This window comes from Burkholderia reimsis, assembly GCF_003294055.1.
GTDB lineage: Bacteria > Pseudomonadota > Gammaproteobacteria > Burkholderiales > Burkholderiaceae > Burkholderia > Burkholderia cepacia.
In genome coordinates this window covers 228,596-283,272 of record NZ_QMFZ01000005.1, presented here as the reverse complement: position 1 = coordinate 283,272, position 54,677 = coordinate 228,596, and the positions used below count along the sequence as shown (strand labels likewise).

Annotated in this window: 52 protein-coding genes (1 of these 52 cut by a window edge); 28 read left to right on the top strand and 24 right to left on the bottom strand. The window is 68.2% G+C overall.

Translation table 11 applies throughout. The features are described from left to right. Positions 1-70 precede the first annotated feature (70 nt). The gene (locus DPV79_RS09345) at positions 71-874 is read left to right on the top strand and encodes an SH3 domain-containing protein (protein WP_113045261.1); all 804 of its coding nucleotides are present in this window, start codon (positions 71-73) and stop codon (positions 872-874) included. 140 nt (positions 875-1,014) lie between these two features. On the opposite strand, the gene ilvD is transcribed toward DPV79_RS09345, so the two are convergent. From ilvD to DPV79_RS09315, 5 genes are all read right to left on the bottom strand, one after another. Then, complete coding sequence (gene ilvD, locus DPV79_RS09340) at positions 1,015-2,874, bottom strand: dihydroxy-acid dehydratase (RefSeq protein WP_113045260.1); 1,860 nt, start codon at positions 2,872-2,874, stop codon at positions 1,015-1,017. 284 nt (positions 2,875-3,158) lie between these two features. Continuing rightward, complete coding sequence (locus DPV79_RS09335; protein ID WP_021156669.1) at positions 3,159-4,181, bottom strand: Ldh family oxidoreductase; 1,023 nt, start codon at positions 4,179-4,181, stop codon at positions 3,159-3,161. After that, a complete protein-coding gene (locus DPV79_RS09330) occupies positions 4,174-5,766 on the bottom strand; it encodes an aldehyde dehydrogenase (NADP(+)) (RefSeq protein WP_113045259.1) in 1,593 nt (530 codons plus the stop codon). The genes DPV79_RS09335 and DPV79_RS09330 overlap by 8 nt, the downstream gene beginning before the upstream one ends. Before the next feature lie 76 nt (positions 5,767-5,842). Then, entirely contained in the window at positions 5,843-7,468 is a 1,626-nt protein-coding gene (locus tag DPV79_RS09325) for an APC family permease (protein ID WP_113045258.1), read from the bottom strand. A gap of 233 nt (positions 7,469-7,701) precedes the next feature. After that, the gene (locus DPV79_RS09315) at positions 7,702-8,622 is read right to left on the bottom strand and encodes a dihydrodipicolinate synthase family protein (protein ID WP_113045257.1); all 921 of its coding nucleotides are present in this window, start codon (positions 8,620-8,622) and stop codon (positions 7,702-7,704) included. Positions 8,623-8,873: 251 nt separating this feature from the next. On the opposite strand from DPV79_RS09315, the gene DPV79_RS09310 reads away from it, so the two are divergent. The 4 genes from DPV79_RS09310 to DPV79_RS09295 all read left to right on the top strand — a co-directional run bounded on the left by DPV79_RS09310 (position 8,874) and on the right by DPV79_RS09295 (position 12,594). Then, positions 8,874-9,806, top strand: coding sequence for a 4-hydroxyproline epimerase (locus DPV79_RS09310; protein WP_113045275.1), 933 nt, complete (start codon positions 8,874-8,876; stop codon positions 9,804-9,806). Continuing rightward, entirely contained in the window at positions 9,803-10,930 is a 1,128-nt protein-coding gene (locus DPV79_RS09305; RefSeq protein WP_113045256.1) for an NAD(P)/FAD-dependent oxidoreductase, read from the top strand. The genes DPV79_RS09310 and DPV79_RS09305 overlap by 4 nt, the downstream gene beginning before the upstream one ends. A 165-nt stretch (positions 10,931-11,095) precedes the next feature. After that, positions 11,096-11,329, top strand: coding sequence for a 2Fe-2S iron-sulfur cluster-binding protein (locus DPV79_RS09300; RefSeq protein WP_027791339.1), 234 nt, complete (start codon positions 11,096-11,098; stop codon positions 11,327-11,329). Then, positions 11,326-12,594, top strand: a complete 1,269-nt coding sequence (locus DPV79_RS09295; RefSeq protein ID WP_113045255.1) for an NAD(P)/FAD-dependent oxidoreductase — start codon at positions 11,326-11,328, stop codon at positions 12,592-12,594. The genes DPV79_RS09300 and DPV79_RS09295 overlap by 4 nt, the downstream gene beginning before the upstream one ends. A gap of 171 nt (positions 12,595-12,765) precedes the next feature. On the opposite strand, the gene DPV79_RS09285 is transcribed toward DPV79_RS09295, so the two are convergent. Next, on the bottom strand, positions 12,766-13,710 hold the full coding sequence (locus tag DPV79_RS09285) for a LysR family transcriptional regulator (RefSeq protein WP_113045254.1): 945 nt from the start codon (positions 13,708-13,710) through the stop codon (positions 12,766-12,768). 164 nt (positions 13,711-13,874) lie between these two features. On the opposite strand from DPV79_RS09285, the gene gtdA reads away from it, so the two are divergent. The 8 genes from gtdA to DPV79_RS09245 all read left to right on the top strand — a co-directional run bounded on the left by gtdA (position 13,875) and on the right by DPV79_RS09245 (position 20,333). After that, positions 13,875-14,918 (top strand): gentisate 1,2-dioxygenase, encoded by a 1,044-nt coding sequence (gene gtdA, locus DPV79_RS09280; protein ID WP_059861461.1) that lies wholly within the window; start codon positions 13,875-13,877, stop codon positions 14,916-14,918. A gap of 84 nt (positions 14,919-15,002) precedes the next feature. After that, the gene (locus DPV79_RS09275) at positions 15,003-15,701 is read left to right on the top strand and encodes a fumarylacetoacetate hydrolase family protein (protein WP_059814358.1); all 699 of its coding nucleotides are present in this window, start codon (positions 15,003-15,005) and stop codon (positions 15,699-15,701) included. A gap of 25 nt (positions 15,702-15,726) precedes the next feature. After that, positions 15,727-16,368, top strand: a complete 642-nt coding sequence (gene maiA, locus DPV79_RS09270) for a maleylacetoacetate isomerase (RefSeq protein WP_113045253.1) — start codon at positions 15,727-15,729, stop codon at positions 16,366-16,368. Between the two features lie 19 nt (positions 16,369-16,387). Then, complete coding sequence (locus tag DPV79_RS09265) at positions 16,388-17,596, top strand: 3-hydroxybenzoate 6-monooxygenase (protein ID WP_113045252.1); 1,209 nt, start codon at positions 16,388-16,390, stop codon at positions 17,594-17,596. Positions 17,597-17,676: 80 nt separating this feature from the next. Continuing rightward, complete coding sequence (locus DPV79_RS09260; protein ID WP_059650942.1) at positions 17,677-19,038, top strand: MFS transporter; 1,362 nt, start codon at positions 17,677-17,679, stop codon at positions 19,036-19,038. A gap of 96 nt (positions 19,039-19,134) precedes the next feature. Continuing rightward, complete coding sequence (locus tag DPV79_RS09255) at positions 19,135-19,485, top strand: ArsR/SmtB family transcription factor (protein WP_027791347.1); 351 nt, start codon at positions 19,135-19,137, stop codon at positions 19,483-19,485. Beyond that, positions 19,475-19,909, top strand: coding sequence for a YeeE/YedE family protein (locus tag DPV79_RS09250; RefSeq protein WP_113045251.1), 435 nt, complete (start codon positions 19,475-19,477; stop codon positions 19,907-19,909). Before DPV79_RS09255 ends, DPV79_RS09250 begins: the two co-directional genes overlap by 11 nt. Position 19,910: 1 nt before the next feature. After that, the gene (locus DPV79_RS09245; protein ID WP_021156655.1) at positions 19,911-20,333 is read left to right on the top strand and encodes a DUF6691 family protein; all 423 of its coding nucleotides are present in this window, start codon (positions 19,911-19,913) and stop codon (positions 20,331-20,333) included. Positions 20,334-20,494: 161 nt separating this feature from the next. Here DPV79_RS09245 and DPV79_RS09240 read toward each other — a convergent pair whose 3' ends face one another. Then, complete coding sequence (locus DPV79_RS09240; protein WP_059485079.1) at positions 20,495-20,845, bottom strand: hypothetical protein; 351 nt, start codon at positions 20,843-20,845, stop codon at positions 20,495-20,497. 203 nt (positions 20,846-21,048) lie between these two features. Between DPV79_RS09240 and DPV79_RS09235 the strand changes: the two genes are divergently transcribed. Beyond that, positions 21,049-22,533, top strand: a complete 1,485-nt coding sequence (locus DPV79_RS09235; RefSeq protein ID WP_113045250.1) for an aminotransferase-like domain-containing protein — start codon at positions 21,049-21,051, stop codon at positions 22,531-22,533. An 81-nt stretch (positions 22,534-22,614) separates the two neighbouring features. On the opposite strand, the gene DPV79_RS09230 is transcribed toward DPV79_RS09235, so the two are convergent. From DPV79_RS09230 to DPV79_RS09200, 7 genes are all read right to left on the bottom strand, one after another. Further along, positions 22,615-22,890, bottom strand: a complete 276-nt coding sequence (locus DPV79_RS09230) for a CppA family protein (protein ID WP_059492370.1) — start codon at positions 22,888-22,890, stop codon at positions 22,615-22,617. A 296-nt stretch (positions 22,891-23,186) separates the two neighbouring features. Beyond that, positions 23,187-23,378, bottom strand: coding sequence for a helix-turn-helix transcriptional regulator (locus DPV79_RS09225; protein WP_113045249.1), 192 nt, complete (start codon positions 23,376-23,378; stop codon positions 23,187-23,189). Positions 23,379-23,807: 429 nt separating this feature from the next. Beyond that, on the bottom strand, positions 23,808-24,443 hold the full coding sequence (locus tag DPV79_RS09215; RefSeq protein WP_113045248.1) for a type VI secretion system amidase effector protein Tae4: 636 nt from the start codon (positions 24,441-24,443) through the stop codon (positions 23,808-23,810). 2 nt (positions 24,444-24,445) lie between these two features. Then, positions 24,446-25,018 (bottom strand): PAAR domain-containing protein, encoded by a 573-nt coding sequence (locus tag DPV79_RS09210; RefSeq protein ID WP_113045247.1) that lies wholly within the window; start codon positions 25,016-25,018, stop codon positions 24,446-24,448. A 168-nt stretch (positions 25,019-25,186) separates the two neighbouring features. Continuing rightward, the gene (locus DPV79_RS42010; protein WP_133295628.1) at positions 25,187-25,741 is read right to left on the bottom strand and encodes an SPRY domain-containing protein; all 555 of its coding nucleotides are present in this window, start codon (positions 25,739-25,741) and stop codon (positions 25,187-25,189) included. Between the two features lie 42 nt (positions 25,742-25,783). Next, positions 25,784-27,205, bottom strand: coding sequence for a cytochrome-c peroxidase (locus DPV79_RS09205; RefSeq protein ID WP_113045246.1), 1,422 nt, complete (start codon positions 27,203-27,205; stop codon positions 25,784-25,786). After that, the gene (locus tag DPV79_RS09200) at positions 27,202-28,665 is read right to left on the bottom strand and encodes a metallophosphoesterase family protein (protein WP_113045245.1); all 1,464 of its coding nucleotides are present in this window, start codon (positions 28,663-28,665) and stop codon (positions 27,202-27,204) included. The genes DPV79_RS09205 and DPV79_RS09200 overlap by 4 nt, the downstream gene beginning before the upstream one ends. 201 nt (positions 28,666-28,866) lie before the next feature. Between DPV79_RS09200 and DPV79_RS09195 the strand changes: the two genes are divergently transcribed. After that, the gene (locus tag DPV79_RS09195) at positions 28,867-29,715 is read left to right on the top strand and encodes a class I SAM-dependent methyltransferase (protein ID WP_113045244.1); all 849 of its coding nucleotides are present in this window, start codon (positions 28,867-28,869) and stop codon (positions 29,713-29,715) included. Positions 29,716-29,814: 99 nt separating this feature from the next. On the opposite strand, the gene DPV79_RS09190 is transcribed toward DPV79_RS09195, so the two are convergent. From DPV79_RS09190 to DPV79_RS09170, 5 genes are all read right to left on the bottom strand, one after another. Further along, positions 29,815-30,126 carry a hypothetical protein gene (locus tag DPV79_RS09190; RefSeq protein WP_113045243.1) on the bottom strand — a complete coding sequence of 104 codons (312 nt, stop codon included), beginning with the start codon at positions 30,124-30,126 and terminating at the stop codon, positions 29,815-29,817. A gap of 58 nt (positions 30,127-30,184) precedes the next feature. Next, the gene (locus tag DPV79_RS09185; RefSeq protein ID WP_113045242.1) at positions 30,185-32,206 is read right to left on the bottom strand and encodes a BCCT family transporter; all 2,022 of its coding nucleotides are present in this window, start codon (positions 32,204-32,206) and stop codon (positions 30,185-30,187) included. 319 nt (positions 32,207-32,525) lie between these two features. Continuing rightward, positions 32,526-33,713 (bottom strand): porin, encoded by a 1,188-nt coding sequence (locus DPV79_RS09180; protein ID WP_027791358.1) that lies wholly within the window; start codon positions 33,711-33,713, stop codon positions 32,526-32,528. A 107-nt stretch (positions 33,714-33,820) separates the two neighbouring features. Beyond that, entirely contained in the window at positions 33,821-36,241 is a 2,421-nt protein-coding gene (locus DPV79_RS09175; protein ID WP_113045241.1) for a glycoside hydrolase family 31 protein, read from the bottom strand. Positions 36,242-36,268: 27 nt separating this feature from the next. Further along, positions 36,269-37,540: an MFS transporter gene (locus tag DPV79_RS09170; protein WP_113045240.1), complete on the bottom strand. Its 1,272-nt coding sequence runs from the start codon at positions 37,538-37,540 to the stop codon at positions 36,269-36,271. Between the two features lie 472 nt (positions 37,541-38,012). Here DPV79_RS09170 and DPV79_RS09165 point away from each other — a divergent pair, with 472 nt between their 5' ends. From DPV79_RS09165 to DPV79_RS09130, 8 genes are all read left to right on the top strand, one after another. Continuing rightward, on the top strand, positions 38,013-38,957 hold the full coding sequence (locus DPV79_RS09165; RefSeq protein WP_113045239.1) for a MurR/RpiR family transcriptional regulator: 945 nt from the start codon (positions 38,013-38,015) through the stop codon (positions 38,955-38,957). Beyond that, the gene (locus DPV79_RS09160) at positions 38,954-39,955 is read left to right on the top strand and encodes an isoaspartyl peptidase/L-asparaginase family protein (protein WP_048021794.1); all 1,002 of its coding nucleotides are present in this window, start codon (positions 38,954-38,956) and stop codon (positions 39,953-39,955) included. Before DPV79_RS09165 ends, DPV79_RS09160 begins: the two co-directional genes overlap by 4 nt. 29 nt (positions 39,956-39,984) lie before the next feature. Continuing rightward, on the top strand, positions 39,985-41,910 hold the full coding sequence (locus tag DPV79_RS09155; protein WP_113045238.1) for a dipeptide ABC transporter ATP-binding protein: 1,926 nt from the start codon (positions 39,985-39,987) through the stop codon (positions 41,908-41,910). Between the two features lie 127 nt (positions 41,911-42,037). Further along, on the top strand, positions 42,038-43,600 hold the full coding sequence (gene gsiB / locus DPV79_RS09150; protein ID WP_048021797.1) for a glutathione ABC transporter substrate-binding protein GsiB: 1,563 nt from the start codon (positions 42,038-42,040) through the stop codon (positions 43,598-43,600). A 79-nt stretch (positions 43,601-43,679) separates the two neighbouring features. Next, positions 43,680-44,600, top strand: a complete 921-nt coding sequence (gene gsiC / locus DPV79_RS09145) for a glutathione ABC transporter permease GsiC (RefSeq protein ID WP_113045237.1) — start codon at positions 43,680-43,682, stop codon at positions 44,598-44,600. A gap of 7 nt (positions 44,601-44,607) precedes the next feature. After that, entirely contained in the window at positions 44,608-45,501 is an 894-nt protein-coding gene (gene gsiD / locus DPV79_RS09140) for a glutathione ABC transporter permease GsiD (RefSeq protein WP_021156639.1), read from the top strand. Further along, positions 45,501-46,583, top strand: coding sequence for a DmpA family aminopeptidase (locus tag DPV79_RS09135; RefSeq protein WP_048021801.1), 1,083 nt, complete (start codon positions 45,501-45,503; stop codon positions 46,581-46,583). Before gsiD ends, DPV79_RS09135 begins: the two co-directional genes overlap by 1 nt. Next, positions 46,580-47,407: a M55 family metallopeptidase gene (locus DPV79_RS09130; protein ID WP_059683222.1), complete on the top strand. Its 828-nt coding sequence runs from the start codon at positions 46,580-46,582 to the stop codon at positions 47,405-47,407. The genes DPV79_RS09135 and DPV79_RS09130 overlap by 4 nt, the downstream gene beginning before the upstream one ends. 35 nt (positions 47,408-47,442) lie before the next feature. On the opposite strand, the gene DPV79_RS09125 is transcribed toward DPV79_RS09130, so the two are convergent. Continuing rightward, on the bottom strand, positions 47,443-48,222 hold the full coding sequence (locus DPV79_RS09125; protein WP_111941597.1) for an alpha/beta fold hydrolase: 780 nt from the start codon (positions 48,220-48,222) through the stop codon (positions 47,443-47,445). A gap of 143 nt (positions 48,223-48,365) precedes the next feature. Here DPV79_RS09125 and DPV79_RS09120 point away from each other — a divergent pair, with 143 nt between their 5' ends. Beyond that, a complete protein-coding gene (locus DPV79_RS09120; protein WP_027791368.1) occupies positions 48,366-49,145 on the top strand; it encodes an AraC family transcriptional regulator in 780 nt (259 codons plus the stop codon). Positions 49,146-49,600: 455 nt separating this feature from the next. Here the strand turns inward: DPV79_RS09120 and pcaG are convergent, their stop codons facing one another. The 3 genes from pcaG to DPV79_RS09105 all read right to left on the bottom strand — a co-directional run bounded on the left by pcaG (position 49,601) and on the right by DPV79_RS09105 (position 51,755). Next, entirely contained in the window at positions 49,601-50,194 is a 594-nt protein-coding gene (gene pcaG, locus DPV79_RS09115; RefSeq protein WP_021159511.1) for a protocatechuate 3,4-dioxygenase subunit alpha, read from the bottom strand. 3 nt (positions 50,195-50,197) lie between these two features. Continuing rightward, positions 50,198-50,905, bottom strand: a complete 708-nt coding sequence (gene pcaH / locus DPV79_RS09110; RefSeq protein WP_021159510.1) for a protocatechuate 3,4-dioxygenase subunit beta — start codon at positions 50,903-50,905, stop codon at positions 50,198-50,200. A 274-nt stretch (positions 50,906-51,179) separates the two neighbouring features. After that, on the bottom strand, positions 51,180-51,755 hold the full coding sequence (locus DPV79_RS09105) for a YiiX/YebB-like N1pC/P60 family cysteine hydrolase (protein ID WP_113045274.1): 576 nt from the start codon (positions 51,753-51,755) through the stop codon (positions 51,180-51,182). 120 nt (positions 51,756-51,875) lie between these two features. On the opposite strand from DPV79_RS09105, the gene DPV79_RS09100 reads away from it, so the two are divergent. The 4 genes from DPV79_RS09100 to DPV79_RS09085 all read left to right on the top strand — a co-directional run bounded on the left by DPV79_RS09100 (position 51,876) and on the right by DPV79_RS09085 (position 54,534). Then, positions 51,876-52,613: a helix-turn-helix domain-containing protein gene (locus tag DPV79_RS09100; RefSeq protein ID WP_027791371.1), complete on the top strand. Its 738-nt coding sequence runs from the start codon at positions 51,876-51,878 to the stop codon at positions 52,611-52,613. Positions 52,614-52,690: 77 nt separating this feature from the next. Then, positions 52,691-53,677 carry a pca operon transcription factor PcaQ gene (gene pcaQ, locus DPV79_RS09095; RefSeq protein ID WP_021159506.1) on the top strand — a complete coding sequence of 329 codons (987 nt, stop codon included), beginning with the start codon at positions 52,691-52,693 and terminating at the stop codon, positions 53,675-53,677. Positions 53,678-53,804: 127 nt separating this feature from the next. Next, complete coding sequence (locus tag DPV79_RS09090) at positions 53,805-54,164, top strand: type II toxin-antitoxin system RelE/ParE family toxin (protein ID WP_048021937.1); 360 nt, start codon at positions 53,805-53,807, stop codon at positions 54,162-54,164. Positions 54,165-54,237: 73 nt separating this feature from the next. Beyond that, on the top strand, positions 54,238-54,534 hold the full coding sequence (locus DPV79_RS09085) for an XRE family transcriptional regulator (protein ID WP_042975052.1): 297 nt from the start codon (positions 54,238-54,240) through the stop codon (positions 54,532-54,534). Positions 54,535-54,676: 142 nt separating this feature from the next. On the opposite strand, the gene DPV79_RS09080 is transcribed toward DPV79_RS09085, so the two are convergent. Further along, position 54,677, bottom strand: a 1-nt sliver of a protein-coding gene (locus DPV79_RS09080; protein WP_113045236.1) for an APC family permease. Its footprint extends 1,274 nt past the window's final position; just 1 of its 1,275 coding nucleotides falls inside the window; its start codon lies off the right edge, out of view; its stop codon straddles the right edge of the window (only 1 of its three bases is visible, at position 54,677).

The window sequence follows — 54,677 nt, the reverse complement described above, 5'->3', positions numbered from 1 at the left end:
CCACTGGGGTGGCGGCTGGGGCGGGCATCGGCACTGACCGGCGCGCGGCGGCACCGCGCGGGAGAGCATCATGAGGAATTCGATTGTCCGAAGTCTGTACGCCGTCCTGCTAGGCCTCGCGGCCGCGCCGGGCGTCGCCGATGCGCAGAGCAGCGCCTACACGAACTCGCCGGCCGAACTGTTTGCGGGGCCGGCGCCCGACTATCCGGTGGTGGCGCAGATTCCGCCCGACACGGCGCTGGACGTCTTCGGCTGCCTGAGCGACTACTCGTGGTGCGACGTCGCGCTGCCGGGCGTGCGCGGCTGGATCGATGCGCAGTTGCTCGAGTATCCGTACCAGGGCAGCTACGTGCCGTTGCTCGAATACGGCGCGATCATCGGGGTTCCGGTGACGGGGTTCGCGATCGCCGCGTACTGGGATCGTTATTACCGGCACCGTCCGTGGTATCACGACCGCGATCGCTGGGCGCATCGTCCGGAACCGCGGCTCGGCCCCGGAGGCATGCCGCCGGGACAAGGCCGTCCGCAACCGGGCGGGCCGATGCAGGTTGCGCCGGGCGGCCCGCCGCCCGTGCACGACGCGCGGCCGTCGGCTGCACGCGGCGGCTGGAACGGCGCAATCCGCACACCGCCGCCGGCAGCACCGGCGCCTTCACCGATGCCGGGCGGGGCGGGCAACGCGCGTCCGGCCAGCCCGCCGCCGGCCGCGCTGCGCCCGCCGCCCGCGCCGGGTGGCGACGCGCGTCCGATGCCGCCGCCGGTGCGTCAGGGAGGCGCGGGCGGCGGCGGTTATGCGCGGCCGCAAGGTGGTGGAAACGGTGGCGGTAACCACGGTGGTGGCGGAGGCGGTGGCCCCGAGGATTTCCGTCACTGATGTCGCCGGCGCTGGGGATTCCCTGGCGCCGGACGAAAAAAAGCCGCTCCGGAGAGCGGCTTCCACAGCGGCGCGGGCGGGATATCCTGCCCCCAGCCCGACCGGCTGCGCGTGGCGGGCAGCCGGCGGTGCTGCTCGCGTCAGTCGTCGAGCAACGACAGGTCGCGCACGGCACCCTTGTCGGCGGACATGACCAGCTTCGCGTAGGCCTTCAGCGCCGCGGACACCTTGCGCGGACGCGGCTGCGCAGGCTTCCAGCCCTTCGCGTTCTGCTCTTCGCGGCGGCGCGCCAGCTCTTCGTCGGACACGAGCACGTTGATCGTGCGGTTCGGGATGTCGATGCGGATCTTGTCGCCGTCGCGCACGAGGCCGATCGCGCCGCCCGCCGCGGCTTCCGGCGAACAGTGGCCGATCGACAGGCCCGACGTGCCGCCCGAGAAGCGGCCGTCCGTCAGCAGCGCGCATGCCTTGCCGAGCCCCTTCGACTTGATGTAGCTGGTCGGGTAGAGCATCTCCTGCATGCCGGGGCCGCCTTTCGGGCCTTCGTAGCGGACGATCACGATATCGCCGGCCTTGACCTTGTCGTTGAGGATGTTCTCGACCGCTTCATCCTGCGATTCGGTCACGTGAGCCGAGCCTTCGAACACGTGGATGCTCTCGTCGACGCCGGCCGTCTTCACCACGCAACCGTCGAGCGCGATGTTGCCCGTCAGCACGGCGAGGCCGCCTTCCTTCGAGAACGCATGCTCGTACGAGCGGATGCAGCCTTCCGCGCGGTCGAGGTCGAGGCTCGGCCAGCGCGTGTCCTGGCTGAACGCGACCTGCGTCGGGATGCCGGCCGGGCCGGCCAGGTAGAACGTGCGGACCGCATCGTCCTGCGTGCGGACGATGTCCCACTGGTCGAGCGCATCCTTCAGCGACGGCGCGTGCACGGTCGGCACGTCGGTGTGCAGCCTGCCGGCGCGGTCGAGCTCGCCCAGGATCGCCATGATGCCGCCTGCGCGGTGCACGTCCTCGATGTGGTACTTGTTCGTGTTCGGCGCGACCTTGCACAGCTGCGGCACGACGCGCGACAGGCGGTCGATGTCCTTCATCGTGAAGTCGATGCCGGCTTCCTGCGCGATCGCCAGCAGGTGCAGGATCGTGTTGGTCGAACCGCCCATCGCGATGTCGAGCGTCATGGCGTTCTCGAACGCCTTGAAGCCCACCGAGCGCGGCAGCACGCGTTCGTCGTCCTGCTCGTAGTGCTGGCGGGTGAGCTCGACGATCCGGCGGCCGGCGCGCTTGAACAGCTGCTCGCGATCGGCGTGCGTGGCCACCACCGTGCCGTTGCCGGGCAGCGACAGGCCGAGCGCTTCGGTCAGGCAGTTCATCGAGTTCGCGGTGAACATGCCCGAGCACGAACCGCAGGTCGGGCAGGCCGAGCGTTCGACTTCAGCGACGTCGGCGTCCGAATACGACGGATCGGCCGCGATCACCATCGCGTCGACGAGGTCGAGCTTCTTCAGTTCGACGGTCTTGGTGACCGGGTTCGCGAGGCGCGTCTTGCCGGCTTCCATCGGGCCGCCCGACACGAAGATCACCGGGATGTTCAGGCGCATCGCGGCCATCAGCATCCCCGGCGTGATCTTGTCGCAGTTCGAGATGCAGACCATCGCGTCCGCGCAGTGCGCGTTCACCATGTATTCGACCGAATCCGCGATGATGTCGCGGCTCGGCAGCGAATACAGCATGCCGTCATGGCCCATTGCGATGCCGTCGTCGACCGCGATCGTGTTGAATTCCTTCGCGACGCCGCCGGCAGCCTCGATCTCCCGCGCGACGAGCTGGCCGAGATCCTTCAGGTGCACGTGCCCGGGCACGAACTGGGTGAACGAGTTGACGACCGCGATGATCGGCTTCGAGAAATCGTCGTCTTTCATGCCGGTGGCGCGCCAGAGCGAGCGCGCACCCGCCATGTTGCGGCCGGCGGTGGAAGTTTTGGAACGGTAAGTGGGCATTGTCGTTGCTGAAGAAATATCGCGGGAAAAGGGTGGAGGCACGGGGAATAAGGGCCTCTCTCGCGCCCGTGCGAACAACCTCTTGAGCTGCGCCCTGGGCAAACCCGGCGATTATCCCACAGCCGCCGCGGGCGTGGCGCCCGCGGGGCCGGCAACCGGCGCCGCAGGCGTGCCCGGCGTAAAACGTGCCGAAGGCCGCGGAACGGCCGCGCGACCGGGCGGGGAGGTGCCGGGCCGCGCATCGATCGGTGATCGCCGCGCGATCCGGCCCCGTGGGCAGGCGATCAGTCGAGCAGCGTCAGGATCTCGTCGTACAGCGCCTTCGGAATCCGCACGCCGTTCGCGATGCTGCGCGCGCGGGCGTCGAAGCGCCGTTGCGACGGCAGCCGCGCGCCCTGCGCGACGATCGATTCGAACATCCGCTCGCCGCGCGCGAGCCCCGTGTCGAGATCGTCGCCGAGGAACACCTTCGGGTCGAAGGCGATCACGAGTTCGCCATGGCACGGCGTCGCGCCGACGCCTTCGTCGAAGTCCATCGACTCGCGGCTCGTCATGTCGCCGATCAGCGCGCCGCCGAGCAACTCGACCATCGCCGCGAGCGCAGACCCCTTGTGACCGCCGAACGTGCGCATCGCGCCCTGCAGCGCGGCCTTCGGATCGGTGGTCGGCCGGCCATCGGCGTCGATCGCCCATTCCGGGGGGATCGCCTTGCCTTGCTTCGCATGCAGCTCGATATCCCCGCGTGCGATCGCGCTCGTCGCGAAGTCGAACACGAACGGCACGCCGCCCGGGCGCGGCCACGCGAACGCGATCGGGTTCGTGCCGAACACGGGCTCCCTGCCGCCTTCCGGCGCGACCCAGCTATGGCTCGGATTCATCGCGATGCCGACCAGCCCCTCGGCCGCGATCGCCTCGACTTCCGGCCACAGCGCGGAGAAGTGGTAGCAATGGTTGATCGTCATCGCGGCGATGCCGTGCTGTTTCGCCATCTCGACGAGCACCGGCAGGCCCGTTTCGAAGCTCAGCAGCGAGAAGCCGCGATGCGCGTCGACCGCGACGATCGACGACGACAGCCGGCGCAGCGTCGGCACGGCTTGCGGATCGACCTTGCCCTTCTTCAGCGAACGCACGCAGACGAGCAGCCGGTACACGCCGTGCGAATGGCATTCGTCGCGCTGGCCCTGCGTGATCACGTTGGCGATGGCCCGGGCATGGGCGTCGGACATGCCGTGGTGCGTCAGCACGCGCAGCGCGAGCGCGTGGACTTCATCGAGCGACAGGACGACTTCGGCGGTTTGCTCAGACATGGTTCACCTCGCGCGGCGCGGGCACGCCGTCGATGCGTTGCGGCACGTTCAGCGGATTGCCGTTGCGGATCGCGTCCGGCAGCAACGCATCCGGCAGGTCCTGATACGACACGGGGCGCAGGAAGCGCTCGATCGCACGCGCGCCGACGGACGTCGTGCGCGTGTCGGACGTTGCCGGGAACGGGCCGCCGTGCACCATCGCATGGCCGACTTCGACGCCCGTGCCGAAGCCGTTGACGAGAATGCGGCCGGCCTTGCGCTCGAGCGTCGGGCGCAGCGCGGCGAACAGCGCTGCGTCGTCGGCGGCGAGATGCGCGGCGATCGTCAGCTGGCCTTCGAGCGACTTCAGCACGCGATGCAGCGTGTCGGCGTCCGGGCAGCGCACGATCAGCGAAGCGGGGCCGAACACTTCTTCGCGCAGCTCGGGGCGCGCGATGAACGCGTCGGCCGACGTCGCGAACAGCGCCGCGCGGGCCTGGTAGCGACCGCCCTCGACGCCTTCCGCCAGCCGTTCGACCGCATCGTGCCCGCGCAGCGCCGCGACGCCTTGCGCGTAGCTCGCGTGGATGTGCGGTGTCAGCATCGTTTGCGCGGCTGCCGCGCGCACGGCATCGGCCGCCGCAGCTTCGAACGCGCGCAGCGCGGGCCCGTCGACCGCGAGCACGAGGCCCGGATTCGTGCAGAACTGGCCGGCGCCGAGCGTGAGCGATGCGACGAACTGCGGCGCGATCGTGTCGTGGCGCGCGTCGAGCGCGGCGGGAAACAGCAGCACGGGATTGATCGAGCTCATTTCCGCGTAGACGGGAATCGGCTCGGGGCGTGCGGCTGCGATGTGCATCAGCGCGACGCCGCCGCGCCGCGAGCCGGTGAAACCGACGGCCTTGATGCGCGGATCGGCGACGAGCGCCTGGCCGATCTCGCGCGATGCGTCGAACAGCAGCGAGAACACGCCGGCCGGCATCCCGCATTCGCGCGCGGCCTGCTGGATCGCGCGGCCGACGAATTCCGACGTACCGGGATGCGCCGAATGCGCCTTGACGATCACCGGGCAGCCGGCCGCGAGCGCCGACGCCGTATCGCCGCCGGCGACCGAGAACGCGAGCGGGAAATTCGACGCGCCGAACACGGCGACGGGCCCGACCGCGACGTTGCGCAGGCGCAGGTCGACGCGCGGCAGCGGCTTGCGTTCGGGGCGCGCCGGATCGATCCGCGCGTCGAGAAAGCCGCCGTCGCGCACGAGCGACGCGAACAGCGCGAGCTGGCCGACCGTGCGGCCGCGCTCGCCTTCGATGCGCGCGCGCGGCAGGCCCGTTTCGATGACGCAGCGCTCGATCAGGTCGTCGCCGAGCGCCATGATGTGGCGGCCGATCGCGTCGAGAAACGCGGCCCGTGCTTCGAGCGACGTTTCGCGATAGATGTCGAACGCGTCGTCGGCGAGCGCGCAGGCCGTCTCCAGGTCGTGCAGGCTCGCGCCGCCGAAGGCGGGCTCGAGCCGTTCGCCGGTGGCGGCGGCGATCGCGTGGAGGGTGCCGTTCTGTCCGGCGACGGCGGACTGGCCGATCAGGAGCTGACCTGTGAGTTGCATGGTTTTCCTCGGAAAAAAACAGGGGCCGGGCGTGGGGCGCCCGGCCGAAGGGATCATGGGAAACGGCGGGGGCGCGTCAGTCCTCGTCGTCGTCGAGCTGCAGCTTGTCGGAACGGACGCCTGTATTCGCACCCCAGTAGTAGATGACGAGCGCGACGGCCGCGACGACGACCGTGTCGTACGGATGGGCGAGCCGGCCCGTGCCGCCGAAGCCGCCGAGATACGACAGCACGATCATCGCGGCATAAAACGCGATCAGCCACGCGGACGAGCGCACCTGCTCGGCGAGGCTCAGGTGCGTGGTCGGCACCCAGCGGCGGCACGCGAGATAGATGACGAACATCACGATCTGCAGGCCGAGCAGCCAGGACACCGTGCTCCAGCCCGACCAGTAGACGATCAGCGCGGCGATCACGAACGATGCGGGGCCGGTGATGCCGAACGCGCTCGCGCGGAACGGCCGCGGCAGGTCGGGCGCGGTGCGGCGCAGTGCGGCGACCGAGACCGGCGCGACCGCATAGCTCAGCACCAGCGCGGCGGACACGATGTTGATCAGCGCTTCCCACGACGGGAACGGCATCGTCCAGAAGATCGCGAGGCCGAACGTGAGCCACAGGCCCGCGCGCGGGATGCCCGACGCTTCGTCGACGCGCGTGAACACCTTGAAGAAGGTGCCCGTCTTCGCCCAGCCGTAGACGACGCGCGGCGTCGCGTTCATGTAGATGTTGCCGCAGCCGCTCGGCGAGATCATCGCGTCAGCGACGACCATCACCGCGAGCCAGCCGACGCCGAGGGCGAGCGCGATGTCGCGGTACGGCAGCGTGAACGCCTTGCTGATGTCGTGCCAGCCGCCGGCGAGCATCGCGGTCGGGATGCTGCCGATGAACGCGAGCTGCAGCAGCACGTAGATCAGCGTCGACAGCAGGATCGACAGGATCAGCGCGATCGGGATCGTGCGCTGCGGATTGCGCACCTCGCTCGCGACCGACACGATCGGCGTGAGCCCGAGGTACGCGAAGATGATGCCGCCGGCGGACACGGCCATCTCGATACCCGGCATGCCGAACGGCGCGAAGCCGTGCACGGTCAGGTTCGCGGGCTTGAAGAACGTGAACAGCACGCCGATCACCGCGAGCGGCACGATGAACTTGAAGACGCTGATGATGTTGTTCGCCTTCGCGAACGTCTTCACGCTCGAATAGTTCAGGTAAAAGAAGAAGCAGAGCAGCGCGGCCTGCACGAGCCAGCCGAGCGTGGTCGGGTCGCTCGATCCTTCGACCGTCAGGCCCGGAAACCACGCGGCCGCGTACTGGCGCGCGGCGACGACCTCGATCGCGATCAGGCTCGAGAACGCGATCAGCGTGATGAAGCCCATCAGGTAGCCGAGCAGCGGGCCGTGCGAGAACACCGGGTAGCGGACCACGCCGCCCGCGCGCGGCAGCGCGGCGCCGAGTTCGCAGTAGACGATGCCGAGCAGCAGCACCGCGAAGCCGCCGAGCAGCCACGAGAAGATGCCGGCCGGGCCCGCGATCGTCGAGACGTGACTCGCGGCGAACAGCCACCCCGAACCGAAAATGGCGCCGAGACCGATGAACGTGAGATCGGTCAGCGACAGCTGTTTCTTGAACTTGCCGTGACCCGCGTCGGGGTGCGCGGAACGGGAAAGCGGGACAGACGGGTGTGCGTTGCCTTGGCCTGGCATGGGCTTGTCTCCTGGGGGAATGGCGGTGCAGGCGTCGAATGCGCCGCGCTCCGACGGAGCAGCGGCGCACGCCTGCCGGCCGGCGTCGCCCGGTTCGAACGACCGGGGCGGGCCGCGGGCCGTTCACGCGCGGCGCAGGCGGGCGCCGGGGCGAACGGGCCCGCAGGCCATGCCGGACCGGAGACGGCGGCGCGCAGGGGGGAAAGCCTGCAAGCCGCCGCTGGGGAAGTCGATCAGAGACCGACGTCGGGCAGCGCCGGGCGCGTTTCGAGCGCCTTCGCGACGATGGCCTTCACTTCCGCGAGCGTGTTGCCCTGCAGCGCGAGGCGCGGCGGGCGCGTGATCGCGCTGCCGCGGCCGACCAGCTCTTCGCACAGCTTGATGCACTGCACGAGGTCGGGACGCGCGTCGAGGTGCAGCAGCGGCATGAACCAGCGGTACAGCGCGAGCGCTTCGTCGAAACGCTTTTGCTTCGCGAGGCGGAACAGCGTCTCGCCTTCCTTCGGGAACGCGTTCGACATGCCCGACACCCAGCCTTCGGCGCCGACGGCGATGCTCTCGACCACGACGTCGTCGAGGCCCGCGAACAGCACGAAGCGATCGCCGACCGCGTTGCGCAGGTCGATGAAGCGGCGCGTATCGCCCGACGAATCCTTGAAGCAGACGATGTTCTCGCAATCCTGCAGCGCGATCAGCACGTCGGGCGTCACGTCGTTCTTGTAGATCGGCGGGTTGTTGTAGACCATCACCGGCAGGTCGGTGCTCGTCGCGACCGCGCGGAAGTGCGCGGCGGTTTCATGCGGCTTGGCCGAGTAAACCAGCGCGGGCATCACCATCACGCCGTCGACGCCGACGCGCTGCGCTTCACGCACCGTGTTGCGCGCGAATTCGGTCGTGAATTCGGCGATGCCGGCGATCACCGGAATCTTGCCGCCTGCCGCGTCGCGGGCGGCCTCGATCACCTGGAGTTTCTCGCTCGTCGACAGCGACGTGTTCTCGCCGACCGTGCCGCAGACCACGAGGCCCGACACGCCGTCGTTCACCAGGTTCTTCACCACGCGGTGCGTGGCGTCGATGTCGAGGGAAAAGTCCGGCTTGAACTGGGTGCTGACGGCCGGGAAAACCCCGGTCCATTGAATGGCTTTGCGGCTCACTGAAATCTCCTACGTTCGTATCGGTCGGCCGACGGGTGTGTCGGTGTGGCAACCAGTATCGCCGCGCAAATGCCCATCACGCTTGAGTCGTATCGCGGAGCAAAATGACGAAATCGGCACAGCGGCCGGCAGGGGCGCGAAGGGCGCCTCGCACTATGCCGATTTCGTCGTCGTCCTCATCGAAAAGCCACAAGCGGACGGACGCGCGACGGAGGAAGCTATGCTCCTTTCCCCACTTCGGACGGCTCATGATGAAGCGCATCCAGATCATCGATTCGCACACGGGCGGCGAACCCACTCGGCTCGTCGTGTCCGGCTTCCCCGCGCTCGGCAGCGGCACGATGGCCGAGCGCCGCGACGTGCTCGCGCGCGAGCACGACCGCTACCGCACCGCATGCATCCTCGAGCCGCGCGGCAGCGACGTGCTGGTCGGCGCGCTGCTGTGCGAGCCCGTGTCGCCCGATGCGGCGGCCGGCGTGATCTTCTTCAACAATAGCGGCTATCTCGGGATGTGCGGACACGGCACGATCGGCGTCGTGCGCACGCTGCACCATATGGGACGCATCGCGCCCGGCGTGCACCGGATCGAAACGCCGGTCGGTACCGTCGAGGCGACGCTGCACGACGACCTGTCGGTCAGCGTGCGCAACGTGCCCGCGTATCGCCATGCGAAGGGCGTCGCGCTCGACGTGCCGGGTTACGGCCCCGTGAAGGGCGACATCGCGTGGGGCGGCAACTGGTTCTTCCTGATCAGCGACCACGGGCAGCGCGTGGCCGGCGACAACGTCGCGGCGCTCACCGCGTATGCGTCGGCCGTGCGCGAAGGGCTCGAACGCGCGCGCATCACCGGCGCGAATGGCGGCGAGATCGACCACATCGAGCTGTTCGCCGACGATCCCGAGCACGACAGCCGCAGCTTCGTGCTGTGCCCGGGCCTCGCGTACGACCGTTCGCCGTGCGGCACCGGCACGAGCGCGAAGCTCGCGTGCCTCGCGGCCGACGGCAAGCTCGCGGCGGGCGCCGTGTGGCGGCAGGCGAGCGTGATCGGCAGCGTGTTCCACGCGAGCTACGAAGAAGCCGACGGCGGGATCGTGCCGACGATCCGCGGCAGTGCGCACCTGAGCGCGGAAGCGACGCTCCTGATCGAGGAAGACGATCCGTTCGGCTGGGGTATCGCGCCGTGAGCGACGCGAAGACGGATGTCGTCGTGATCGGCGCCGGCATCGTCGGCGCTGCTTGCGCGCACGAACTCGCGCAGCGCGGGCTGCGCGTGCTCGTCGTCGACGACGCGAGCGGCGGGGCGACCGGCGCGGGCATGGGGCACCTCGTCGCGATGGACGACAACGCGGCCGAACTCGCGCTGAGCCATTACTCGATCGAACTGTGGCGCGCGCTGAGCGGCGAGATGCCCGAAGGCTGCGCGTACCGCAACTGCGGCACGCTGTGGCTCGCGGCCGATGCGCACGAGATGGATCTCGCGCGCGCGAAGCAGGCGGCGCTCGCCGCGCACGGCGTGACCGGCGAACTGGTCGACGCGGCGGCGCTCGCGCAACTGGAGCCGATGTTGCGCGCGGGCCTCGGCGGTGCGCTGAAGATTCCAGGCGACGCGATCCTCTATGCGCCCGTCACCGCGAACTGGCTGCTGCAGCGCGCGCCGCGCATCACGCTGCGGCGCGACCGCGCCGTCGCGGTCGACGGCTCGAGCGTGACGCTCGCCAGCGGCGACACGCTGCGCGCGGAGCGGGTGGTCGTGGCGAACGGCGTTGCGGCGCGCACGCTGCTGCCCGAACTGCCGCTGCGCCCGAAAAAGGGCCATCTGCTGATTACCGACCGCTATCCGGGCCAGGTGTCGCACCAGCTCGTCGAGCTGGGTTATGCGGCGAGCGCGCATGCGAGCGACGGCACGTCGGTCGCGTTCAACGTGCAGCCGCGGCCGACCGGCCAGTTGCTGATCGGCTCGTCGCGCCAGTTCGACACCGAGGACGCGCAAGTCGAGCCGCCCGTGCTCGCGCGCATGCTGCGCCGCGCGGTGGGCTATCTGCCGGACCTGGCCGACCTGAACGGCATCCGCGCATGGACGGGGTTCCGTTCCGCGAGCCCCGACGGCCTGCCGCTGCTCGGCGAGCACCCGGCACGGCCGGGCGTGTGGCTCGCGGTCGGGCATGAAGGGCTCGGCGTGACGACCGCGCCGGGCAGCGCGCGGCTCGTCGCCGCGCTGATGGCCGGCGAGCGGCCGCCCATCGATATCGAACCGTATTTGCCGGGACGCTTCCTGACCGCGTCCCTTGTAGCCGGAGCGCTGACATGAAACGACCCCCACACTCACTTCGTTCGCTGCTCCCCGGGGGGGCAGTGAGCCTTCTTGGGGCGACCCGGCGGAGGTTGACATGAAACGACGACCCCCACGCTCACTTCGTTCGCTGCCCCCCGAGGGGGCCGTCAGCCTCCTTGGGGCGGCCCCGCGGAGGCTGACATGATCATTCATCTGGACGGCCGCGCGCTGACGGTGGCCGACGGCGCGACCGTCGCGGCCGCGATTGCGGCGAGCGGCGACGACACGACGCGCGTGTCGTGCACGGGCGCGGCGCGCGCGCCGTTTTGCGGGATGGGCATCTGCCAGGAGTGCCGGATGACGATCGACGGGCGGCGCCGGCTGGCTTGCCAGACGTTGTGCCGTGACGGGATGCAGGTGGAGCGTACGCGATGAAACAGGAACGACTGAGCGTCGACATCGCGATCGTCGGCGCGGGCCCGGCCGGGCTGTCGGCTGCGCGGGCCGCCGCACGAAGCGGTGCGACGGTGGCGATCGTCGACGACAACCCGCGCGCGGGCGGGCAGATCTGGCGACAGGGCGCAGCGGCCACGCCCGCGCCGGTCGCCGCCGAGCGGCTCGCCGTATTGCGGCAGCCGAACGTCACGCATCTCGCGGCGACGCGCATCGTCGCCGAAACGCAGCCGGGCACGCTGCTGCTCGAAGACGACGAACGCGGGCTGCTGCTCGATTTCCGGACGCTGATTCTCTGCTGCGGCGCACGCGAACTGCTGCTGCCGTTTCCGGGCTGGACGCTGCCGGGCGTCACCGGTGCGGGCGGCCTGCAGGCGCTGGTCAAGTACGGCCTCGACGTGCGCGGGCAGCGCACGGTGATCGCGGGCAGCGGGCCGCTGCTGCTGGCGAGCGCGGCGACGGCCCGCCAGGCCGGTGCGCGCGTGTCGCACGTGCTCGAACAGGCGGGCTGGGGCGATGTGGCCGGCTTCGGCGCCGGGCTGTGGCGCTGGCCGTCGAAGCTCGCGCAGGCCGCGAAGCTCGTCACGGCTGCGTACCGGGCCGATGCGCACGTCGTCGAGGCGTTCGGCGACAAGCGGCTCGAACGCGTGCGGATCCGGCACGGCGACCGCGAGTTCGACGTCGACTGCGACCGGCTCGCGTGCGGTTTCGGCCTCGTGCCGAATACGGTGCTGCCGAGCCATCTCGGTTGCCGGATCGACAACGGCGCGGTCGCGGTCGATGCGCACCAGCGTACGAGCCGCGACGGGGTGTTGGCGGCCGGCGAGTGCACGGGCGTCGGCGGCAGCGAACTGGCGATGGTCGAAGGCGAGATTGCCGGCCATGCGGCAACCGGGCAGACGGCGCCGCTGGCGGCGCTCGTCGAGCGGCGCGCGCACTGGCAGGCGTTCGCGGACGCCGTGCGCGAGCGGTTTGCGATCCGCGAACCGATCCGCCGGCTGGCGCGGCCCGATACGCTGCTGTGTCGCTGCGAAGACGTGCGTTTCGAGGCAGTCGCGCAAGCGCCGGGCTGGACGGCCGCGAAACTGCAGTCGCGTTGCGGGATGGGCGCATGCCAGGGCCGCGTGTGCGGTGCGGCTGCGCAGGCGTTGTTCGGCTGGACGCCGCCGGTACCGCGCACGCCGCTCGTGCCCGCGCGGGTCGGTACGCTGATGCTGGACGGCACGGGCTCCTGCGACGGCGCGTGACGGATCGCGGAATTACGGAATCGCAACATCGCAACATCGCAACATCGCAACATCGCAACATCGCAACATCGCAACATCGCAACATCGCAACATCGCAACATCGCAACATCGCAACATCGCAACATCGCAACATCGCAACATCGCGGCCCGGTTGACACCGGGCCGCGTCATTCATTCCGCCGTCACTTTCTCCCATCCGCCGACCTGCGGCGCGGCACAGGCGCGCAGGCACTCGATCGTCGCGGCCACCGCCGCGCGATTCGCACTGTCGGGGTGCCAGTACATCGACACCGCGCCCTGGCCTTCGAGCTGCATCGGCAGGATCCGGATCGCGTTCAATTGCGCGAAGCGCTGCGCGGCACGATACGACGCGACACCGAGCAGGTCGGTGTTGTTCAGCAGCGTGAGGTTGAGGATCGACGAATTCGATTCGACACAGTGGGGCGGCCGAACGCGGCCGGCGGCCGTCAGCGCGGTTTCGAGCGCGTTGTGCACGGGCGTGCCCGACGGCCACACGATCCACGAACAGGCGAGCACGTCGTCCCAGCCGACCGACGCCGCACTGGCGAGCGCGTGACCGGGCCGCGCGACGAACACGACCGGATCGACATACAGCGCTTCGGCATGCAGCAGCGGATCGACGGATGTCGACCCCGAGCGGCCCACGACGATGTCCAGTTCGCTGCGCGCGAGCTGCGGCATCAGCTGGTTCATCGTGCTTTCGGTGAGCCGCACCTGCGCGCGCGGCATCCGTTTGAGCAGTTGCGACACCGCGAGCGGCACCGTGTCGGCCGCCGCGACGCCTGACGTGCCGATCGTCACGAGGCCGCTGCCGCCTTCCCGCAGCGCGGCCATGTCGTCGCGCGCGACGTCGAGCTGCGCTTCGACGCGACGCGCATGCTCGATCAGCGCTTCGCCGTAGGAGGTCGGCCGCAGCCCGCGCGCATGCCGTTCGAACAGCGGCAGCCCGACGTCCTCTTCCAGTTCCTTCAGCCATTTCGACAGCGCGGGCTGCGTGGTCGCGAGCGCCACCGCCGACTGGCTCAGGTTGCCGGTGCCGGCAAGGCTCAACAGTACCTGCAGATGCCGCAGTCGCAGCCGGTGGGTCCAGTCCATCGCATGCCTCGTCGCAAGAAGGTATATCCAGAATGATATGGATTAGATGATTTGACCATTTTACCGGGTATGTCTGGGTCGAATATAAATCTGCTGACGGACTGCAGTACGGTCCCCGACCCGACATAGCGCCGACGCCGATCGGCCGACTCCCAGGAGACATCATGACGACCCATCCGGATGCGTCGCGCGCCGCCTACTACGCACGGATCGCCGAGCAACGCCTGGCGCCGCTGTGGGAATCGCTGCACAACCTCGTGCCGAAATCCCCGCAGCCGGCCGCGCAGGCCGCGATCTGGAAGTACGCGCAGGTGCGCGACCTCGTGATGCAGGCCGGCAGCGTGATCAGCGCGGAAGAAGCCGTGCGCCGCGTGCTGGTGCTGGAGAACCCCGGGCTGCCCGGCAAGTCGAGCATGACGCCGAGCCTGTACGCAGGGCTGCAGCTGATCCTGCCCGGCGAGATCGCGCCGAGCCACCGGCATACGCAGTCGGCGCTGCGCTTCATCGTCGAAGGGCGCGGCGCGTGGACGGCCGTGAACGGCGAGCGCACGACGATGCATCCGGGCGACTTCATCATCACGCCGTCGTGGGCATGGCACGACCACGGCAACCCGTCGGAGGAAGCGGGCGGCGAGCCGGTCGTGTGGCTCGACGGGCTCGACATTCCGCTCGTCGCGCACCTCGACGCGGGCTTCGCGGAGAACTACCCGGAAGCCGTGCAGCCCGTGAATCGCCCGGAAGGCGACAGCCTCGCCCGCTTCGGTCACAACATGGTGCCGGTGCGGCATCGCGCGAGCGATCCGACGTCGCCGGTGTTCAGCTATCCGTACGCACGCACCCGCGAGGCGCTCGACGTGCTGTACCGGAACGGCGAGCTCGATGCGTGGGACGGCGTGAAGCTGCGTTATGTGAACCCCGCGACGGGCGGCTGGCCGATGCCGACGATCGCCACCTTCATGCAGTTCCTGCCCGCCGGTTTCGACGGCCGCACGTACCGCAGCACCGACGCGACGATCTACTGCGTCGTCGAGGGCAGCGGCACCGCGTTCATCGGCGGCAACGCATTCGAATTCGAGCCGCACGACATCTTCGTCGTGCCGTCGTGGGCGCCGGTGCGGCTGTCGGCGTCGTCCGACAGCGTGTTGTTCAGCTATTCCGACCGGCCTGTGCTGTCCGCGCTGAACCTGCTGCGCGAAGCGCGCGACTGACGCCGGCAGCGTTCAAGGATTCCGTTTTCCGCGCGCCGCCGGCGCGGCGCGACCCCTTCATTCATGTTTACGCTGGAGCCATTGATGACTTTCGTTTTTCCGCCCGAAGCGCCCGTGGCGCTCCCCGTTGCCGGCAGCGATGCCCGGTTCGCGGTACGCCGCGTCTATTGTGTCGGCCGCAACTACGCGGCCCACGCGCGTGAAATGGGCTTCGATCCCGATCGCGAGCCGCCGTTCTTCTTCTGCAAGCCGGCCGATTCGATCGTGCCGGTCGGGTACGGCGAAACGCTCGATCTCGCGTATCCGTCGCAGACGCAGAACTATCACTACGAAGCCGAACTCGTCGCGGTGATCGGCAAGGGCGGGGCGGACATTCCGCTCGAACGCGCGCTCGAACACGTGTGGGGTTACGCGGTCGGCCTCGACATGACGCGTCGCGACCTGCAGATGAAGATGCGCGAAATGGGCCGGCCGTGGGAGATCGGCAAGGCGTTCGACCGCTCGGCGCCGATCGGCCCCGTGCATCCGGCGAGCGACGTCGGCCATTTCGAACAGGGCGGCCTGTGGCTGACCGTCAACGGCACGACGAAGCAGAAAAGCGACGTGTCGCACCTGATCTGGTCGGTCGCGGAAACGGTGGCCGACCTGTCGAAGTTCTTCCGCCTCGAACCGGGCGACGTGATCTTCACGGGCACACCGGAAGGTGTCGGCGCGGTGGTGGCGGGCGACGTGATGAAGGTCGGCGTCGAGCGGCTCGGCGAACTGGCCGTGCGCGTGGTCTGACGCATCTTCCCCGAAAGGCGACATCGTGCAACTGCATAGCTTCTTCAACAGTTCGACCTCCTACCGGGTGCGCATCGCGCTCGCGCTGAAAGGGCTGCCCTACGACACGCTGCCGGTGAACATCCGCACCGGCGAGCATCGCGACGCGGCCTACGTCGCGAACGTGAACCCGTCCGCAGCGGTGCCGGCGCTGATCGACGGCGATTTCGGTCTCGGCCAGTCGCTCGCGATCGTCGATTACCTCGACCAGATCCAGCCGACGCCGCGACTGATTCCGCTCGAACTGCGACATCGTGCGCGCGTGCTGGAACTCGCGGCGCTGATCGCCTGCGACATCCATCCGGTCAACAACCTGCGCGTGCTGCGCTATCTCGACAGCGAGCTGAAGGTCACGCCCCAGCAGAAGACCGCGTGGTACCGGCACTGGGTCGCGGAAGGGATGGCCGGCGTCGAGCGGCTGCTCGCGCGCGCGGACGAGGGCCCGTGGTGCTTCGGCGACGCGCCCACGCTGGCCGACGTGTGCCTCGTGCCGCAGGTCGCGAACGCGCTGCGGATGGATTGCGACCTGAGCGCGTATCCCCGCAGCCTCGCGGTGTACGAATACGCACGGCACGAGCCGGCGTTCGACGCGGCGCAGCCGCAGCGGCAACCGGATTACGTCGCGTAACACGAAGCAGGAGACAAAGATGAGCGAGACACAAGACAACGGCCGGCGCGTGCTGGTGATCGGCGGCGGCATCGGCGGGCTCGCGGCAGCGCTCGCGCTCGCACGCCAGGGCATCCGCGTGAAGCTGCTCGAACAGGCGGAGCAGATCGGCGAGATCGGCGCGGGGATTCAGCTCGCGGCGAACGCGTTCAACGCGCTCGATGCGCTGGGTGTCGGCGAGGCCGCGCGCAGCCGGGCCGTGTTCACCGACTGGCTGCAACTGATGGATGCGATCGATGCGCGCGAGGTCGCGCGCATCGATACGGGCGCCGCGTACCGCGAGCGCTTCGGCAATCCGTATGCGGTGATTCATCGAGCGGACATTCACCTGTCGATCTACGAGGCGGTCAAGGACCATCCGCTGATCGAGTTCCGGACGAGCACGCAGGTGTGCGGGTTCGAGCAGGACGGCAACGGCGTGACCGTGACCGACCAGCACGGCGAACGTTATCGCGCCGATGCGGTGATCGGCTGCGACGGCGTGAAATCCGCGATCCGCCACGCGCTGATCGGCGATGCGCATCGCGTGACGGGCCACGTCGTGTATCGCGCGGTGGTCGACGTCGACAACATGCCGAAGGATCTGCAGATCAATGCGCCGGTCGTGTGGGCGGGCCCGCATTGCCATCTCGTCCACTATCCGCTGCGCGGCGGGCGGCAGTACAACCTCGTCGTCACATTCCACAGCCGCGAGCAGGAAACCTGGGGCGTGCGCGAGGGCAGCAAGGAAGAGGTGCTGTCGTACTTCGACGGCATTCATCCGCTGCCGAAGCGGATGCTCGACCGGCCGACGTCGTGGAAGCGCTGGGCGACCGCGGACCGCGATCCGGTCGAGCGCTGGAGCGAGGGCCGCGCGACGGTGCTCGGCGACGCCGCGCATCCGATGACGCAATACATTGCGCAGGGCGCGTGCCAGGCGCTCGAGGACGCGGTGACGCTCGGCGCGGCCGTCGCGCGGGCCGACGGCGATTTCGAGGCCGCGTTCGCGCTGTACGAACGCGTGCGGATTCCGCGCACCGCGCGCGTGCTGTATTCGGCGCGCGAGATGGGACGGATCTATCACGCGAAGGGCGTCGAGCGGCTGGTGCGCAACGGGCTCTGGGTCGGCCGTACGCAGGCGCAGTTCTACGACGCGCTCGACTGGCTGCACGGCTGGCGCGCGGAGGACTGCCTGACCCCGGTTGCGTGACGCAGCTCGGCGAGCCCGATTCCGGCGGCGCGCAATTCAACGACACGACGCGCGACCGCCTTCCTGGAGGAGACATCACCATGACCGATACGCTGTCCATCGACGTCAGCGAATGGATCGACCGGCATCGCGTTGCGCCGTTTCAGGCCGCGATTGTCGTCCTGTGCTTCCTGATCGTCGCGATCGACGGTTTCGATACCGCTTCGATCGGTTTCATCGCCCCCGTCATCCGCGCGGAATGGGGCCTGTCGCCCGCGCAGCTCGCCCCGGTGTTCGGCGCGGGGCTCGCGGGGCTGATGGCCGGCGCGCTCGTGTTCGGGCCGTTCGGCGACCGGTTCGGCCGCAAGCGCCTGCTGCTCGCATGCGTCGCGTGCTTCGGCATCGCGAGTGCCGCGTCGGCGAGCGCGGGCGGCCTGACCGAGCTGATCGCGTGGCGTTTCGTGACCGGGCTCGGGCTCGGCGGCGCGATGCCCAATGCGATCACGCTGACGTCCGAGTACTGTCCCGCCCGGCGCCGTTCGCTGCTGGTGACGACGATGTTCTGCGGCTTCACGATCGGCTCCGCGCTCGGCGGGCTCGCGGCCGCTGCGCTGATCGAGCACCACGGCTGGCGCGCGGTGCTCGTCGTCGGCGGCGCGGCGCCGCTGCTGCTCCTGCCGGTGCTCGCGTGGCGGCTGCCGGAATCGGTGCGCTATCTCGTCAATCGGCACGCGCCTTCCGCGCGGATCGCGGCGATGCTGGGCCGCATCGCGCCGGATCCCCGGCTTGCGAACGCGTCGTTCACCGCGCCCGCCGGCAAGCCGGCCGGATCGCCGCTTGGCCGCCTGTTCGGCCCCGACCTGTTGCGCGGCACGCTGCTGCTGTGGCTCACGTTCTTCATGAGCCTGCTGGTCATCTACCTGCTGTCCAGCTGGCTGCCGACGCTGCTGCGCACGACCGGCGCGACGCTGCGGACGGCCGCGCACGTGACCGCGATGTTCCAGGTCGGCGGCACGCTCGGTGCGATCGTCCTCGGCTGGCTGATGGACCGTTTCGACCCGCATCGCGTCCTGGCCTGCAGCTACGCGGCGGCCGGCGTGTTCGTCGCGGCGATCGGCGTGGTTGCCGCGTCGCCGTGGGGTGCCGCGCTCGCCGTGTTCGCGGCCGGTTTCTGCGTGTCGGGGTCACAGGTCGGCGCGAATGCGCTGTCGGCCGCGTTCTATCCGACCGAGTGCCGCACCACCGGTGTGAGCTGGGCGAACGGGATCGGCCGTGGCGGCTCGGTCGTCGGATCGATGGCGGGCGGTGCGATGCTGGCGATGGGCGTGCCGTTGTCGACCGCGTTTGCGGTCGTCGCGGCGCCGTGCGTGATCGCGGCGATCGCGGTGCTCGCGCTCGGCGCGGTTCGTGCCGGTGCGGCGCGCGTGCCCGCCGCGAAGACGATGGCGGGCGAGCGCGCCTGAGCAAAGGAGGGCGCAAGGCCGGTCGTCGGCAGACAGGGAGATGCAACATTATATGAATCAATATAATATTGATTTTTTAATTGTCTCCCAGTGCCGATGAACGACGATCTTTCCGCCGGGTTTCCGGAACCCGACCAGATGCGCGCGGCCGCCGAATCGGCCTGCGCGCTGCTCAAGGTGCTGTCGAATCCCGACCGGTTGATGCTGCTCTGCGAGCTGTCCCAGGGTGAGCGCTGCGTGAGCGATCTCGAGGCAGCGCTGGACATCCGTCAGCCGACGCTGTCCCAGCAGCTCGGCGTGTTGCGCGACAACGCGCTGGTCCGCACGCGCCGCGACGGCAAGAACATCCACTACTCGCTCGACAGCCCTGCCGCGATCGCGGTGATGGGCGTGCTGTACGAACAGTTCTGCGGCCCGGCCGCGAAGGGGCGGCGCGATGCAGCTTGATGCGCTTCATTTCACGCCGTGGCTGTCGCTGGCCGGCGGCGTGCTGATCGGGCTCGCCGCCGCGTGGCTCGTCGCGTTCAACGGCCGGATTGCGGGCATCAGCGGCATCGTCGGCGGCTTGCTCACGGCACGCGCCGGCGAGCGCGGCTGGCGCGCCGCGTTCGTCGCCGGGCTGGTCGCGGCGCCGCTTGCGATGCGCGTCGCAGGGAACAGCCTGAAGCCGCAGGTCGATGCGGGCTGGTTCGAACTGGTGGCGGCCGGGCTGCTGGTCGGAATCGGCACGCGGTACGCCGGAGGCTGCACGAGCGGCCACGGCGTGTGCGGGATGTCGCGCGGTGCGCTGCGTTCGGTGGTCGCGACGGTGGTCTTCATGGTCGCGGGCTTCGCGACCGTATTCGTGCGACGGCACGTGCTGGGAGGCTGACATGCAGGCAGGATTCGCGTTTCTGGCGGGGCTGCTGTTCGGCATCGGCCTCATCGTGTCGGGCATGGCCAATCCGCAGAAGGTGCTCGGCTTTCTCGACCTGGCGGGCCGCTGGGATCCATCGCTCGCGTTCGTGATGGCCGGCGCGACCGGGGTGGCCGTGTTCGCGTTCGCATGGGCGAAGCGCCGGACGCGGTCATGGCTCGGCCTGCCGATGCAGTTGCCGGCCCTGCGGGCGATCACCGTGCGCCTCGTTGCCGGAAGTGCCGTGTTCGGCATCGGCTGGGGGATCGCCGGGTTCTGCCCGGGGCCCGCGATCGTGTCGATCGGCTTCGGGTCGGCGAAGGGGATCGCGTTCGTCGTCGCGATGCTGGCCGGGATGGCGATATTCGAGTGGTTCGAACGGCGCAGAAGCGTGCGGTGATGCGGTGACCGCCGCATGCCGGAGGCGCGCTGCGGCGGTTGCGCCGGTGGTCAAGGTCGGTCGATCCGCATGAGCACGGCCCTACCGGGTCGCGCCGGATCCCCATCGGCTGATGCGGCGCGGCGTGACGCTCCTCCGTGACACCACGGCAGGTTTCCATTTCACGAATGCTCGTGTACACGATGGCCGCCGCGCATCCTCCCGGACAACCGGCGCAGGATCGCGCGCCATGCCACGAGCCATCCGCTCCGGCTTGCCGGTTCCACGACGGCCATGCTGACCGCACCCGCGCCGCCGGCCGACAGCGCCACGTGGCCGGCCGTCTCGAGCGTCAGGCATTCCCCTTCGTCGAGCAAGCGGCGGATGTGCTGTGGCGCGTCGGGCAGCCAGTCGAGCCCGCCGTGGCGCAGCGTGACCGCAAGCGCGCCGTCCAGCACGATCAACTGGCTGCCCTTGTCGAACCACGCAAAGTGGCTTTGCCCGGCGTCGAGCCGGATGTGATGCGTTCGCATGGCGATTCCCTTTCGCAATTGCGCGGCCTCGCGGCGGCGAGGCGACAGCGTGCAGTCAGGTTAGGGAAACGGGCACCGCCACGACAGATTCAGGGGACGGGAATCTGTTGCGGTGCAGACGACGATTTTGCGCCGCTGTATCGGTGGGTTTCCCTGGAATCTGTATCTGGCGTGCCATCGGCCGCGCGGGCACGATCGCCTGCATGACGCCTTTCACCGATTCATCCCGCCCACCGTTGCCGATGGACGGCGAGCCGCTTTACGAACGGCTCGCCGAGCATTACCGCCGCATCATCTCGGCCGGCACGCTGTCGCCCGGCGACCGGATGCCGTCGGTGCGGGCGTTCATGGCACAGCACGGCGTGAGTCTGTCGACCGCGATTCAGGCGTTCCGGCGGCTCGAGGATACGGGCTGGTGCGAGGCGAAGCCGCGCTCCGGCTACTTCGTGCGGCGCCGCGCGGCAGTCGCGCTCGAAACGCTGCCGGAAAGCGACGGGCCGCCGCTGAGCGTCGAGCCGCCGTTCGCGGGCCTCCACGAGCGCGTGTCGCGTGTGATCGACCGCGCCAACGCGACGCCCGATGCGCTGAATCTCGGCGGCGCGTCCGCGCTGGCCACGCTGTATCCGGCCGAGCGCCTGCAGGCGCTCGCGATCCGGTTGTTGCGGCGCAAGCCCACCTTGCTGACCGATGCGGGGCCCGTCGGCGGTTCGCCCGAGTTCCGGCAGACGATGGCCAAGCGCGCGTTGTCTTATGGCGTGACGTTGACGCCGGACGACGTGATGTCGACGAGCGGCGGCGTCGATGCCGTGAATCTCGCGTTGCGTGCGGTCGCGCGCCCCGGCGACACGATCGCGATCGAATCGCCAGCGTTCTTCGGCTTGATCCAGTTGCTCGAAAGCCTCGGCTTGCGCGCACTCGAAATCCCGGCCAGCCCGACGACCGGCCTGTCGATCGAGGCGCTCGAAGTGGCGCTGACCGCGTATCCGGACATTCGCGCCGTGGTGGTCGTGCCGAACCTGCAGAACCCGCTCGGCTGCGTGATGCCCGACGGGCGCAAGGCCGCGCTCGTCTCGCTCTGTTCGCGCCACGGCGTGGCCGTGATCGAGGACGAGCCTTATCGCGAACTCGTCGAGGCGCCCCAATCGGTCAAGCCGGTCAAGGCATGGGATCGCGACGGCACGGTGATCTACTGCCCGTCGTTCAACAAGGTGCTGGCCCCCGGGATGCGGCTCGGCTGGATAAGCGCGGGGCGCTGGCACGCGCGCGTGAAGATGCTGAAATTCGCGCACAGCCGGCACAACGCCGCGTTGCTGCAGGCCGTTGCGGCCGAATTCGTCGGTTCGGGCGCGTTCGATCGCCACCTGCGCCGGTTCCGCGAACAGTTGCGCGTGCAGCGCGACGTGACGATCGACGCGATCGCACGGCATTTCCCGGCCGGAACCCGGATGAACCAGCCGCCGGGCGGGATGCTGCTGTGGATCGCGTTGCCGGACGGCGTGCGCTCCGAGGCGCTGTTCGATGCCGCGCTGGCGCACGGGGTCAGGATCGCGCCCGGGGCGATCTTCTCGAATTCCGACCGCTTCGACGGTTATATCCGGCTTGCTTGCACGCGCGTGTACGATGCAGCGCACGAAGCGGCGTTCGAAACGCTCGGCCGCCTCGTACGGGAAGCCATGGCGGCCAGATAAGCGCGGTGGCCGCCGGCCGGGCTTGCGAAACCGCAATTGCACTGGCCTTCCGGGCCATCGACGCGGCCAGTCGCCGCCATTTCATCGGCTGGCCGAGTGTGTGGCGAGGTGCTGGCGGATCAGCGACAGGTAACGATCGCCGACCGAGAAATCGCGCGCGGCGCGCGGCCGTTCGGCCTGGCGCAACGTGGCCGGTGCGCTCATGCCCAGGTAACGGCAAACGGCGGACGGGAAGGGCTTGCGTGTATGCCCGAGCTGGCGAGCCGCGCGCTCGACGCGGGCGTCACCGACCTGGGCGCGGAGCCATGCCAGCACTTGGCGATCGGCGTCGTTGACGATGCGGACCAGATGTTCCACTTTAAACAGGGACCCTTGTTGCATAAGGCTCTCCGGGTGTTTTCGTCGATAAATCAGGTCTGGCGACCACCCTGGCTACCATGAAAGGCTGCGCTGGACCTGGAGCCACCAACCGGTGCTGTCGACGGGAGCGCCGAGCTTCTGCCGCTGCCGGAATACTGGTTGGTTGTACAGCTGGTTATCCATACAGTATTGTGGGTGAAGCGGGTTGTCAAGCGCAAAACGACCAATGAGGGAACAAAGAAGGAAGATGAGACGGGAGGGGCGGCGCTCGGGGCTGAGCGCCAGAGGGAGGGTTAGGCGGCGTCCGGGCCGGCCATGATCGCTTCGACGCTTTCGGCGGTGATGCCGCTGGAGCGCTCGCCGATCTTGACCAGTTTCAGCTTCCCCTTGTCGACGAGGCGGTAGACGGTGGTTCGGGAGACGCTGGTCATATCCATGACCGCCTTGATGCGATACAGCTTCTTCGGAGTCCTGGTGGTTTCCATGTTTCGACCTAGTGTGGTGGTGGCCAGAGCGCGTATGTTATGGAGCGCTCTGGCGCGTCGCAACACAATCCAGGTGTCTATCGTATAGTCCGCGGCGTCAGCCGAAGAGGCCCAACGCAGGCACAGCGTAGGTGGCCAAATAGAACAACACGACGAGAAGCGTCGCAACGGCAAAGACGGTGCCCCATTTCCGATTCGACCACCGCTTATACGCGACCGCATTCAGAAGGCAGAATACGATGGCGGGCCAAATCAGCAGTCCCAGCGTTACCAGGAAAAAGGCTGCGTGAGAGCCACAATGCTCAAGATCGTTGCAGCCCGTGGAATGTGAGGGAGGCGTGGGCCAGTGCATATGGCTGAATGTGTAGCCTGATGCCCATGTGACCAGCAAACCCCACACGAACCCCAACAACGCAAGCCCTGTACGCTTCATTTCACTTCCCAAAATAGGATTTCTTTCGAATTGGCCAGATCGGAGAACGCGTTGTCTCTTCGACCTCGCAACCATGACAACGGGTTCGGCATCGAGGACATCCCAACGCGGAACCGCAGGAACGATGCCCAGTTGGGAGTCAACGTGTCCTTGTTCCACAGGTCGATGTGCCCGCCTGTAAGGGGGCTGTCCGAGGAATCACCTTCTTGTCGCCAGTATCCGAAAAAGTAGATGATGCCCGTCCGACCTTTTACCTTGCTCTGCCAATCCGCGCCAGTGATGTTCTCGGGTTTGCCGAGTCCCAAGAACGGTTGCAGTTTCAACCACTCTGCAAGTTCATAAGCACGAGTTGCCGTTGGCTTGTTGTTTAGCATCAGACGGCCCAGCTCTTTCTTTCCAGGCATGGGTTTCACGACCTTCTGCGAAAACGACTTCATATCGCTTCCGATATTGTGAAAGGTGACGCTCATGCGGATGGCACACTGGTTCTCGTATTGACCTGTCTTATCGTCGTACGGGTCCTTGCTTGGATAGGCGTTCCAAAGCTCTTGAAACGTGATCGATTTCAGCTGGACCGGCTTGACTGAATCACGCGTATTGTTCGAGCGAACCGTGAGCGGTTTGTTCGGCATTGTTAAGCCTCGTTTTGCTTAGCGATTGCGTCGTCTCCCCAATAGACCGTGTAGTCGTCGGAGTTATGGCCGGTATGGATGCGCGGTAGCATGCCGCTTGCATCGAGTTTTCCCTGGAACACCCGACCATCCGTTGTTTCGACGTAGTACGGGTATCCCGCCGGACCATCAGCGGTCACCTTCACTTGCTCGTCGTAGGCCTTGGTCAAAGTTGACGCGACAGCCCCGGCAGCGGCAACGCCGGCAGCGGCGAAACCAGACGAGCTTTGCTGGCCGCTACCGCCCAGGTCATCGTCGCACCATGACTCGCCGCTAAGCGTCGCAATTATGCGCGGTGGTCGCGGGCATTTGCACATGACGATGTCGCCATCCAGGGCGATCTCCGCTACGAACTGTATGCGGTAGGGTCCCCCGGACTTAGCAATGACGCCGTTGCTCTTACATGCTGTACAAAATGCCTGACCACCAACCAGGGCGACTTGGTGGCCCATGAAGGTCATTGGCGGCCCGCCCGCTGGTAGAACGGTGCCGCCACTGGATAGAGTATCGCCCACAGACGCGATTCTTCTTTTCATTGTTTGGCCCTCTCAGAGAACCCAATCTTATTCGCGTGGCTGCGTAATTTATCTCAATTTTACCGAGGGGCGCTATATCATCCTTTTCGAGAATCGGTTGATCTTGCAGCGGGGCCAAGGAATCTCATGCAACCGAGGATGGCTTCCAGACACCGGTAGTTGAGAGCTTCAGAGTGTCGCCGGCCTTCGCACCAGTCGACGTCTGCGCAATCCCCGAGTGAGAGCTGCAAGTTGCCTTGCGACCACGGGATGAATCCAGTCGGCGAAGCTGCTGCGAATGGTCCCGTGAAATTCGCGGTCCAGACCGACGCAACATCGGAACAGATGGCGGGGAAGAGCGGGAACGTGCCGCCGATGGGCTAACCCACCCACACCAGTCGCCGGGTCGTTCGAAGCGCTACCGTTCCAGACGCCACCATTGACGCGGAACCATGCAATGCGCGATGTCGCGTCGATCGCTACGCCGACCGTGTCGCCGGCAACGTTGAATGCCGCACCCGAGCCAGAGTTCGTGCCACCGTCTCGATACACGTTCCCGCTCGACTGGAATTTCCCGATCGTCCCCTGACCGTCGTTATATCCGACATGGGCGCCCATCGCCTCGTTACGCGGGCACACGCCGACCGCGGCGTTCCCGCTGGACATGCCCGAGACGAACGTGGTTTCGAAATACCATTTTGAGATCCGTAATTGGTATGCGATTTTTCGCAGGGGGCAGGTCACGACCGCAAGCGGGTGCGTATGCGGCTGGCCGTTCGGTCAGGATCAGCGAGCCGGCGCGACGATGCGCGTGACCCGGGCAACAGCGGCCGCAGCGGCCGCAGGGGCGACCAGGGCAGCGGGCGCCGCGGAGGCGGTGCCCTCCGAATAGCGCGCGTCGGTCAGCGTGCCGAGGAACGCGACGATGTCGTCGATCTCCGCGTCGGTCAGCGCGGGCGGCGTGCCGGGCCGGCGGTTCATCGGCGTCGAGTTGACGTTGATGTTGCCGCGATAGGCGGCCGGCACATCGTCGAACGTTCCGGCCCCGTGATACCAGAAGCCCGGGTCGGTCGAGCGCGTGTTGTAGAACGCGACCGCGTCGCGCAGCGTCGTGAACACGCCGTTGTGCATGAACGTCTGCTTGAGCGCGACGTTGCGCAGCCCCGGCGTGCGCAGGTAGCCGCACCATTGCGTCGGCTCGGGCCAGCGCAGCCGCCGGGCGGTGTCGCACAGCCCGTTGTCGAAATGACGCGGATCGCGGTTTGCCGGCAGCGCGCGGTTGCGCGGCACCGCGATCGCGTCGTAGCCGAAATCGGTGAAGAGCGAACGTTCCGGTCGGCTCGACGTCTCCGACAGCGTGTGACAGCTCATGCAGTTGCCCTTGTCCGGATTCCGGAACAGCGCGAGGCCGCGCATCTCGGCCGGCGCGAGCGGCTTGCGCGTGCGCAGGAACGCGTCGAAACGCGACGTGAACGGCGCCATCTCGTCGCTCTGCAGATAGGCCTCGACGGCCAGGCCCAGCGCCCGCACCAGTTGCCCGGGATCGCGCCGCACCGACGCGCCGAAGCGCGCGGCGAGATCGGGCGCGAGTTCGGTCGCGTCGACCTTGCGCAGCAGCGCGGCCGGCGACCGGTTGTTCATCTCGTTCGGATCGAACAGCGGCCCGCGGATCTGCTCGGCGAGCGTATCCGCGCGACCGTCGCTGAACAGGCCGCCGAACGGCGACGGTGCGGGCGCGTCGTCGTCCTGGTAGAAGTGGCGGCGCGGCACGTAACGCACATAGAGCAGCGACGGCGCGTTGCGCCGGCTGAAACGCCCGGGACGGCTGCCTTCCGGCACGCCGGGCCCCGCGAGCGAGGCGGCCGACAGCGTCGGCGCAAACGCGCGGCCCGCGTCGTGGCAGCCCGCGCACGACATGCCGCGCGGCTCGGACAGCCGTGAATCGAAGAAGATCCGGCGGCCGAGCGCGACGAGTGTCGGGTCGGGGGCGAAGCGCGCGGTCGCCGCGTCGATCTTGCCCGTCACCTGCGGCGTGCCGTTGCCGATCGTGTCGACGACTCGCGAAGGCGGCGCACCGGGAAGCAGGACGGTTTCGGCCGGCGCGGCGTGCGCCGCGAGCGTCAGGCCCGCGAGCACGGCAGCGGCCAGCGTGCGCAGCGTTTGCCGGCCGCGCGCATGGCGGCCGTCACATCGAACTCCTTCACTCACGGCGCGATGAACCCCGTCTTGTCGCAGGCGAGCGTCGTGCCCGACTGGTTGCACGACGCGAGCAGCTTGCCGGCCGCCGAATACGCGTGGAAGACCCAGCCGGTCGCCGGGGCGGCCCGGCGTTCCATGATCAGGAAGCCGAAGCTGTTGTTGTGCGACAGCCGCTCGATCACGGCGCCCGGTGCCGGTGTCAGGCCGGCCGGGAACGGGTCGGGCAGCGCGACGTCGAGATTGTCGCCGCCGTTGCCGGACACGATCGTCGCCGGGTGCCCGGACGAGAAGTTGATCGCCTGGAAATCGTGCACGTGCCCGTGCAGCGCCACGTGCACGCCGGGCGGGTAGTACGCCTGGGCGTTGAGGCTCGCCATCACCGACTGCAGTGCGAGGTTGCCCGGCGCGGGCGTGCTGCCGGCGATCGGCGCGAACGCGAGGATCGGATGGTGGTTCGTGAAGATCGTCGTCGTCATGCCGGCCTTCGACGCGAGTGCGGCGACCGTCTGGAACTGCTTCTGGTAGATGCCGAACTGCGCGTCGGTCGTCTTGAGCGGCGTGCGGCCGACCTTCGCGGTGTCGAACACGATCACCTGCGAGCCGCCGCCGAGCGATACCGCATAGGGTTCCGAATAGTTCGCGTTGTTGTCGTTGGCCGGATCGTCGCACGAGCGCGCGGCCGAATACGGGCGCGGATCGAGGAAGCGGAACCAGCCCTGGCCCGCGCGTGCGCATTCCTCGTGGTTGCCGCGCACGACGACCCACGGTGCCTTCGCGAGCAACGGCGCGGCCGGGCGGAACAGGTCGGCCTGCCACGTATCCCAGCCGTAGCCCCACGGGCTGTCCTTGCAGCCGGCGATGTCCGGCGGGCATGCGTTTTCGCGGTAGTGGTAGTCGCCGATGTGCATCACCAGGTCGGGGGACAGCTTCGCGATGCTGGCCGCGATCGTGTCGAGCGGCCAGACCGTCGCGTCGTTGCACGCCTGCCATGCGTTGTCGGCTTTCTTCATGCGGCAGCCGGTGTCGGCGATGATCGCGATACGTTGCGGCTGCGCCTTCGGCAGCGGCAGCGTGCGGCCCGCGACGCTCGCCGCCTGCGCACCGGCCGGCAGCGTCGCTTCGCAGACGGACACCGGGAAGCTCGACGGCTTCGAATCGGACGGATCGCTGGCGGTCGGCCGCTGGGCGATGGTCGCGGCGCCCGCGCGCAGGGACATGCGCGACAGCTTGCCGTCGACGCTCAGTTGCGGGCACAACGGATCCCCGGTGGAAGCGGGGGTGTAGTTCGTGATGACGCGCGCGATCGCCTGGTTCGTATCGCCGATCTCGACCCATGCGGCCTGGACGTTGGCCGACGCACTCGCCGGATCGTCCGGCGAATCGATGTGGTTCGAGCACGCGGACAGCGCGGCGAAAGCAACAAGGGGAGCGCAGCGGACGAGCAGCGCGCGCGGGAGGAGTCGTCGCATGGGAGGCACCGTGGGAAAGTCGTCAACGATACGCAGCGCGAATGTAAGAAATGTGAAAACTACGGCGCGTAACGGGAACTCGCACGCCGGCAGGGCGTCGCCGTTGCGGCGGCAGGTCGCAGCCGGGAGGGGCTTGACTTCAAGCCGGCTTGAAGCAGCAGAGTGCGAGGCACGATCAATGAACCAGAAGGGGAATCGACGATGGAAACCAGACGGCCCAATGACGAACAATCCGCGCTTTGGAACGGCCCGTCGGGCCGCGCCTGGGTCGAGACACAGGCGCTGATCGACCGGATGTTCGAGCCTTTGGAGCGATTGCTCGTGGAGGCGGTTGCCACGTCGTCCGCGCGCAGCGTGCTCGATGTCGGCTGCGGCACGGGCGCGGTCACGGTTGCGATCGCGCGGCGGCTCGGCGCGCATGCGCAATGCACGGGCATCGATATCTCGGCCCGGATGATCGACGCTGCGCAGGCGCGTGCCGAACGCAGCGGCGTCCACGCCCGCTTCGTGCGTGCCGATGTGCAGACGCACGCGTTCGAGCCCGCGAGCGTCGACCTGATCGTGTCGCGCCTCGGCGTGATGTTCTTCAACGATCCGGTTCGCGCGTTCGCGAATCTGCGCCATGCGGCGCGGCCGGATGCGCGGATGCGGTTCGTCGCATGGCGCAGCGCGGCAGACAATCCGTTCATGACGATCGCCGAGCGGGCCGCGGCGCCGTTGCTGCCGAACCTGCCCGCACGGCGGCCCGGCGCGCCGGGGCAGTTCGGCTTCGGCGACCGGCAGCGGATCGCGTCGGTGCTGGCGGACAGCGGCTGGGCGGACGTGGCGATCGAGCCGGTCGAACTGGCATGCGCGCTACCCGCGACCGCGCTGGACGACTACATCACCCGGCTGGGCCCGGTCGGGCTGGCGTTGCTGGAAGTGGACGACGCAACGCGGCGGCGCGTGGTCGACACGATGCGTGCCGCATTCGAGCCTTACGTCGACGGCGCGGATGTGCGCTTCGACGCGGCTTGCTGGCTCGTGACGGCGCGTGCACCGTCCGCGTGACGCGCTGCGGCAAGGAAGCGGATCGGGGAAGGGGCGGCCGCTTCGTCCCGCGCGTCGTCGTTCGCGCGGGACGTGGCCGGGCCGCACGACATACGCGCGTCAGCGTCGCCGCGCGCGCAGCATCAGCCACGCGCAACCGCCGGCGACCAATGCGAGACCGAGCAGGACGGCCTCGACGCCGAGCGCGAACCCGGGCGGCATGTCCCCGGTGTCCGGCATTGGCGCCAGGTTGATACCCATCGCGACGGCGCCGCCGGCGAGCAGCGCCGCGCAGACGATCCAGTAGACCTTGCCGCGCGGCGCCGCGGCGCGGATCCGCCACAGCGCGATGCCGGCTCCGCCGAGATAGAGCACGGCGAGCGTGCCGAGCGCGATGACGTCGGAGGCGCGGCTTTGCAGGAGCCCGGTCATCGTGCGGCTCCGTCGGGTGTGGCAGGCCGCCGCGGCGCAGTAAAGACGGCGGGCAGGTTCATTCGGCCTCCGTCGCATGCCCCGGCGCGCGGCTCAGCAGATGCGTGCGCTTGTCGGCCGCGAGCGACACGTAGCGTTCGTACTGGCGCAACACGTCGGCAATCACTTCGTCGCCGCGCAGGTATTCGACGTCGTAGCCGAGCCGCCCGTCCTCGAAGAACGTGACGATCCCGTACACGTGGGCCCGAGCCGCTTCCGGCCCGGCCGTCTCGCGCACGAGGAACGCGGCCGCGGATTTCACCGTCACGCGCACGCCGTACACGAAATCGCGGTGGTCGGCGGTCGGCACGGTGAGGCGCACGGCGTCGTCGCTGTCGCGTTGCACGTGCGCATCGACGCCGCCCGCGCGCAACTCGTCGGCGACCTTGCGCAGCGCCGGCTCGACCGTTTCGGCGACGAACTGGCGTGCTTCGGCTTCGGTCGTCTGCCGCAGGATGTGCGTCAGGCGGTGGCGCCAGTGCTGGCCGGTCCAGAAGCTCGTCGCGGGCGCGACGTCCTGCGAATAGTGCACGCGGTCGGCCGCGAGTCCGCGCCACAGCCCGTAGCAGAGCGCGATCATGATGATCGCGACCGGCAGCGCGGCGATCAGCGTCATCGCCTGCAATGCGCCGAGCCCGCCGGCGACGAGCAGCACCGCGGCCGTCACGCCGAGCAGCAACGCCCAGAACAGCCGTTGCCAGACGGGCGAGCGCGCGTGGCCGCGCGTCGCGATCTGGTCGATCACGAACGCGCCCGAATCGGCGGACGTGACGAAGAACACCGCGATCAGCACGATCGCGGCGATCGACAGCAGTTGCGACAGCGGCAGGAAATCGAAGAAGCGGAACAGCAGCGCGTCGACATTGGTGGCCGTCTGCGCGAGCGCGCCGGCCGCGCCATGCGTATCGAGCCAGATCGCGCTGTTGCCGAACACGGTCATCCACACGAGGTTGAACGCGGTCGGCACGAGCAGCACGCCGATCACGAACTGGCGGATCGTGCGGCCGCGCGAGATGCGTGCGATGAACATGCCGACGAACGGCGACCACGATACCCACCATGCCCAGTAGAGGATCGTCCAGCCGCCGAACCAGCCTTCCTCGCGCGGCGACGCGTACGCGTACGTGCGGAACGACAGGTCGACGAGGCTCGACAGGTACTGGCCGATGTTGTCGCCGAGCGCGCGCAACAGGAACGCCGTCGGGCCCGTGACGGCGACGAACGCGAGCAGCAGGAACGCGAGCAGCAGGTTCAGTTCGGACAGCCGACGCACACCCTTGTCGAGGCCGCTCGCGGCCGACAGCCCCGCGAGGATCACGACGAGCGCGACGAGCCCGATGCGAAACGCATTGCTGCCCGTATCCCAGCCGGCGACCGTATGCAGGCCCGCGCTGATCTGCATGACTCCGTAGCCGAGCGTGGTTGCGATACCGGCGACCGTGCCGACCAGCGCGAACGCGTCGACCGTGTGGCCGATCCAGCCGTTGATACGCTCGCGCAGCACCGGATACAGCCCCGAGCGGAGCGTCAGCGGCAGGTTGTAGCGGAAGCCGAAGTACGCGAGCACGAGCCCCATCAGCCCGTAGATCGCCCACGCGTGGAAGCCCCAGTGGAAGAAGGTCATCAGCATCGCCTCGCGGGCGGCGGCGGGCGTGCCGGGGTCGACGGTCGGCGGCTTCAGGAAGTGCTGCATCGGCTCGCCGACGCCGAAGTACATGAGGCCGATGCCCATGCCGGCCGCGAACAGCATCGCCGTCCACGACACGAAGCTGAATTCGGGTTCGGCATCGTCGGGGCCGAGCCGGATGTTGCCGAAATCGCTCGCGGCGATCAGCACGAGAAACACGAGGAAGCCGGTGACGGCGAGCACGTAGAACCAGTCGAAGCGCGCGACGACCCATTGCTGGCCGGCGGAGAACAGCGCGCCGGCTTCGCTCGGGAGCAGCGCACACACGACGAGCAGTGCGCCGATGACTGCGAGCGCGGGCAGGACGACCTGCGGCTTGAATGTCGTGCGGGGCGAGGGGCGGGAATCTGGCATGGCTGGCATCCAGTTGTGGGCGCAACGAGGCGCGACGCCGCCCGGCGCGCGTGTCGCGCGTCGGACCCTGATACGGCGTGCGTCGAGTGTACCGCGGTGTCAGGACTGCAAGAAGGGGTATGCAGGATGGGTGAACCTGACGAATTGTAAGGTATCGAGGGGATCGAGAAAACCCGTGCAGTTTGCGCGGTGCGCGGACGGGGTGCTGAAAACGCCCCGCGGCGGCCGCGTATCGGATGCCCGGACAGCACGCGGGGCATCCGCGAAATACGTGTCGCCCGGGGCAGGGGCAGCGCGCCGAAGGCGCTGCCGCGATGGCTCAGAACGTGACGGCGATGCCGGCCATGCCGACGAACTGGCCGTGCGTCGTCGAAGGCGTGAGCTGCTGCGAATCGCCGACGATCGGCGCCGCATCGATCACGTGGCCGGCACCTTGCGCACCGAGCGTCCGGCCGCTCGAATGCGTGTACGCCTGCAGCGCATAGAGCGTCGTGCGCTTCGACAGGCTGTACGACTCCTTCAGCGAATACTGCTGGTAGCGGGCCGCGCTGTCGATGCCGTTCGCCTTCGACGCGAGCGTGTACGCGAACGCGCCGGCCACCGAGAATGCCGGCGTGAAACGGTATGCGGCGAGCGCGCCGTAGGTGTTGAACACGGCCGTGTCCGTGAACGCGGAGCCGTTGCCGGGCAGATACTTCACGTTCGAATAGTTGACGCCCATCGTCAGGTTGCCGAGCGTGTAGTTGCCGGCCGCCGCGACCTGCTCGACGGCCTTCGCGGTCAGGTAGCCCTGGTTCAGCACGGACACCGCGAAGCTGCCCGACGCGGCGGTCGCCGGATTCAGGAAGCCTGCCGACGAGCCCGAGCTGTTGATGCGCAGGTAGCCGGCCGCGACGCCGATCGGCCCGTTCGCATAACGCAGTGCGGCGCTGAACGTGTTGCCCTTGCCGGTCGCGCCGGCAATGCCGCCGAATGCGTACATCGCGCTCGCGGTCAGTCCGGCGAAGGTCGGCGACGTATAGGTAACCGAATTGTTCACGCGGATCGTCGTGTCGAGGCCGTCGATGTCGCCCGGGTGCGCGCCCGTCGCACCGGTCAGCCAGCTGCTCGATGCATACGGGCCGACGAACAGGAAGTAGGGCGTGTACTGGCGGCCGGCCGTCATCGTGCCGTAGCGATCGTTGCGCAGGCCGACGAAGGCCTGGCGATTGAATATCAGGCCGGCGGCGGATTGCGCGCCGTTGTTCAGGTTGAAGCCCGACTGCAGGTCGAAGATCGCATGCGTGCCGCCGCCCAGATCCTCGTCGCCGCGCAGCCCGAACTTCGACGCATACAGGTTGCCGTCGCGCATGTAGAGGTTCGAATGGCCCTGCTGGTTGTTCACGTACGCGAGCGAATCGTCGACGACGCCGTACAGCGTCACGCTGCTCTGCGCATGGGCAGCGGTCGCGCCGAGCGACGCGGTCGACAAAATCAGGATTGCATAGCGGTTGACGGGTGCTTTCATTGTCGATCTCCAGGTCTGTTCATCTTTTCAAGGTGGGCGGGAGGCTCGGTCGCCTCCTCTGCAGCGGGCGGCGGGCCGCATGAACGGCCCGCCCGATCGGGTTTGCTTCAGTGGTCGAAGGCGACGACGATGCGGCGCCATGTACCGCTTTGCGCATCCTGTTCGATGCGGGCGCCGCGCACAGCGACCGCGCCTTGCACCGACGCGGGCAGCAGGATCTCGACGCGGTCGGCCGGGCGTGCCGGTCGGCCGTCCCAGCGCACCGACACGCCGAGCACGCCCGACGCCTCGCGGCCGGTTTCGACGCGCCACAGCCCGTATTCGCCGTCGCGCCATGCTTCCGTCTCGCCGTCGTCCTCGATGCATTCGCCGTACGCGACGCCGTCCTCGATACGCGGCGCGACGACGAAGCCGCGTGTGTCGGCACGTGCGTCGAAATGCTGTTCCGCGACGTTCAGCGGCAGCACGCGGCCCTCGCGCAGCAGCATCACCGGCGTGTCGAGCGGGGCGGGCAGCGTCACGCTCGCGCCGCCGTCGAACGACCGCGCGCTCGCCCAGCACATCCAGCGCGCGCCCGACGGCAGATACACGGTGCGCTCCGTCAGGCCCGGATCGACGACCGGCGCGACGAGCAGCGCGTCGCCGAGCATCATGTCGTCGCATGCGTCGTAGCAGCGTGCGTCGCCGGGGAAATCGGCGAAGGTCGGCCGCAGCACGGGCTCGTAGCGCGTCGTCGACAGCCACAGCAGGTGATAGAGGTAGGGCAGCAGCCGGTAGCGCTGCTTGATCAGCGAGGCGACCTGCGCGGTGATCTCCGGGTACATCCACGGTTCGTTGACGGTGCCGTCGTCGTTCCACGAATGGATGCTGAAGCGCGGCATGAAGATGCCGAACTGCACCCAGCGCAGCAGCAGTTCGGGCGACGGCGCGGGCCCGGAGAAGCCGCCGATGTCGTGGCCGATGTTCGACACGCCCGACAGCGCAAGCCCGAGGCCCATCTTCAGGTTGTAGCGCAGCGTTTCCCACGACGTGTAGTTGTCGCCGGACCAGGTCTGCACATAACGCTGCATGCCGGCACCGCCGGAGCGCGACACGAGGAACGGGCGCTGCGCCGGTGCATGCGCGCGCTGCGCTTCGCGCGACGCGCGCATCATCAGCATCGTCTGCAGCACCTTCGCCTCGCGCGCGGGAAACGGCTGGCCGAAGCCGTGCGCGATCGCGTCGGGCGACCAGATCTCGTATTCGTTGTTGTCGTTCCAGGTCGACTCGATCCCGTATTCGAGCAGCGCCGACGTGACCTGCTCGCGCCACCAGCGGTACGCGTCCGGCTGCGTGAAGTCGAGATACGCGCCGACCTCGTCCCAGAACTGCACCCAGGCCGGCTCGCCGGACGCCGAGCGGATCAGCAGCCCGCGCGTTGCCGCGTCCTCGAAGGCGGGATGGTCGCGCAGCAGGCACGGCTTGATGTTCGCGCACAGGCGGATGCCGTGGTCGCGGTAATGCTGCACGAAGCCCTTCGCGTCGGGAAACTTGTCGCGGTTCCAGTTGAACACGTAGCGCTTCGCGCCGATCGACGTATAGCCCGACGACAGGTGGAACGAATCACACAGGATGTCGTGCGTGTCGCACTGTTCGACGAACTGGTTCATCTGCTGCTGCGCGTCCGGCGCATCGGTGTAGCTCATCGTCGAGCCCGAGTAGCCGAGCCCCCATTTCGGGGTGCGCGCGGGGCGCCCCGTGAGCCACGTGAAGCGCCGCGCGGCCGCGAGCGGCGTGTCGGGCGACGCGATGAAGTAGTAGTCGAGATCGCCATGCTCGGCGACGAAGTAGCGGTACGGGCCGTGATAGTTGTCGAGCTCGCGGCCCATGTCGAACGCGCAGTCCGACAGCGTGTCGTAGAACAGCCCGAACCCCTGGCACGCATCGGGCGACCACGTGATGTAGAACGGGATGTGCTTGTACAGCGGGTCGGTGTGCTTCGCGCTGTAGCCCATCGCGTCGATGTTGCGCATCTCGAAGCGCGCGCCGGTGCGGTCGAGCTCGCCCGCGCGTTCGCCGAGGCCGAATACCTTGTCGCCGCGCTCGCGGGCGACATAGTGATAGGCGCGGTCGTCCCACCAGCCGAAGTTGTACGCCTGCGTCGCGCGGTCGGCGAGTGCGACGCGCCACGCGCCGTCCGCGCCGCGCATCGACCACGTGCAGTGGCCGCCTTGCCGGCGCACGGCGAGCCGGATCTGCTCGGTTTCGATGTGCAGGCCGTCGTCGTCTTCGGCGAGCGAAAAGGCGGGCAGTGCGAAGCCATCGAGGTCGAGGCGATCGCGCCCTTCGAGCGGCACGTCGTCGAGGCCCGGTGCGATCGTCCACGTGCGCGGGTTGCGCGCCGTCGCGTCGGGCAGCACGCGCACGCGCACGATGTCGTCCTCGAGCACGAAGATCTCGAGGGTCGCGCCCGTATCGGACGCGAGCAGCACACGGTTCGCGTGCTGGCCGGCGACGCGGAACACGGGCGGATGAAGAAGCGAAGTCATGAGTGCGATTCCTGTTAAGGGCGAAGGTCAGGCGTGCCGTGCGAGCAGGCGTTCCTGCTTCGACTGCCCGCGGATCAGCACCGCGAGCAGCGTGACGCCGATGATGTCGAACAGGCCGAGGCACGCGAACAGCGGCGCATAGCCGATCTTGTCGGCGAGGGCGCCGACCAGCAGCGAGAAACCGAGCCCGCCGATCCACGCGGCCATCCCGGCGAAGCCGCTCGCGGTGCCGACTTCCTCGGAATCGAACACGTCGGCCGACAGCGTGTTGACGAGCGCGGAGATCATCTGGTGCGCGAAGCCGCCGACGCAGAACAGCGCGATGGCCGTGTACGGCGACGATACGAGCCCGATCATCGCGGGCCCGAGCATCAGCACCGCACCGAGCGCGACGCCGGCGACGCGCGACCACACGAGCGGCAGCCTGAACCGCTTCGCGAGATACGGCGACAGGTAACCGCCCGCGATGCCGCCGGCGTCGGCCGCGAGAAACGGCATCCACGCGAAGATCGCGATCTGCGTGAGCGGCATGTGGCGCTCGGTCGCGAGGTACAGCGGAATCCAGAAGCTGAAGGTCTGCCACGCAGGCTCGGCGAAGAAACGCGGCAGCGCGATGGCCCAGAAGCGCCGCGCGGTGACGACGTCGCGAATGCGGCGCTTCGACACGGGCGGCATCATCGCCTGGCCGTCGCGGATCAGCGCGCGCTCCTGCGGCGTGATGCGCGGATGGTCGGCGGGCGACCGGTATTGCGTGTACCAGAGCGCCGCCCACAGGAAACCGAGCGCGCCGGTGGCCATGAACGCGGCCTGCCAGCCGAACCGCATCGACAGGAACACGACGAGCGGCGGCGCGATCGCGGCGCCGAGCGACGTGCCCGCGTTGAAATAGCCGACCGCGACGGATTTTTCGCGATCGGGAAACCATTCCGCAACCGCCTTCATCCCCGACGGAATCGCGGCGGCTTCGAACAGGCCCAGGAGGCCGCGCAGGATGCCGAGCGACAGCCAGCCCGATGCGAAGCCGTGCGCGACGCCGACCACCGACCACAGCATCGCGAACAGCGCGAACCCGAGCCGCAGGCCGATCAGGTCGACGATGAAACCGCACACGGGCTGCATGATCGTGTAACCGATCTGGAACGCGCCGACGATGTACGAGTACTGCTGCGTGGAGATCGCGAACACCTGCTTGAGTTCGGGCGCGAGCACCGCGAGGGAATTCCGTGCGAGGTAGTTGAGGATCGTGCCGAGACATACGAGCACGATGATCCACCAGCGCAACGCCTTGACTGTCTTCACTGCTGTCTCCTGTCGGGCAGGGCCGGCGCGCGGCGCCGGGCCGATCCATGACGACCATCCGTTGGGGATGGCCTGTTTCGCTTTATTTGTACGATGTCCGATCTTGAGGGGCGCCAGCTTTCCCGGTTTGACGCGGAATGATGGCGTTCAAGCGAACACTTCGCCGTCATCGAAGTCCGAAGTTATCTGACGACTGATCATTTTCGAACATCCTATGTTCGAATTCGAATCCGGTCAACGCGAAATTGCATTCGAACGAACTTGCTCGGGGTTTTCCCGATGGGCGGGCGCAGGCGACGCACGCGCAGACCTGCGGCGATCACATGCCAAAGGCCCGTGCGGCGCGGCTGTGCGGGCGTCGGGCGATCGCGGGGCGCGGGAACGGGACGCGACAACGTTAATGAAAATTTATTTCTTTTCGCGACATGGATTGTGTAAATTCATTTCCATCATTCTTTCAACGACCCTTCGCATGACGCCTCTCGCTCCGCACGATGCCAGTCACGACGAACCCGCGATCGCCGAACGGATCGCGTCGGCGATGCCGTTGATGACGCCGATCCACCGGCGCATGGGCGAGTTCGTGCTCGCGAATCCGTTCCGCGCGGCGACGATGCGTATCGACGAACTCGCGCAGGCCGTGAATGCGTCGATCGCGACCGCGAACCGTTTCGCGAAGGCGCTCGGTTTCGACGGCTATCCGGCGATGCGCGCGGCGCTCGTGCGCGGCTTCGAGGCGACGCTCGGGCCGGTCGAGCGGCTGCGTTCCGCGCAGGAGCAGGAGTCCGGGGTACGCGGTGCCGCATGGATCGACGCGGTATTCGACCAGGCCGTCGCGAACATCGAGAACACGCGCGCGCAACTGGACGCGGCCGATGTCGAGGCCGCGGTCGAGGCGATCGTCGGCGCACGGCGCGTGCTGATCCTCGGCGCGGGGTCGAGCGCGTTCCTCACCGGGCTGATGGAGCACGGGCTGTCCGTCTGCCACGACAACGTGCAGTCGCTCGCGCTGCTCGGCGGCCCGTCGCACGCGGCCCGGCGGCTCTATACGGCCGACTCGCGCGATCTCGTGATCGCGCTCGCGTTTCCGCGCTACGTGAAGGACACGATCGAACTGGCCCGCCGCGCGGCGGCGCGCGGTGCACGCGTGCTCGGTATCTCCGACGGCCCGCAATCGCCGCTGGCGCCGATCGCGTCGCTGAACCTGTACGTCAAGGCCGAACGGCGCTTCGCGGCCACGTCGGAAGCAGCCGTGCTCACGATGATCGAGGCGCTGATCGACGCGGTCGCGCTGCGCACGCACCGGTCCGCGAAATCCGCCGCCGAGATGACCGAATTCCTGCTGCCGTGGCTCATGCAGCCGCAAGCGACGCAGCCGGCCGCCAACCCTACTTCCCACCGTCCGAAAAAAACATGACTTCACCCGCGATCGTTGCGATTCACGGCGGCGCAGGCACGATCCTGCGCGATGCGATGGATTCCGACACCGAACGTCAGTACCGTGCCGAGCTGACCGCGATCCTGACGGCCGCCCAGCAGGTGCTGGCCGACGGCGGCAGCGCGCTCGACGCCGTCACCGTCGCGGTGCGGATGCTCGAGGACTGTCCGTTGTTCAACGCCGGGCGCGGTGCCGTCTATACGGCCGAAGGCAAGCACGAACTCGACGCGGCGGTCATGGATGGCGCGACGCTCGGCGCGGGTGCGATCTGCTGCGCGACGCGCGTGCGCAATCCGGTGCTCGCCGCGCGGCGCGTGATGGAGGCGAGCGAACACGTGCTGTTCGCCGGCGCGGGGGCCGATGCGTTCGCGGCCGCACAGGGGCTCGAACTCGCGGAGCCCGGCTATTTCGACACCGAAGCGCGTCACGCGCAGTGGGTCAAGGCGCGCACGGCAGCCGGCGCGATGCTCGACCACGACGCGGCGACGTTCGCGTTCGGCAAATCACAGTCGCAGCCGCAGCCGGCCGAGCCGCTCGATCCGGACCGCAAGCACGGCACGGTCGGCGCGGTCGCGTGCGACCGGTACGGCCACATCGCGGCGGCGACGTCGACGGGCGGCATCACGAACAAGCAGCCGGGGCGTGTCGGCGATTCGCCGATCATCGGCGCCGGCTGCTATGCGGACGATGCGACCTGCGCGGTGTCGGCGACGGGCACCGGCGAGATGTTCATCCGGCTCGCGACCGCGCATGACGTTGCCGCGCAGATTGCGTATCGCGGCGCGTCGCTCGCCGATGCCGCGCACGACGTCGTGATGAACAAGCTGCCGCGCCTCGCGGGCCGCGGCGGGATCATCGCGGTCGACGCGCAGGGCAACGTCGCGATGCCGTTCAACACCGAAGGGATGTACCGCGGTTACGCGCGCGTCGGTGAAGCGCCGGTGGTCGGCATCTATCGCGACGACGACACCGCCTGATCCCGGCCAGCACGAAGAGGAGAGCCACGATGACTTCGAGCCGTAACCCGTCCGGCCTGGTGCTGCCCGAGCAGCGCGTGGTGGCCGTCGACGACCTGTCGGTCACGTTCCGCCGCGAAGGCGCGACGTTCGACGCGGTGCGCAACGTGTCGTTTCACGTCGATCGCGGCGAGACGCTCGCGATCGTCGGCGAATCGGGCTCGGGCAAGTCGGTCACGTCGCTCGCGCTGATGCGGCTCGTCGAGCACGGCGGCGGCGCGATCACGAACGGCCGGATCGCGTTCCGCCGGCGCGGCGGCGCGCTCGTCGATCTTGCGCAGGCAAGCGGTGCGACGATGCGCGGCATTCGCGGCGCGGACATCGCGATGATCTTCCAGGAGCCGATGACGTCGCTGAACCCGGTGTTTACCGTCGGCGACCAGATCAGCGAGGCGATCGCGCTGCATCAGTCGAAGAGTGCATCGGAAGCGCGCGCGGAGACGCTGCGGCTGCTCGAACTCGTGCGCATTCCGGAGGCGCGCCGCGTGTTCGCGCGCTATCCGCACCAGTTGTCGGGCGGGATGCGGCAGCGCGTGATGATCGCGATGGCGCTGTCGTGCCGGCCCGCGCTGCTGATCGCCGACGAGCCGACGACCGCGCTCGACGTGACGATCCAGGCGCAGATCCTGCAGCTGGTGCGCGGGCTGCAGGACGAAATGAACATGGGCGTGATCTTCATCACGCACGACATGGGCGTGGTGGCCGAAGTGGCCGATCGCGTGCTCGTGATGTATCGCGGCGAGAAGGTCGAGGAGGGCGAGTCGGATCGCATCTTCGCGGCGCCCGCGCATCGCTACACGCGTGCGTTGCTCGCGGCCGTGCCGAAGCTCGGCTCGATGCAGGGCACCGACGCGCCCGAGAAATTCCCGCTGCTGAAGGTGGAGGGCGCAAACACGGCAGCACCGGCGGCATCACCGGCGCCCGCATCGGCGCCCGCACCGGCGGCGAACGACGATGCGCAGCCGGGCTTCGATCGATCCGCGTCGCCGATCCTGCGCGTGCGCGATCTCGTGACGCGCTTCCCGGTGAAGAGCGGTGTGTTCGGCCGCGTATCGCAATACGTGCATGCGGTCGAGCGTGTGAGCTTCGAGTTGCGCGCGGGCGAGACACTCGCGCTGGTCGGCGAATCGGGCTGCGGCAAGTCGACCACCGGCCGCTCGCTGCTGCGCCTCGTCGAATCGCAGAGCGGCTCGATCGAGTTCGACGGCCGCGACATCAGCGCGCTGAAAGGCCCCGACCTGCAGGCGCTGCGCCGGAACATCCAGTTCATCTTCCAGGACCCGTTCGCATCGCTGAACCCGCGCCTGACCGTGGGTTTCTCGATCATGGAGCCGTTGCTCGTGCACGGTGTCGCGAGCGGCCGCGACGCGCAGGCGCGGGTCGACTGGCTGCTCGACAAGGTCGGCCTGCCGCCCGAGGCCGCGCGTCGTTATCCGCATGAATTCTCGGGCGGCCAGCGCCAGCGGATCGCGATCGCGCGTGCGCTCGCGCTGAACCCGAAGGTCGTGATCGCCGACGAATCGGTGTCGGCGCTCGACGTGTCGGTGCAGGCGCAGATCGTCAACCTGATGCTCGACCTGCAGCGCGAACTCGGCGTCGCGTACCTGTTCATCTCGCACGACATGGCCGTCGTGGAGCGCATCAGCCATCGTGTCGCGGTGATGTATCTCGGCCAGATCGTCGAGATCGGCCCGCGCCGCGCGGTGTTCGAGGCGCCGCAGCATCCGTACACGAAGAAACTGATGAGCGCGGTGCCGGTGGCCGATCCCGCGCGCCGGCACGCACCGCGCCAGCTCGCGGCGGACGAAATCCCGAGCCCGATCCGCGCGGCCGGCGACGAGCCGGTCGTCGCGCCGCTCGTCGCGGTCGGCCCCGATCACTACGTCGCGACGCACCGCGTCGGCGGCGCGTACTGAACACGCGCAGGTTGCCATGGACCGCAGCTGCGCACGAGCGAGGCAACGACGCATTTTCCCCGAGCGGGCGCCGTCCCGCCGCGACTCTCACCACGCGTTATCGAATCACCCACAGGAGCCCAGCAAGATGAACAAGCCGTATTCGTTCCCGATGTTCCGTCCACGCGCACTGCTCGCAGCGGGTGCCGGCGCGCTCGCGCTGTCGGCCGCGGTGCCCGCGTTCGCGCAGCAGACCGCGGTGATGGCGGTGGATTCGACGTTCACGACGATGGACCCGTACGACGCGAACGACACGGTGTCGCAGGCCGTCGTCAAGTCGTTCTACCAGGGGCTGTTCGGCTTCGACAAGGACATGAAGCTCGTCAACGTGCTGGCAACCGGCTACGACGCGAGCCCGGATGCGAAGACCTACACGATCAAGCTGCGCCAGGGCGTGAAGTTCCACGACGGCACCGATTTCAACGCGGCGGCCGTGAAGGCGAACTTCGACCGCGTGACCGATCCCGCGAACCACCTGAAGCGCTACAACATGTTCCGCGTGATCGAGAAGACCGAAGTGGTCGATCCGTACACGGTGAAGATCACGCTGCGCGAGCCGTTCTCCGCGCTGATCAACACGCTCGCGCACCCGTCGGCCGTGATGATCTCGCCGGCCGCGCTGAAGAAGTGGGGCCGCGACATCGCGCTGCATCCGGTCGGCACGGGGCCGTTCGAGTTCGTCGAATGGAAGCAGACCGACGACCTGAAGGTGAAGAAGTTCGCCGGCTACTGGAAGAAGGGCTACCCGAAGATCGACGCGATCGACTGGAAGCCGGTGGTCGACAACAACACGCGCGCGGCGCTGATCAAGACGGGCGAGGCCGATTTCGCGTTCCGCATTCCGTTCGAGCAGGCTGCCGACCTGAAGGGCAACCCGAAGGTCGACGTCGTGGAGCGGCCGTCGATCGTGCAGCGCTACGTGTCGCTGAACCTGCAGCAGAAGCCGTTCGACAACCCGAAGGTGCGCCAGGCGCTGAACTACGCGGTGAACAAGGAAGCGCTCGCGAAGGTCGCGTTCGCCGGCTTCGCGACGCCGTCCACCGGCGTGGTGCCGCAGGGCGTCGACTACGCGACGAAGCCGGGCCCGTGGCCCTACGACCCGGCGAAGGCGCGCGCGCTGCTGAAGGAGGCCGGTTACCCGAACGGCTTCGAGACGACGCTGTGGTCCGCCTATAACAACTCGACGTCGCAGAAGGCGATCCAGTTCGTGCAGCAGCAGCTCGCGCAGGTCGGCGTGAAGGTGCAGGTGCAGGCGCTGGAAGCCGGCGAGCGCGTCGCGAAGGTGGAGAGCGCGCCGGATCCGGCGAAGGCGCCGGTGCGGATGTACTACATCGGCTGGTCGTCGTCGACCGGCGAGGCGAACTGGGCGATCACGCCGCTGCTCGCCGGCGCGTCGGCGCCGCCGAAGCTCCTGAATACCGCGTACTACAAGAACGACACGGTCGACGGCGATCTCTCGAAGGCACTGGAGACGGTCGACCGCTCGAAGAAGGCCGAGCTCTACGCCGATGCGCAGAAGCAGATCTGGGCCGATGCGCCGTGGATCTTCCTCGTGCAGGAGAAGATCGTGTATGCGCGCAGCAAGCGGCTTCAGGGTGCGTACGTGATGCCTGACGGCTCGTTCAACTTCGACGAAATCTCGCTGAAATGACAGTGGTGATGACGGCGGTTCGTCCGCCACGCGGTGCCGGCGGCGCAAGCCGCCGGCACGCTGATTCGATCGGTGCCCCATGCTGAATTTTCTCGTCAAACGCCTGTTCGGCCTGCTGCCCACGCTCGCGATCGTCGCGGTGCTGGTGTTCCTGTTCGTCCACCTGCTGCCGGGCGATCCGGCGCGGCTCGCGGCCGGGCCCGAAGCCGACGACGCGACGGTCGCGCTGGTGCGCACCGATCTCGGCCTCGACCGGCCGCTGCCCGCGCAGTTCGTGAACTTCTTCGTGAAGATCGCGCACGGCGATTTCGGCCTGTCGACCCGCAGCAAGCGGCCGGTATCGACCGAGATCGGCGAACGCTTCATGCCGACGCTGATGCTGACGCTCGTCAGCATGGTGTGGGCGACGGCCTTCGGCATGGCGATCGGCATCGCGTCGGCGGTGTGGCGCAACCGCTGGCCGGACCGCCTCGGCATGACGCTCGCGGTGTCGGGCATCTCGTTTCCCGCGTTCGCGCTCGGCATGCTGCTGATGGAAATTTTCTCGGTGAAGCTCGGCTGGCTGCCCGTCGTGCCGGACGGTTCGTGGCGGAGCTACGTGCTGCCGTCGCTGACGCTCGGCGCCGCGGTCGCGGCCGTGATGGCGCGCTTCACGCGTGCGTCGTTCGTCGAGGTGCTGAACGAGGATTTCGTGCGCACCGCGCGCGCCAAAGGCGTGCATGAGCCGATGGTGGTGCTCAAGCACTGCCTGCGCAACGCGATGATCCCGGTCGTCACGATGATGGGGCTGCAGTTCGGCTTCCTGCTGGGCGGCTCGATCGTCGTCGAGGTCGTGTTCAACTGGCCGGGGCTCGGGCGCCTGCTCGTCGATGCCGTGACGATGCGCGACTACCCCGTGATCCAGGCGATCGTGTTGCTGTTTTCGCTCGAATTCATCCTGATCAACCTGACCGTCGACGTGCTGTACGCGGTCATCAACCCGACCATCCGGTTCAAGTGAGGCGCGCATGAACGCGACTGTCCAGACCGCGGCGCCGGCCGCACCCACCGCGATCCGCACGCCGTGGCGCGAATTCTGGCGCAAGTTCCGCAAGCAGACCGTCGCGCTCGTCGCGGGCGGCTTCGTGCTGGCGCTCGTCGTGCTGGCGTTCGTCGGCCCGCACGTCGTGCCGTTCGATCCGGAGAACTATTTCGACTACGACGCGCTGAACGCGGGGCCGTCGGCCGTGCACTGGTTCGGCGTCGATTCGCTCGGCCGCGACATCTTCAGCCGGATCATCACGGGCACGCGCATCTCGCTCGCGGCCGGTTTCTTCTCCGTCGCGCTCGGTGCGGTGATCGGCACGTTCTTCGGGCTGCTCGCCGGCTACTACGAAGGCTGGTGGGACCGCATCACGATGCGCGTGGCCGACGTGCTGTTCGCGTTCCCGGGCATCCTGCTCGCGATCGGCGTGGTCGCGATCCTCGGCAACGGGATGGTCAACGTGATCTGCGCGGTCGCGATCTTCAGCATCCCGGCGTTCGCGCGGCTCGTGCGCGGCAACACGCTGATGCTCAAGCACATGACCTATGTCGAGGCCGCTCGCAGCATCGGCGCGTCGGACTGGACGATCATCATGCGGCACATCCTGCCGGGCACCGTGTCGTCGGTCGTCGTCTACTTCACGATGCGGATCGGCACGTCGATCATCACCGCCGCGAGCCTGTCGTTCCTCGGGCTCGGTGCGCAGCCGCCGACGCCGGAGTGGGGCGCGATGCTCAACGAGGCGCGCGCGGACATGGTGACGGCGCCGCACATCGCGATCTTCCCGAGCCTCGCGATCTTCCTGACCGTGCTCGCGTTCAACCTGCTCGGCGACGGGCTGCGCGACGCGCTCGATCCGAAGCTGGAGCGCCGCTGATGCGCATCGCACCGATGTGGACGGCAGCGCTGCCGGCCGGGCCGCGCGGCACGATCGCCGACGTGCCGGGCGTGACGGTCGGCCATTGCACGCTCGATGCCGGCAACGTGCAGACGGGCGTGACCGTCGTGAAGCCGCATCCGGGCGACGTGTACCGCAGCAAGGTGCCGGCCGGGGCCGCCGTGATCAACGGCTTCGGCAAGAGCGTCGGGCTCGTGCAGGTCGACGAGCTCGGCACGCTCGAGACGCCGATCGCGCTGACCAATACGTTCGGCGTCGGCGCGCTCGCGCATGCGCAGATCCGCGCGGCGATCGCGGCGAATCCGCAGATCGGCCGCGACTGGCCGACCGTCAACCCGCTCGTGTTCGAGTGCAACGACGGTTATCTGAACGATATCCAGGCGTTCGCGGTCACGGCCGCGCATTACGACGACGCGTGCCGCGCGGCGTCGCGTGACGTCGCGCGCGGCGCGGTGGGGGCCGGGCGCGGGATGTCGTGCTTCGACCTGAAGGGCGGGATCGGTTCGGCGTCGCGCGTTGCGGTCGCGGCCGGCCGGCCCTATACGGTCGGCGCGCTCGTGCTCGCGAATTTCGGCCGGCTGCCGATGCTGACGCTCGGCGGCGTGCCGCTCGGGCGCATCGTCGCGCAACGGCGCGCGGCCGAGGCCGCGCACGCGGCACCACCCGAGCAGGGCTCGATCATCCTGTTGCTGGCCACCGATGCGCCGCTCGACGCGCGGCAACTGTCGCGGCTCGCGCGCCGTGCGGGCGCGGGTCTGGCCCGCACGGGTTCGGTGTACGGGCACGGCAGCGGCGACATCGCGCTCGCCTTCTCCACCGCCTACACGATCGCGCACGACGCGTCGACCATCGCGCTGCCGGCCCTCGTCGCCGATGCGGCGCTCGATCCGCTGTTCATGGCGGCCGCCGAAAGCGTCGAGCACGCCATCGCCGATGCGTTGCTGCAGGCCGTGACGGTGGCCGGGCGCGACGGTCACGTGCGGCAATCGCTGCGCGACGCGGTGCCCGATCTCGATCGCCTGTTCAACGAAGGCCACGAAGGACGTCTTATCCAGTCATGAAGATCCTGATTTCGACCGACATCGAAGGCGTCGCCGGCGTGTTCGCCACCGAGCAGACGCGTGCCGGCAATCCGGAATACGAACGCGCGCGGCGCTGGATGACCGCCGAGGCGAATGCGGCGATCGAAGGCGCGTTCATGGGCGGCGCGCAGGCCGTGTGGGTCAACGATTCGCACGGCGGTTTCCGCAACCTGCTGCCCGACGGGCTCGATGCGCGTGCGCGTGTCGTGCTCGGCAAGCCGCGCACGCTCGGGATGATGGCGGGCCTCGAACAGCAGCCCGACCTCGTGTTCATGATCGGCTATCACGCGAAATCGCAGACGCGCGGCATCCTCGCGCACACGATCAACAGCTTCGCGTTCACGCAGGTGTGGCTGAACGGCGTCGAGCTCGGCGAAGCCGGGCTGTACGGCGCGCTGGCCCGCGAGTACGGCGCGCACGTCGCGCTGGCCACCGGCGACGACGTGTTTGCGGAAGAAACGCAGCCGCTGTTTCCGGATGCGCATTTCGAGACGGTCAAGACGGCCGGCGGCGCTTCGAGCGGCGATACGCTCACGCCGTCCGCATCGTGTGCGCGGATCGCAGCCGCTGCGCGCGAGACGGTCGTACAGGCACTGTCGGCAGGCGTGCGCGGCGGTGCCCGTCGGCCCGCGCCGGCCGCCTGCACGTTGCGTGTGCAGACGGCGGCACTGGCCGACCTGTTCTGCGTGCTGCCGTCGCTGGAGCGCGTCGATGCGGTGACGCTGCGCTTCGACGGGCCTTCGGTCGAGCACGTGGTGCGCACGTTGAACAGCCTGTCTGCGATGTCGTTCATGCTGCGGTGATGCGTGCCGCGGCGATGTCGCCGGCGTGCGACCGGTCAATGGGCGGCTGCAGGGCTCGCTGTCACGGCAAGCAGGAACGTTTCCATGGCCGCGACCAGCGCGAGCGGCGTCTCGTTCATCGGATAGTGGCCCGCATTGCGCAACACGTCGACGGTGGCGCGCGGGTAGCGCCGCAGGTAGGTGCGGGCCATCAGCGCCGCGTCGAACGCCGGATCGTGCTCGCCGATCAGCACTTTCACCGGATGGGTGCCGGCGATCTCGTGGCTGAAATCCGTATCGGCCCACGCGCGGAAGTACGCGCCGAACGCCGGCGGCGACGAACGGGCTGCCGAATACGCCGCTTTCCACGCGACCCAGGCGGCGGGCAGCCGGCCGCCGGTGCTGCGATCGATGATGGTCCGGCGATCGGCGACGTGGTCGGCGGCCCGCTCGAATAGCGCGCGTTTCTCCGCGTCGAACGGCAGGCCGCCGCAAGGCACGGGGGTGACCGGCACGAGCGCGCGCACCCGGTCGGGTGCGATGACGGCGATTTTCTCGGCCGCCATCGCACCCATCGAGTGGCCGACGACGCTGAAGGTCGGGAATTCGAGTGCGTCGGCAAGCGCGAGCGCGTCGGCGGCGATCTCGTCGATCGTGTAGTCGCCGGCTGTGTCGCGCATGCGGCCGTAACCGCGGTAGTCCATGAACACATAGCTGAAACGCTCACGCGACAGCCACGCTTCGACGGGTTCGAACGCGTGGGCGTCGCCGAACCAGCCGGGCAGTACAAGAACAGGGTGGGGGCCGTCCCCCACGCGATGAAACGTATTCGGCATGTCCGCTCCGATGCAGTGGTAATCCGGCCGATCAGGCCGACGGGTCTTGCGGCCGCGAGGTCGCGCAAGGGGTGGAGCGGATCGTAGATCGCGCGAAGGAGACCCGCCTTCGATATCGGGTCATTGATGATGGAATTCGGGCCGTGAGAAATACGCTGCTAGATCCCTACGAACACATTCCGCGAAGCGTGGTCGTGACCGCGAACGACTACGCGGCGGGTACGACGTTTCCGGAACACGCGCACGTGCGCGGGCAATTCGCGTTCGCGTCGCGCGGCACGATCAGCGTGTCGACGCCGCACGGGCGCTGGCTGGTGCCGCCGCAGCGCGCGTGCTGGGTGCCGGCCGGCGTGCGGCACGAAATGACGATGACCGGGCCGGTCACGATGCTCAACACGTTCGTGTCCGGCGACGCCGCGCTCGAGGCGGGCCTGCCCGAGCAATGCGGCGTCTATGGCGTATCGGCGCTGCTGCGGCAACTGATCGACGATGCGATCGACCTGCCGGCCCTGTACGACGTCGACGGGCGCGCGGGCAAGCTGATGGCGCTGCTGGTCGCGGAAATCGCGACGATGCCGCGGCTGTCGCTGCATGCGCCGCTGCCGGCCGACGCGAGGCTGGCGAAGGTGTGCCGGCACCTGCTCGCGTCGCCGTCTATCGCGGCCGATCTCGACCAGGTGGCCGCCGATGCCGGCGTGAGCCGGCGCACGTTCACGCGGCAGTTTCGCGCGCAGACGGGCGTGAGTTTCGCCGCATGGCGCCAGCAGGTGTGCATGCTCGCGGCGATCGCCCGCCTGAGCGACGGGCAGCCGGTTACGCGCGTCGCGCTCGATCTCGGGTACGCGAGCGCCAGCGCGTTCACGTCGGCGTTTCGCCGCATTCTGGGCGATACGCCGAGCCGCTATCTGGAGATTCGGCGCTGACCGGGAGGCATCCGCGGCACCACGCCGATGTGCCGGTCTCCGAAAAAAATACGCGTCTGCCAACTTCGGTCAGACGCGCTTAAAGGCACCCGGTCAGAAAAAATGCGCGCATGGCCCGGTGGGCCGATGTCGCGCATGGCATGCGTAATTATTGCCGATCCTGATTTAATTCCGTTTGAGTGTTGCGGATAACGCAGCATACGCCGCATAACGCGCAAACGATATCCTGCCGGGGCGACGATTCATGTGCAGTCGCAGCATGCGTTTCAATCGAGCGTTCGAGACGGGGGCGGCAGCCCCTGACGCCGGGCATCGACGCCCGTGGCCTGGCGCGCTGCGCCGCAGCATCGAATGATGGCGCCTGAACACGAAAAACGCCGCGTGGCGCGATGCCTGTCGGTATCGCGCCGCGCGGCGTTGTGGTAGCGGGCGAAGCCGGCGTGCGCCGGCTCGCGTCACACGTCGAAGAACACCGTTTCGTCGGGCCCCTGCATGCGGATGTCGAAGCGGTAGACGACCGGGCGGCCCGGTTGCGCGTCGCGTTTCGCGACGAGCGTCGCGCGACGCTCGGCGGGCACCGCGTTCAGCACCGGGTCGGCTGCGTTCGCGGCGGCTTCGTCGTCGAAATACACGCGCGTGAACGCATGGGTGAGGATCCCGCGCATCATCACGGTCACGTTGATGTGCGGCGCCTCGCCAGCGGTGAGGCGGCCCGGCTTCACCGTCTCGACGACGAAGCGCTGCTGCGCATCGGTGCCGGTGCCGACCCGCGCGAAGCCCGTGAAGCCGGATTTCGCGATGTCGTCGCGCGACGCCGGGTAACGACCCGCGCTGTCTACCTGCGTGAATTCGAGCACCGCGTCGCCAACGACGTTGCCGTCGCCGTCGAACACCTGGCCGACCAGCAGCACGTGCTCGCCTTCGGCGTGTGCCGCGGCGATCGTCGGCGTGAACAGGCTTTTCAGGTCGTAGCCGTATTGCTGCGGGCACAGGCCGTATGCGAAGTACGGGCCGACCGTCTGCGAAGGGGTTTGCTTCAGCGTCGTCATGGTTCAGCGCTCCATCGGGGTAGCGTCGCGGCCGCGCAGCACGATGTCGAATTCGTAGCCGAGCGCATAGCCTTCTTCGGTGATGTCCATCGAGAAGCGCGAGATCAGGCGATCGCGCGCGGCCTCGGGCGTGCCCTGGAAGATCGGGTCGTACGCGAGCAGCGGGTCGCCGGGGAAGTACATCTGCGTGACGAGACGCGAGCCGAAGTAATCGCCGAACAGCGAGAAATGGATGTGATTCGGGCGCCACGCGTTCGGATGGTTGCCCCACGGATATGCGCCGGGCTTGATCGTCAGGAAGCGGTAGCGGCCTTCGTTGTCGGTCAGGCAGCGGCCCGCGCCGAGGAAGTTCGGGTCGAGCGGCGCGTCGTGCTGGTCGACCTTGTGCACGTAGCGGCCGGCGGCGTTCGCCTGCCACACCTCGACGAGCGTGTTGCGCACGGGCTTGCCGCCTTCGTCGAGCACGCGGCCCGTGACGACCATGCGCTCACCGAGCGGCTCGCCGTTCTTCACGGCATTCTTCGTCAGGTCGTGGTCGAGCGCGCCGAGATCCTCGGCGCCGTAGACGGGTGCGTACTGGTCGCGCAGTTTCTCCTTCAGCGGGATCAGCGGGCGGGTCGGGCCGCGCTTCACGGACGAACGGTACTCGGGGTGGATATAGGCCGGATGCGACGGCCAGTCGCGCGGCGTGAGGATCGTGGGGGAATCCATCGGGCGTCTCCTGATAGGTACTTCGCGAAGTGGATGGCAGGACTTTAGCCAATCCGGAAAGTTATGCAAAATGACCTTTTTTCGCGAATCGCATAACTGTTCGTTATGTTCGGCGCGCCAATGAAAATTCCGCCGGACAGGATGCCTGTCCGGCGGAAAAAGCGATCGGGCTTCGCGTCGTCGGTGACGACCCCGTGCACGGCCCTCCAGCCAGCCCGTCGCTGATTTTTGTGTTTTCGTTCTTGTTGTTATCCGGTCTCCCTGAGCGCGCCCTTCATGACTGGCGGCCGGGATCGAACACGATCCCGTCGAATTCGACTGACAGCGTGCCGCCGCGCAGCAGTGCCGCCGGCGTCGCGTCCCGGTCGGCGCGGAGCACGTCGCTCACGTAGTCCGCGCAGAACGCGCGCCGCGTCCGCAGGTTGAAGCGGTTGCGGAGCAGCGCGTCGATCCGCTGTTCCGCCGTTGCATGCACCCGGCGTTGCGCGTCGGCGGTCGGTGCCGCGACGCGGCGAGCCAGCGCGATGCGCCCGCCGTCGGTACGGGCGACGAAGCGCGACAGCGGCGTGAGCTTCGTCCATGCAAACCCGGATTCGGCGATCACGGGCTCGTCGCCCGACGTATCGACGACGATGCCGAAGCGATTGGCCCACGTGCCCGTCGTGCCTGTCGTGCCCGCCGCGTCGCGCGGCGCGCTCGCCGGCACGCGGATGAACACGAGATCCCCGACGTGCGCGCTGGCGGCCAGCGTGCGGATCGTGGCGAGCGGCATCGTGCGATCCGTGTTGCGTGCATCGCGCGGGGCGGTGTGGCGCGATTCGTAGGCGGCGGTTTCGGTTCGGGTGGTCATTTCGGCTCCGTCGTTCAGTGACAGCACGGAGCGGATTATGCAGACAAGTATCCGAAAGTGTTCATTTGCGTGCGCAGGTAGCCTAATATCTGACCTTGAGCATCATTTTTCGATACCAAAATGACCGAAACCGCCCAACTCATCGAAATGCTGAAGCGCCAGTTGAAGGCGCAGGGCATGACCTACCGCGACGTCGCGCGGGCGCTCGACGTCTCCGAGACGAGCGTGAAGCGGCTGTTCGCCAGCGGCCGCTTCACGCTGGAGCGTGTCGTGGAGATCGCCCAGTTGCTCGGCTATACGCTCGCCGAGCTCGTACAGGAGGCTTCCGCGTCGGCGCCGAGGCTGCGTGTGCTGACCGAGCAGCAGGAGGCGCTGCTCGTGTCGGACGACAAACTGCTGCTCGTTGCCGTCTGCGCGATCAACTACTGGACCGTGCAGGACATCGTGTCGACCTATCAGGTGACCCAGGCCGAGTGCGTGAAATACCTGCTGATGCTCGACCGGATGAACGTCGTCGCGCTGCTGCCGGGCGACCGGATTCGCGTACGCGTCGCGCGCGATTTCGACTGGCTGCCCGGCGGGCCGATCCGCCGTTATTTCCATGCGCACGCGCTCGGCGATTTTCTCGACAGCCGCTTCGACGGCGAGGGCGAGACGATGACGTTCTCGCAGGGGATGCTGACGGAGGCCGCCGCCGCGGAGCTCGAACTGGAGTTGCGCCGGCTGCGCAGCAAGGCGGCCGCGCTGCATGCGGAATCGTCGTCCGCGCCGCTCGCGCAGAAGCACGGGACGAGCTTGCTGATCGCGAAGCGGATGTGGGAGCCGGCCGGTTTCCAGGCTCTGCGGCGTCGCGCGTGATGCTTCGTCGAACGCTTGGGGCGATCCGGAAAGTTATGCAAAATGGCGTTTCATCGTCAATCGCATAACCACTCGTTATGAATAACCGTATCGCCGACGGCCGCGTCAAGTTCCGGCACCTGCAGTGCTTTCTCGCGGTCGCGCAGCTGGGCGGCGTGCAGAAGGCGGCGGAAAGCCTGTCGATCACGCAGCCGGCCGTCTCGAAGACGATCGCCGAACTGGAGGCGATCCTCGGCGTGAAGCTGTTCGAGCGCGGCCGGCAGGGCGCGCAGCCGACCCGCGAGGCGCAGCTGTTCATGCCGCATGCGAACGCGTGCGTGCTGGCGCTGCGCCAGGGTGTCGGGCTGCTCGCGCGCGAGGGCGGAGCCGCCGCGGCGACGCTGGAAATCGGCATGCTGCCGACCGTCGCGGCATCGCTCGCGCCTGCGTTGATGAAGGCGCTCGCCGAGCGCTGGCCGCGCGTCGTCGTGCGGATCGCGACGGCCGCGAACGCCGACCTGCTCGAGCGCCTGAAGTCGGGCGCGATCGAGTGCGCGATCGGGCGGCTGTCGGAGCCGGAGCGGATGATCGGGCTCGCGTTCGAGCAGCTGTACAACGAGCCGCTCGTCGCCGTCGTGCGTGCCGGGCATCCGCTGCTGTCAAGCGCGGCGCCGGCGGCCGAGCTCGCACGCCATCCGGTCGTGCTGCCGCCGTTCGGCACGCTGATCCGCCAGTCGGCCGAGCAGTTGCTCGGCGCCTGCGGCGCGCCGCCGCTGGATTCGTTCATCGAGGTGCTGTCGGTATCGGTCGCGCGCGCGCTGACGCTCGAAAACGATGCGGTCTGGTTCGTGCCGCTCTATGCGGCCGAATACGACCTGTCGGCCGGGGCGCTGGCACGCCTGCCGCTGCCGTCCGCGGGCACCGACGAGCCGGTCGGGCTCATCCTGCGCACCGATGCGCAGCCGTCGCCGGTCGCGCGGACGCTGATCGATGCCGTGCGCGACATCGCGCGGTCGCGGTTCGGCGATGCGAGAGCGCACCAGTCGCCACGCGCGACGCGCAAGCGGGCTCGGCGCGACGAATAACCCAGGGCGGATCGCGCGGCAAGCGCGGATCGACCTTCCCCGGCTATCGAATTGGCCGTCCGGCCAGTAGCCGTCCTGGTCGTGCTTGGCATATCGTACCTATTTTGGTACGATGGGTGTCAAGACGATGACGAGACAGCAGATCCAGGTCACGCTCGGCGTGCGGTTCTTTCAGACGGCCCGTGGCAACGAGCCGGTGCGCGAATGGTTGAAGGCGCTCGGGCAAGCGGAGCGCAGGGTGATCGGCGAAGAGATCAAGACCGTTCAACTCGGCTGGCCGCTCGGCATGCCGCTGGTCCGGAAGATGGCACCGGATCTGTGGGAGATCCGCGTGGCGCTGCCGGGGCGGAGCGCCCGTGTGCTGTTTACGGTCGTCGGCGACACGATGGTCCTGCTGCACGGTTTCTTCAAGCAGTCGCGGGCCACACCGTCGGACGATCTCGATGTCACCGTCGCGCGTCTCAAAGCGTTGACGCATGCCATCTGAATTTCCCGGTTGCGCCGGAACGCACCGTCTTCGACGGGCAGGCAGCCGGCAACGCCATGCATTGGAGTACCTCATGACGACCACGAACCATCCGCATATCGGCAGCGATTTCGATACCTTCCTCGAGGAAGACGGCAATCTCGAAGCGGCCACCGCCACCGCGATCAAGCGCGTGATCGCGTGGCAGATCGGGCAGGAAATGAAGGCGCAGCACATCACGAAAACCGCGATGGCCGCGCGGATGAAAACCAGCCGCGCCGCGCTCAACCGTCTGCTCGACGAAACCGACACGAGCCTCACGCTGGCGACGCTCGCGAGCGCGGCCGCCGCGCTCGGCAAGCGCCTCAGCTTCGCGCTGGTGCCGGCCTGACGAGCATGAAACGGCGGCATATGGCCGGGTTCGCGACCGATGCGCACGGCGCAGTGGCCGGCGCTCCGGCCAGCGGGTCGGCCATGATTCGTCGGTGTGTCGCCGCAAGCCGGCGAATGTCGGCGCGCGCGCAACTGCCGGGT

Coding starts and splice junctions, on each gene's coding strand:
- DPV79_RS09345 (WP_113045261.1), top strand. CDS start 71: ATGAGGAATTCGATTGTCCGAAGTCTGTACGCCGTCCTGCTAGGCCTC.
- ilvD (WP_113045260.1), bottom strand. CDS start 2,874: ATGCCCACTTACCGTTCCAAAACTTCCACCGCCGGCCGCAACATGGCG.
- DPV79_RS09335 (WP_021156669.1), bottom strand. CDS start 4,181: ATGTCTGAGCAAACCGCCGAAGTCGTCCTGTCGCTCGATGAAGTCCAC.
- DPV79_RS09330 (WP_113045259.1), bottom strand. CDS start 5,766: ATGCAACTCACAGGTCAGCTCCTGATCGGCCAGTCCGCCGTCGCCGGA.
- DPV79_RS09325 (WP_113045258.1), bottom strand. CDS start 7,468: ATGCCAGGCCAAGGCAACGCACACCCGTCTGTCCCGCTTTCCCGTTCC.
- DPV79_RS09310 (WP_113045275.1), top strand. CDS start 8,874: ATGAAGCGCATCCAGATCATCGATTCGCACACGGGCGGCGAACCCACT.
- DPV79_RS09300 (WP_027791339.1), top strand. CDS start 11,096: ATGATCATTCATCTGGACGGCCGCGCGCTGACGGTGGCCGACGGCGCG.
- DPV79_RS09295 (WP_113045255.1), top strand. CDS start 11,326: ATGAAACAGGAACGACTGAGCGTCGACATCGCGATCGTCGGCGCGGGC.
- DPV79_RS09285 (WP_113045254.1), bottom strand. CDS start 13,710: ATGGACTGGACCCACCGGCTGCGACTGCGGCATCTGCAGGTACTGTTG.
- gtdA (WP_059861461.1), top strand. CDS start 13,875: ATGACGACCCATCCGGATGCGTCGCGCGCCGCCTACTACGCACGGATC.
- DPV79_RS09275 (WP_059814358.1), top strand. CDS start 15,003: ATGACTTTCGTTTTTCCGCCCGAAGCGCCCGTGGCGCTCCCCGTTGCC.
- DPV79_RS09265 (WP_113045252.1), top strand. CDS start 16,388: ATGAGCGAGACACAAGACAACGGCCGGCGCGTGCTGGTGATCGGCGGC.
- DPV79_RS09260 (WP_059650942.1), top strand. CDS start 17,677: ATGACCGATACGCTGTCCATCGACGTCAGCGAATGGATCGACCGGCAT.
- DPV79_RS09255 (WP_027791347.1), top strand. CDS start 19,135: ATGAACGACGATCTTTCCGCCGGGTTTCCGGAACCCGACCAGATGCGC.
- DPV79_RS09250 (WP_113045251.1), top strand. CDS start 19,475: ATGCAGCTTGATGCGCTTCATTTCACGCCGTGGCTGTCGCTGGCCGGC.
- DPV79_RS09245 (WP_021156655.1), top strand. CDS start 19,911: ATGCAGGCAGGATTCGCGTTTCTGGCGGGGCTGCTGTTCGGCATCGGC.
- DPV79_RS09240 (WP_059485079.1), bottom strand. CDS start 20,845: ATGCGAACGCATCACATCCGGCTCGACGCCGGGCAAAGCCACTTTGCG.
- DPV79_RS09235 (WP_113045250.1), top strand. CDS start 21,049: ATGACGCCTTTCACCGATTCATCCCGCCCACCGTTGCCGATGGACGGC.
- DPV79_RS09225 (WP_113045249.1), bottom strand. CDS start 23,378: ATGGAAACCACCAGGACTCCGAAGAAGCTGTATCGCATCAAGGCGGTC.
- DPV79_RS09215 (WP_113045248.1), bottom strand. CDS start 24,443: ATGCCGAACAAACCGCTCACGGTTCGCTCGAACAATACGCGTGATTCA.
- DPV79_RS09210 (WP_113045247.1), bottom strand. CDS start 25,018: ATGAAAAGAAGAATCGCGTCTGTGGGCGATACTCTATCCAGTGGCGGC.
- DPV79_RS09200 (WP_113045245.1), bottom strand. CDS start 28,665: ATGCGACGACTCCTCCCGCGCGCGCTGCTCGTCCGCTGCGCTCCCCTT.
- DPV79_RS09195 (WP_113045244.1), top strand. CDS start 28,867: ATGGAAACCAGACGGCCCAATGACGAACAATCCGCGCTTTGGAACGGC.
- DPV79_RS09190 (WP_113045243.1), bottom strand. CDS start 30,126: ATGACCGGGCTCCTGCAAAGCCGCGCCTCCGACGTCATCGCGCTCGGC.
- DPV79_RS09185 (WP_113045242.1), bottom strand. CDS start 32,206: ATGCCAGATTCCCGCCCCTCGCCCCGCACGACATTCAAGCCGCAGGTC.
- DPV79_RS09180 (WP_027791358.1), bottom strand. CDS start 33,713: ATGAAAGCACCCGTCAACCGCTATGCAATCCTGATTTTGTCGACCGCG.
- DPV79_RS09175 (WP_113045241.1), bottom strand. CDS start 36,241: ATGACTTCGCTTCTTCATCCGCCCGTGTTCCGCGTCGCCGGCCAGCAC.
- DPV79_RS09165 (WP_113045239.1), top strand. CDS start 38,013: ATGACGCCTCTCGCTCCGCACGATGCCAGTCACGACGAACCCGCGATC.
- DPV79_RS09160 (WP_048021794.1), top strand. CDS start 38,954: ATGACTTCACCCGCGATCGTTGCGATTCACGGCGGCGCAGGCACGATC.
- DPV79_RS09155 (WP_113045238.1), top strand. CDS start 39,985: ATGACTTCGAGCCGTAACCCGTCCGGCCTGGTGCTGCCCGAGCAGCGC.
- gsiB (WP_048021797.1), top strand. CDS start 42,038: ATGAACAAGCCGTATTCGTTCCCGATGTTCCGTCCACGCGCACTGCTC.
- gsiC (WP_113045237.1), top strand. CDS start 43,680: ATGCTGAATTTTCTCGTCAAACGCCTGTTCGGCCTGCTGCCCACGCTC.
- gsiD (WP_021156639.1), top strand. CDS start 44,608: ATGAACGCGACTGTCCAGACCGCGGCGCCGGCCGCACCCACCGCGATC.
- DPV79_RS09135 (WP_048021801.1), top strand. CDS start 45,501: ATGCGCATCGCACCGATGTGGACGGCAGCGCTGCCGGCCGGGCCGCGC.
- DPV79_RS09130 (WP_059683222.1), top strand. CDS start 46,580: ATGAAGATCCTGATTTCGACCGACATCGAAGGCGTCGCCGGCGTGTTC.
- DPV79_RS09125 (WP_111941597.1), bottom strand. CDS start 48,222: ATGCCGAATACGTTTCATCGCGTGGGGGACGGCCCCCACCCTGTTCTT.
- pcaG (WP_021159511.1), bottom strand. CDS start 50,194: ATGACGACGCTGAAGCAAACCCCTTCGCAGACGGTCGGCCCGTACTTC.
- pcaH (WP_021159510.1), bottom strand. CDS start 50,905: ATGGATTCCCCCACGATCCTCACGCCGCGCGACTGGCCGTCGCATCCG.
- DPV79_RS09105 (WP_113045274.1), bottom strand. CDS start 51,755: ATGACCACCCGAACCGAAACCGCCGCCTACGAATCGCGCCACACCGCC.
- DPV79_RS09100 (WP_027791371.1), top strand. CDS start 51,876: ATGACCGAAACCGCCCAACTCATCGAAATGCTGAAGCGCCAGTTGAAG.
- pcaQ (WP_021159506.1), top strand. CDS start 52,691: ATGAATAACCGTATCGCCGACGGCCGCGTCAAGTTCCGGCACCTGCAG.
- DPV79_RS09090 (WP_048021937.1), top strand. CDS start 53,805: ATGACGAGACAGCAGATCCAGGTCACGCTCGGCGTGCGGTTCTTTCAG.
- DPV79_RS09085 (WP_042975052.1), top strand. CDS start 54,238: ATGACGACCACGAACCATCCGCATATCGGCAGCGATTTCGATACCTTC.